This is a genomic window from Sorangium sp. So ce590, from assembly GCF_051521365.1.
GTDB lineage: Bacteria > Myxococcota_A > Polyangia > Polyangiales > Polyangiaceae > Sorangium.
Map to the genome: position 1 here is coordinate 8,710,884 of NZ_CP150346.1, position 57,671 is coordinate 8,768,554.

The window sequence follows — 57,671 nt, forward strand, 5'->3', positions numbered from 1 at the left end:
ACGGGAGCGCCGCGCCCACGGGCACCTTCGCGCGCAGCCCCTCCTCGATGGCGGGCGACAGGACCGGGTGCGGGCTCATCTCGATGAACAGCGCGTGCCCGTCGTCCGCGAGCCGCTGCACGGCGCCCGAGAACAGCACCGGATCCCGCAGGTTCCTCGCCCAGTAGTCCGGCCCGAGCTCCTCGCCGCGGCAGATCTCCCCGCTCACGGTCGAGCGCATGGGCACCCGCCCCGCCACCGGCGCGAGCCCGTCGAGCGCCGCCCGCAGCTCCCCGAGGAGCGGGTCCACCTGCGGGCTGTGCGACGCGACGTCCACCTTCACGCGGCGGCAGAACACCCCTCTCCGCGTGAGCTCCGCCAGGATCTCGTCCAGCGCGAGGGGCTCGCCGGACAGCACCGTCGACCGCTCGCTGTTGCTCACCGCCACCGACACGCTCCCCGCGTACCCGGAGATCGCCTGCCGCGCCTGATCCATGGGCAGCTCGACGAGCGCCATCGCCCCCGCGCCGCTGAGCCGCCGCAGCAGCTTGCTCCGGCGGCAGATGACGCGCGCGGCGTCGTCCAGCGTCAGCGCGCCCGAGACGTGCGCCGCCGCCACCTCGCCCATGCTGTGCCCCACCACGGCGTCCGGCTCGACGCCCCACGAGCGGAAGAGCGCCGAAAGGGCCACGCCGATCGCGAAGAGCGCCGGCTGCACGACGTCGATCTGCGCGAGGCGCGATCGCTCCTCGCCCGCGTGGAGCTCCTCCAGGAGCGACCACCCCGTCTCCCTCGCGATCGCCGCGTCGCACGCGACAAGGGCCTCGCGGAAGATCGGCTCCTCCGCGAGGAGCTGCCGCCCCATCCCCAGCCACTGCGAGCCCTGGCCCGGGAACACGAACACGACCCGGGGCCGCGCCGCCGCGCGCGCGTCTCCGCGGGCGACGCCGGCGGCCTCCTCGCCCCGCCCGTAGGCCTCGAGGAGCCCGGCGAGCTCCTGCCGCGAGCCGCCGGTGACGGCCAGCCGATGCTCGTGGTGGCCGCGCCGCGCGCTCGCGGTGTACGCGAGGTCCGCGAGGTCCACACGAGCTCCGGCGGGATCCTCGACCAGGAGCCGCCGGTAAGCCTCCGCCATGGCCGAGAGCGCGGCCGGGCTCCTCGCGGAGAGGGGGAGGAGCACGACCTGCGCGCGGTCGGCCGGCGCGGGCGGGGCGGGCGGCGGGGGCTCCTGCACCACGACGTGCGCGTTGGTCCCGCTGATGCCGAAGGAGCTCACCCCGGCGATCCGCGGCGCGCCTCCGGACGGCCAGGGCAGCGGCGCCACCGGGACGGCAAACGGCGTACCTTCGAGCGAGATTCGCGGGTTCAGCGTCTGGAAGTGCAGGTGCTTCGGGAGGATCTCGTGGCGCAGCGCCAGCACGACCTTGATGAGCCCCGCCACCCCCGCCGCCGCCTCCAGGTGGCCGATGTTTGTCTTCACCGAGCCGAGCCAGCAGGGCAGCCCGTCAGGCCGCGGCCCGCCCAGCACCTCCTTCAGGGCCGTGAGCTCGATCGGATCCCCGAGGGAGGTGCCGGTGCCGTGGGCCTCGACGTAGCCCACCTGGGCCGGCGAGACGCGGGCGTTCTCCAGCGCCTGCCGCAGGAGCGCCTGCTGCGAGAGCACGTTCGGCGCCGTCAGCCCCGAGGAGCGCCCGTCCTGGTTGACGGCCGAGCCCCGGACCAGCGCCCAGATCCTGTCGCCGTCCCGCTGCGCATCCGAGAGCCGCTTGAGCACGACCATGCCGCAGCCCTCTGCCCGCACGTACCCGTTCGCGGCGGCGTCGAACGTCTTGCATCGACCGTCGGGAGAGAGCGCGTGGGTCTGGCCCACCAGGCACATCGTCAGCGAGGACAGGATGAGGCTGACGCCCCCCGCGATCGCCATGTCGCTCTCGCCGCTCCGGAGGCTCTGGCAGGCGAGGTGGATCGCGACCAGCGAGGAGGAGCACGCCGTGTCCACGGTCATGCTCGGCCCCTCGAGGCCGAAGACGTAGGACAGGCGCCCCGCGGCGGTGCTCGCCCAGGTGCCGGTCGCGCAGTAGGCGTCGAGCTGCCGGGGATCGAGCGAGGCGACGCGGTGCTGGTAGTCCTGGGCCGCCATGCCGACGAACACGCCGGTCCGGCTGCGGAGGAGCCGCTCGGGGGGCTGCCCTGCGTCCTCGAACGCCTCCCAGGCCACCTCGAGCAGGAGCCGCTGCTGCGGGTCGAGGCTCGTGGCCTCGCGAGGCGCGATCCCGAAGAAGCGCGCGTCGAACGCGTCGACGCTGTCCAGCAACCCGGCCCAGCGCGTCCCCGGCGGGCCGTCGGGGATCGCGTCATCGGGCCACCGGGTCGCGGGGACCCGCTGGATCGCGTCGACGCCGTCCTCGAGCATTCGCCAAAACGCCTCGGGATCGCCTCCGCCTCCGGGCAGCCGGCACGACAGGCCGACGATGGCGATCGGCTCGGCCTCCGGCGCCGCCGCGGGCTGCGCTGCCACGCTCGGGGCGCGCGGCGCCGGCGCCGGCGGAGGCGACGCGGATCGAGCTCCGGCGCCGGAGCCGAGCTGCTCGACGAGGTACGCGGCGAGCCCGGCGACGTGGGGGTAGGTCCAGAGCAAGGTGGACGGCAGCGAGAGCCCCAGGCCGGCCTCCAATCCGTTGCGCAGCTCCAGGCTCATCAGCGAGTTGATGCCGAGATCGTTCAGCGGCACGTGCCGGTCGATCGAGCCCGGATCGAGCCGCAGGACCCTGCCCGCGAGCTCCCGGACGAGGCGCTCGATCTGCGAGGACCGCTCCTCCGGCGTCGCGCCGTCGAGCGTCGCCCGGAGGCGCGCGGCCTCGGGCGCGCGCTGCTTCGCGCGCTCGCCCTCGTTGCGCAGGTGCTCCCAGAAGGGCAACGCGGCGGCGGTCGGGTAGAACTCGAGCCACCGGCGCAGGTCGAACCTCATGACGCCGGCCTGGGCCGCCCCTCCCCCGAGCAGGCGCTCCAGCGCGGCCAGCGCGTCCGCCTCGATGAGGAGCCCCGTCCCGCTGCGCGAGAGGCGCCCCGCGGCGCCCTGGCGCCCCTCCGCCGGGGTCTCCTCGGAGAAGAGGCCCCAGTCGATGCTCAGCGCGGGCAGCCCCATGGAGCGCCGGTGGTGCGCGAGCGCGCCGAGGAACGCGTCGACCGCCGCGGAGCCCGCGTCGCCAGGAGCTCCGAGGAGCGGCATCGCCGAGGCGTGCAGGAGGAAGAAGTCGAGGGGCCTGTCCGCGGTCAGCTCGTGCAGGTTCCACGCCCCGCGCGCCCGCGAGGCCGCCGCGGTCCAGGAGCGGTGCACGTCGCGCTCCTGCGCGCCGCCGCCCGCGGCGGCCGGCTCCGCGTGGACGACCCCTCGGAGCACGCCGAACCGCTGCTCGATCGCCGCCACGACCTCGGCCGCCCGCGACGGCTGCGCCACGTCGACCTCGGCCACGACCACCTGAGCGCCTGCCGCTTCCATCGCGGCGATCGCGCTCCGGGCCGCCTCCGTTGCGCCGACCTCGCCGGTGAGCAGGAGGTGGCGGGCGCCCCTGTCCACCATCCACCGCGCCAACGAGAGGCCGAGCCCCTCGAGGCCCCCGGCGATCAGGTAACCGCCATCGGCGCGGAAGCTCGCGCTCGCGCCGGGGCTGGCCCCGGGGACGCCGCGCGCGAGCCGCGCCACGTACCGCGCCGCGCCGCGGAGCGCGATCCGGTCCTCGCGGTCGGCCGCGTCGAGCTCCCGGAGCAGCGCGGCGGCCTCGTCGGCCGCGGGGGTCGGGCTCAGATCGACGCGCTTGCACCGGAGCTCCGGGTGCTCGGCCGAGAGCACACCCCCGACGCCCCAGAGCGGCGCCTGGGCCACCGACACCGGCGCCGGCTCGGTCACGGCCTGCGCGCCGCGGGTCACGAGGCAGAGCTGCGGCGCGTCGCGCCACCCCCGGCGCGAGAGCGCCTGCGCCAGGGACAGCGCGCTCAGGCCTGTGAGGCGCAAGTCGCCCTCGAGCGCCTCCGGCGTCGTCGCCTCCGCCGCCGCGGCGTTCAGGCCGAGGAGATGCACGACGCCCCGGCACGCCGCATCCCCCTTGAACGCGTCGTCCAGCAGCGCCGAGAACGCCGCGCCGTCCGAGGGGTTCACCTCGTAGCGCCCGTCCCCGAGGCGCGCATAACGCTCCCCCGGAACGGCGCGCACGCACGCGTCGCCGCGCTGGCTCAGGAGCGCGGCCAGCTCCTCGCCCGTGCCGGCCCGATCCAGGAGCAGGAGCCACGCGCCGCGCGACGGGCGCGGGGCCGTGGGCGGGAGCCCGGGCTGGCTGCGATGCCAGGCGACGGAGTAGAGCAGCTCCTCCGCGACCCCGGGCGCCTCGGGCGTCGCCGAGAGCTCGGGCGCGGGCGCGACGCCCTCGATCCAGTACCGCTCCCGCTGCCAGGGGTACGCCGGCAGCGGGACGCAGCGCCCGCCCGACGGGTACTGCCGCTTCCAGGGCACCGGGTAGCCGTGGGCGTGGAGGGCCCCGAGCGCCTGCAGCACGCTCCGCCGCTCTCCCTGGTCACGCCGCAGCGTGGGGACCGCCTTCCCCCCCGCGCCCCGCTCCGACAGGAGCTCCTGGAGGTTGGCCAGGAGCACCGGGTGCGGGCCGACCTCCAGGCAGATCTCGTGGCCGTCCGCAAACGCTGCGGCGACAGCCCGGGCGAGCTGCACGGGCTCACGGATGTTCCGCGCCCAGTACCCCGCGTCGAGCGCCTCGCCTTCGAGGCGCTCGCCCGTCACGGTGCTGTACATCGCGAGCGACGCCCGGACCGCCGCGACCTCCCCCAGCGCGTCCCGGAAGTCTCGCTGCAAGGGCTCCATCTGCGGGCTATGGAAGGCATAATTGACCCGCAGCATGCGGCAGGGCACCTGCCTCGCCCGCAGGCTCACCACCACCTCCTCGAGCGCGGCCGCGTCGCCGGAGAGCACCACGGAGCGAGCGTCGTTGATCGCCGCGATCGAGATCCGGTCCGCGCGCCCCTCCAGGACGGCCGCCGCCTCGTCCTCGGACAGCGCGACGGAGGCCATCTTCCCGAGGCCGGTGGCGCGCTGCATGATCCGCCCGCGGATCGCCACGAGCCGGACCGCCTCGTCCAGGCTGAGGACGCCGGCGACGTGCGCGGCCGCCACCTCGCCGACGCTGTGGCCGATCACGGCGTCGGGCGTGACGCCCAGCGACCTCCACAGCGCTGAAAGGGCCACCTGCACGGCGAAGATCGCCGGCTGGACGACCTCCGTTTGATCCAGCCGCGAGGTCGCCTCGGGGGCGGCGAGCTCGGCGAGCAGCGAGAAGCCCGCGTGCTGCTTCACGAGCGGCTCGCACGCCTCGATCGCCGCGCGGAAGGTGGGCTCCTCGGCGAGCAGCTGCTGCCCCATCCCCACCCACTGCGAGCCCTGCCCCGAGAACACGAAGACCACCTGGGGCTGCCATCCGAGCACGGTCTGCCCGCTCGCCGCGGCAGGGTGCGCTTCACCACGCGCGCACGCACCGAGCGCCTCGGCCAGCTCCTCCCGGGACCGCCCCACCACGGCGAGGCGAAACTCATGATGGCGGCGCCGCACGCTCGCCGTGTAAGCGATGTCCACGAGCCGGGTGTCGGCCGGAGCGCTGCCAAGGAAGCGCTGATAGGCCTCGGCCAGGGTGGCGAGCGCCCGAGGGGTCCTCGCCGACAGGGGCAGCAGCGTGAGGGGGGCGTCCGGAAGAGCGGGCGGCGCGGCGACGTCGGGCGCCTCCTCCAGCACGATATGGGCGTTGGTCCCGCTCATCCCGAACGAGCTCACGCCCGCCCGGCGGGACCGCCCCCCGCGCGGCCACAGCTCGGCCGCCGCCGTCACCGCGATCGGGAGCTCGGCCCACGGAATGCGCGGGTTGAGCGCGCGCGTGTGCAGCTGCGCCGGCAGCTCCCCGCGCCCCAGCGACAGCACCACCTTCATCAGGCCGGCCACCCCCGCCGCCGACTCCAGGTGGCCGATGTTCGTCTTCACCGAGCCGATCTTGAGCGGCCGGCCTCCGGGCCTCCCCTCGCCATGGACAGCCGCGAGCGCCTCGACCTCGATGGGATCCCCCAGCGCCGTCCCCGTGCCGTGCGCCTCGACGTAATCGATGTCGCCGGGCGAGAGCCCCGCGCTCGCCAGCGCTTGTCGCACGACCGCCTCCTGCGCCTTGCCGTTCGGCACGGTGATGCCGGCGCAGCGGCCGTCGCTGTTCACGGCAGAGCCACGGATGACCGCCAGGATGCGGTCGCCATCACGCACCGCGTCCGACAGGCGCTTCAGCACGACCATGCCGCAGCCCTCGCCCCGGCCATACCCGTCCGCGTCCGCGGAGAACGTCTTGCACCGCCCGTCCGGCGCCAGCACGTGGAGGCGCGACAGGTACACCGGGAGATGCGGGGCCAGCATCAGCTGGACCCCGCCCGCGACGGCCACCTGGCACTCCCCGCCCCACAGGCTCCGGCAGGCGAGGTGGATCGCCGTCAGCGACGACGAGCACGCCGTGTCGACGGCCATGCTCGGCCCCTCGAGCCCGAGCGCGTGCGAGAGCCGGCCCGCGGAGAAGCTCGTGAACGTCCCCGAAAGCGTGTAGGCGTCCATCGCCTCGAGGTCCGCGTGCGCCCGCTGCAGGATGCCGTAGTCGCTCGGCCCGATCCCGACGAAGACGCCTGTCAGCGGCTGCTCGCCGGGCACCACGCCCGCGTCCTCCATGGCCTCCCAGATGACCTCGAGCAGCAGCCGGTGCTGCGGATCGAGGTGGATCGCCTCCCGCGGCGCGATCCCGAAGAAGCGCGCGTCGAACCGATCGGGCGCCGTGGCCAGGAAGGCGCCCTCCCGGACAACCATCTTGCCGGCCGCGTCCGGATCGGGGTCGTAGTACGCTGCGGCGTCCCAGCGGTCCGCCGGGATCGGCCTCACGGCGTCGATCCCCTGCTCGAGCAGCCGCCAGAAGTCCTCCGGGCTCTCCACGCCCCCCGGCAGGCGGCACCCCATCCCCACGATCGCGATCGGCTCGTTCCCGGTCGCGGCGCGCCCTTCGGCGCCGCTGGGGGCCGCGCCGTCCACGCCCGCGCGCTCCTCGGTCCCCGCCAGAGGAGCCTCGCCGGGGCTGCTCGGCGACAGCTCGTCGAGCAAGAAGTCGGTCATCGCGACGACGTTCGGGTGGTTGAACATCACGCTCGACGACAGCGGCCGGCCGAGCGCGCGGCCCAGGCGCGTGCACAGCTCCACGGCCATCAGCGAATCCATGCCGAGATCGAAGAAGCCCCGGGTCGGGCTCACCTCGCCGGCCTCGGCGAACCCCAGCGTCTCGGCGACCGAGGCCTGGATCCATCGCTGGAGCATCCGGCGCCGCTCCCGCGGCGGCGCCGCCGTGAGCTCGTCGCGGAGAACGGGCTCGGCGACGCCCGGCGTGGGCTCGGCGGCGCGCGGCATCTCCGACAGCAGCGGGCGCGGGCCGCTGCTCTCGAGCACCGCGCAGAACCTCGGCCAGTCGACGTCGGCCACGACCACCTGCGCCGCCCCGGCGGTCAGGCAGAAGGACAGGGCCGCCATGGCCTGCTCCGGGCCGAAGGCCCGCACCCCGCGCTCCTCGAGCGAGGCGAGCGCGCTCGTCGCCATACCGCCGCCGCGCCACGGACCGAAGCTCACGGCGACCGCGGGCGCCCCCGCGGCGCGGCGCGCCCTGACGAGCGCGTCCTGGAACGCGTTGGCCGCCGCGTAGCTGGCCTGCCGCGCCGATCCCCACACCGAGGCGATCGACGAGAAGCAAACGAACGCGTCGAGGGGCCGGTCGCGCGTCAACGCGTCGAGCACCGAGGTCCCGTGGACCTTCGGCGAGAGCACCCGGCGGAGCCCGGCGCTGTCCAGGGCCGAGAGCGGCGTCTGATCGGAGACGCCCGCCAGATGAAACACCGCGGAGAGCGGCGGCAGCCGGGCGTCGATGTCCGCGAGCACGGCGGCCATCGCCCCCGCGTCGGCCGCGTCGGCCTGCGCGACGGTCACCGACGCCCCGAGCGCCTCGAGCGACGCGATGAAGGCGCCGTCGTCGCCCGACGCTCCCTTGCGGCTCGTGAGCACGAGGTGCCGCGCGCCCCGCTGCGTCGCCCACCGCGCGACATGCCTGCCCAGCGCGCCGAGCCCCCCGGTGATGAGCGCCGTGCCCGACGTGGACCAGGCCGGCGCGCCGGCCGGCGGCCCGCCGCTGCAGCGCACGAGCCGCTCGACGAATCGCCCCGACGGCCTGAGCGCGACGTGGTCCTCCGCGTCGGGGCTCAGCACCTGCGCCAGGAGCGCGGGGACGTCGTGTTCCCCGGGCGAGGACGGCAGGTCGACGAGCCCTCCCCAGACCTCCGGATGCTCGAGCGCCAGCGTCCGGCCAAGCCCCCAGAGCGCCGCCTGCGCGGGCGCCGTGACCGGGTCGCCCGCGCCCACCGACACCGCCCCGCGGGTCACGAACCAGATCCGCGGCCGCTCGCCGCGCTCTGCCTGCAGGGCGGCGCGCAGCAAGGCCGGCGCGCTCTCGACGCCTCGCTCCAGCGCGGCGTCCAGCGTGTCCTCGCCCTGAGGCGCGGCGCCGAGGCCCCACAGGTGGACCACGCCGCGCACCGGCCCGCGCTCGGCCGCGCGCTCCGCCCACCACGCCGCGAGGCTCTCCGGCGTCGGGTCGCAGGTCCACGTCGGCTCTGCCACGCGCCGCGCGGCGCTCCCCAGGCGGAGCCGGGAGCATGTCGCGCCCGCCGCCTCGAGCGCGTCCGCCAGCCTGTCTCCTGTGACTCCCTCGTCGACGAGCGCGACCCAGTGCCCGGGCGTGGAGGAGCGCGGGCGCGGCGGCAGGGGCTGCGGCTTCCACGAGAGCTCATGGAGCCACGGCTGGATCTCCGCCTCCGCGCGCTCCTGATCCACCCTTGCCCGCAGCGCCTCGAGCACCCGGCCGACGAGGCCGAGCTCCTCGGCCGAGAGCGCCGCCGAGAGCCCGAGCTGCGCCGCGAAGGCCGCCGCGTCGGCCGACCGGAGGAGCGACGGGAGCGCCGGAGGGGGCGCGCCCGGCGCCTCGCGCCGCCGCGTGTCCCCGGGCGCCTCCAGCCAGTATCGCTTCCGCTGCCATGGATAAGCCGGCAGCGGCACGCAGCGCCCGCCCGTCGGATACATCCGGGCCCATTCGACCGGACCCCCGCGCGTGTGGAGGGCGCCCAGCGATTCGAGCAGGCAGCGCCGCTCGTCGCGGCCCCGGCGCAAGGTCGGGGCGACCAGCCCGTCGACCCCTCGCGCCGAGAGGCACCGCTGCACGTTGGCCGAGAGCACAGGGTGCGGCCCCACCTCCAGGAAGATCCGGTGTCCGGCGGTCACGGCGCTCTCGATCGCGCGCGCGAGCAGCACCGGCTCCCGGAGGTTCCTCGCCCAGTACGACGCGTCGAGCTCCTCGCCGCCGATGCCGTCGCCCGTCACGGTGCTCACCATGAGCCTGTCCGCGCGGCGCAGCGCGATCTCCCCGAGCGCGCTCGCGAGCTCCCCCCGGAACGGCTCCATCTGGGGGCTGTGGAACGCGTAGTTCACCGGCAGCTCGCGGCAGTGCACCCGGGCGCGCCGGAGCTCCGCCACCACCTCGCCGAGCGCCGCCGCGTCGCCGGACAGCACGACCGAGCCGGGGTCGTTGACGGCGGCGATCGAGAGCCGCCCCTCGTATCCTTCGAGCGCGCGCGCCGCCTGCTCCGGAGACGCCTGGACGGAGACCATCTTCCCGAGCCCGGTCGCCCGCTGCATGAGCCGTCCCCGGTGGTGGACGATGCGCACCGCCTCCTCGAGGCTGAGCGCCCCGGCGACGTGCGCTGCCGCGATCTCCCCGACGCTGTGCCCGATCACGGCGTCCGCGGCGATCCCCCAGGAGCCGAGGAGCGCCGCGAGCCCGACCTGCACCGCGAACAGCGCGGCCTGGGCCACCTGCGTCTCGTGCAGGCGCGACGAGGCCTCCGGCGCCTCGAGCGCTTCCACCAGCGACCAGCCGGCGAGCGTCGCGAGCAGCCTGTCGCACGCCTCCACCACGTCGCGGAAGACCGGCTCCTGCCGGAGGAGCGCCCGCCCCATCCCCGGCCATTGCGACCCCTGGCCCGAGAACACGAGCGCCACCGTGGGGCGCTGCCCCGGCGGCGCCTCGCCCTGCGCCGCGCCGGCACGCGCGACGCCGCCCCGCGCGAGGTCGTCGAGGGCGCCGGCCATCTCCTCCTGCGAGCAGCCCACGACGGCCAGCCGGTGCTCGAGGTGGCTGCGCCGGACGCTCGCCGTGTAGCAGACATCGCGCAGCAGAGCGCTCTCCGGCGAGCGCAGCCGGGACGCCACCGATCCCGCGAGCGCGAGGAGCGCCGGCCTGGAGCGCGCCGAGAGCACGAGCAGCTCGGGCGGGGCAGGCTCGCCCGCCTCCGCCCGTCGGGGGGCCGCGTCCGGCCCGGGAGCGCGCGGCCCCTCGATCGGCGCCGGCAGGGCGTCCGGCGCGCCGGGTGGAGCCAGCCGGCGCCACGCGACAGGCGCGCCGCGCATGTACAGGGCACCCAGCGAGTCGAGCAGGCACGCCCGGGCCGCCTCGTCCCGCCGCAGCGACGGCAGCGCGACGCCGCTCCGTCCGCTCCAGGCCAGGCTGGACGCGACGGCATGGGTGAGGATGGGGTGCGGATCGAGCTCGAGAAAGACGCTGTATCCGTCGTCGATCAGCCGATCGAGCGCGCCGGTGAGGTGCACCGGCTCCCGCAGGTTGCGCGCCCAGTACGCGGCGTCCTGCGCCGCGCCGTCGAGGCGCGCCCCCGTCACGGTCGAGTAGATCGGCGTCCCGCCGCCGCGCGGCGCGATCCCCCCGAGGGCGCGCTGGAGCTCGGGGCACAGCGCGTCCATGTGCGGGCTGTGCGAGGCGTAATCCATCCGGACCTGCCTGCCCGTCACCCCCTGATCGGCGAGCGCCTGGAGCAGCGCCGCGAGCGCCGCCGTCTCCCCCGAGACCAGGGTCGATCCCGGGCTGTTGCTCCCCGCGATCCAGAGGCGGCCCTCGTGGCCCTGGAGCGCGTGCGCCGTGTCGGGGACGGAGAGCTCCACGACGGCCACCCCGCCCGAGCCGCTCTTCTGCCGGACGAGCCTGCCCATGGCGCAGATGACCGCGGCGGCGTCCTCGAGGGTCAACGCGCCGGCGACGCAGGCCGCCGCGACCTCGCCGATGCTCTGCCCCACCACCGCATCCGGCTCGATGCCCCAGGATCGCCATAACGCCGCGAGCGCGACCTGGATCGCGAAGATGGCAGGCTGGACGACGTCGGCCTCCTCGAGCAGGCGCTCGTCGCCCGTCGCCAGCGCGGCGAGCAGCGACCAGCGCGCGTGCGGCTGCATCGCCGCGTCGCATCGCTGCAGGGTCGACCGGAAGACGGGCTCATCTTGCAGGAGATCGCGCCCCATGGAGAGCCACTGCGAGCCGTGCCCTCCGAACACGAAGGCGATCTTCGGCGGCTGGCCAGTCGCCTCGCCGATCGAGCCGCCCGGCTGCGCGTGCACGGCCAGGACGGCGTCGAGGCGCGCGGCGAGCTCTTCATGAGAGGAGACGGTGAGCGCGAGCCTGTGCTCCTCCCCGCTGAGCCGCGCCGCGGCCGCGCCGCAGAGCGCCTGCACATGGGGCCGCTCGCCGCTCGAGGTAGCGAGCGCATGGACGCGCCGGACCAGGGCCGCGAGCTCCCCGGCGCTCGGCGCGGACAGCGGCAGGAGGTGCGCATCCCGGCGCCGCGCCGCCTCGATCACGACGTGGCAGTTGGTCCCGCCGAAGCCGAAGGAGCTCACGCCGGCCAGGGCCGGCCCGTGCTCCTTCTCGGGCCACCGCTCCGTCGCTCGCTGCACCGAGAGCCGCAGATCGTCGAACGGGATGTGCGGATTCGGCTGCTCGAAGTGGAGGCTCGGCTGCAGCTCCAGGTGCCGCATCGAGAGCGCGACGCGGATGAGCCCGGCGATGCCCGCGGCGCCCTCGAGGTGGCCGATGTTGGTCTTGACGGACCCGATCCGGAGCGGCCGCTCCGGCGGGCGGTCTGCGCACAGGACGGCGCTCAGCGCCCTCGCCTCGATGGGGTCTCCGAGGATGGTGCCGGTGCCGTGGGCCTCGACGTAATCGACCTGCTCCGGCCTCACCCGCGCGCGCGCGTAGGCCTCGCGAAGGAGGGCTTCCTGCGCCTTCGGGTTCGGCGCGGAGAGCCCGTTGCTGAGCCCGTCGTTGTTGACGGCGCTGCCGCGGATCACGCAGTAAATGGGGTCGCCGGCCGCGAGCGCGAGGGAGAGCGGCTTGAGCACGACCACGCCGCCGCCCTCGCCGCGGGCATACCCGTTTGCGCGCGCGTCGAAGGCCTTCGAGCGGCCATCGGGCGCGAGCGCCCCGAACTTGGACATGGCGACCATGCTCTCCGGGGCGACGATCAGGTTCACGCCTCCGGCGAGCGCGAGGTCGCACTCTCCAAGCCGCAGGCTCTGGCACGCGAGGTGGACCGCGACGAGCGCCGAGGAGCAGGCGGTGTTCACGTGCAGGCTGGGCCCCTGGAGGCCGAGCGCATAGGAGACCCGGGCGGCGAGGATGCTCAGGTCCTGCCCGGCGGCTGTATGCTGGACGATCGCGTCGATGTGGCCGCCATTCACCCTCGCGTAATCGCCCCACATGGCGCCGAAGAACACGCCGGTCTGGCTGCCCTCGAGCGACCGCGGCGGCACGCCGGCGTCCTCCAGCGACTCCCACGAGAGCTCCAGCATCAGCCTTTGCTGGGGGTCCATCTGGACGGCCTCGCGTGGCGAGATATCGAAGAATTGCGGATCGAAATGGTCGACCTGGTCCAGGAACCCGCCACGGCGCGCGCTCATCTTCCCGGGAGCGCCGGGATCGGCGCTGTAGAGCGCGTCGACCTCCCACCGCCCCGGAGGGACGTCGGAGGTCGCGTCCACGCCGCCCCGCAGGAGCCGCCAGAAGGCGTCACGGTCCGGCGCTTGCGGGAACCGGCAGGCGACACCGACGAGGGCGATGGGCTCGGCGCCCCGCGCCCCGAGTGCCCCCTCATCCGGGCGCGCGCCGCGAGGAGCAGGCGAGAGGCTCGGTCCCTCGGCCACGTGACGCGCCAGCCGCTCGATCGTGGGGCACTCCCATATCAGCGTGGGGTGGAGCGGCCGCCCGATGGCCTCCCCCAGCGCGGCGATCAGGCCCATCGCAGCCATGGAGTCGAGCCCGCAATCGCGGAACCTCGCACCGGGATCGATCGACCGTGGCGGCGCGCCCGAGCGCTCCGCGATCCTCTCCGTGAGCCATTTCTGTACCTCGGCAATGGTGGAGTGCTGCGTCAGTGGGTCGCGTGACATAGCCGTCTCCTTCAGGAGGGGTGAAAGACCTCGCCTCCGATGGAGCTCCGGCGCCGGCCAGATCTCAGGGCCGAGACACCGAGAGCACAGCCCCTCCCCCATGGCAATCATTACATGGATACAAGGGCCTACGCAAGCTTAGTTAAATGTATTGTCGATCAGTAATCAATCAAACGTTCGCGAATGCCATGAGCGGAGTTCAACGATGATTCATGCAGAATTCGTGGATCAACTCGAATCATCGTTATCGGGTCGCCCGGGTCGCCCGGGTCGCGCCGCGCCGTGACGAACCCATAGGTGATCACGGGCTTGCTGGAAAAATGCGCCACGCGCCTCGCTCCCGGTCAGGAGGGCGGAGACCGTCGTTTTTTTCGGGGAGCTTCTGGCGCCGTGGCTTGCAGAGCGAATTAAGGTCGAGGCAGTGACGTATCGATTCCAATCTACTGGAGCAGCACGAGCACTCCACTGTCAATCATATCCGCGCGTTGGCGCGGCTGGCGAGCGACTCCGACAAGATGAGCTGATGTAATCACCATCCCCCGCCCCCATCGATCATCGAAGCTCGCGGGCGAGGAGCAGGACGCCGGGACAGAGCCCTGGATCGAGTGCGGCCCCGCTCGACGCCGGAGCCGCCGGCGAGGCGTCACCCCACAGGCACGCGGCCGCTGCCGATGTCCTCGCTCTCGGCGCATCTCCGGCTCGGAGGCGCGACCAGCGAAGGACCGCCCCCTTCGCCAGCTCACCACCCCCACGTCGGATTCTTGCTCCGCACGGCAAATGCCGCGCATCCGTCGCGCCAGCGAGAACCGAACCAGCCCGGGGTTCCGCTGCACGTCGGGCGTGACGTCGGCGAGTCGGATCAACTACAAGGGGCGCTGGAGGCTACCCCCATGTCCATCACGTTCTATTACTCTCCGATGTCCAGCGCCGGGCGCATCCGCCTGTCGCTCTCCGAGCTCGACCTCCCCCACGAGGTCGTCCGGGTCGACCTGCGCGCCGGAGACCAGAAGAAGCCGGAGTTCCTCGCCCTCAATCCCAATGGCAAGGTGCCGGCCCTCGTGATCGACGGCACCCCGATGTTCGAGTCGGTGGCGATCCAGATCGCCCTCGGCGAGCGCTACGGCGTCCAGAAGGGCCTGTGGCCGGCCCCCGGCTCGCCCGAGCAGCTCACGGCCCTGACCTGGCTCGTCTGGGGCCAGGTCAGCCTCGCCGCCGCCCTGTTCCGCTACATGGCGAACACGAGCGAGTATTTCCAGGAGGAGCTGCGCGACGAGAAGCAAGCCGAGCAGGCCCTGACCGAGACGCGCGGCCTGCTCCGCATCCTCGATGGCCACCTCGCCGGCCGCCCGTACATCACCGGCGAGCGCTGTACCCTGGCGGATCTCGACCTCGCGTCCGTGCTCGGCTGGGGCCTCCCGGCGGCGAAGATCGACTTCTCCGAGCAGAAGCACCTGCAGGGCTGGCTCGGCCGCGTCATGGAGCGACCGGCCGTCAAGGCGGCGATGGTCGAGACCTGAGCCCGAGGGCGCCCCGCTCGCCGAGCGGGCGAGGCGCCCCCTCCCCTGCACCGGCCGCACCGGCCGCACCGGCCGCACCGGCCGCACCGGCCGCACCGCCTGCGCCGCCAGGACCGACTGTCATCCAGCGCTGTCGGCGCGCTGTCGGGCCCCGCGCCCGGGCGCCCTTGCGCGCGCCCGACCCATGCTAGAACTCGGCCGCAATGACGGTCCTCCAGGTCGCCGACCTCAGCTTCGGTTACGGCGCCGACAAGCTCTTCCAGGGCATCACCTTTTCCCTGGAGCCAGGCCAGCGCGCCGCGCTCGTCGCCCCCAACGGCGCGGGCAAGTCGACGCTGCTCCGCCTCGTCGCCCGCGAGCTCACCCCCGATACGGGCTCGGTCGTGATCCGCAAGGGGATCCGGGTCGCCTACTTCCGGCAGTCGCACGAGCTCCACGCCGCGGGCACGGTGCTCGAGGCCTTCCTCTCCGGGTTCTCCGAGGTCCTCGAGCTGCGCCACGCCCTCACCGCGGCGCAGCACGACGCCGCCAGCGGCAGCGAGGCCGACCTCGCCCGGCTCAGCGACCTCACCGATCGCTACCACATCGTCGGCGGCGACGACCTCGAGCGCCGCGTCGAGATCATCGCGGCCCACCTCGGGTTCTCGCCCGCCGACATGGATCGGCCGGTCGAGAGCCTGTCCGGCGGCGAGCGCGGGCGCCTGCAGCTCGGCGTCGTGCTCGCCATCGAGCCCGACCTCCTCCTGCTCGACGAACCCACGAACCACCTCGACATCGAGACCATCACCTGGCTGGAGAAGCACCTCGCGGGCCTCGGCGGCGCGCTCCTCTGCGTCTCGCACGACCGCGCCTTCCTCGACGCCGTCTGCCCGAACACGATGGAGCTCGGGCAGCGCAGCTTCCGGGTCTATCCGCTCAAGTACAGCGACTACGCGGTCGCCCGCGAGGAGGACCTCGCCCGGGAGCGGGAGCTCGCCGAGCGGCAGGAGGCGTTCGTCGCCAAGACCGAGGACTTCATCCGGCGCAACATCGCCGGCCAGAAGACGAAGCAGGCGCAGAGCCGGCGCAAGATGCTCGACAAGCTCGAGACCGTCGACCGGCCCGAGGACGTCTGGGCGGTCGCCGAGAAGGTCCGGTTCCGGTTCGCGCCCGCCCCGCGCAGCGGGGACATCGTGCTCGACGCGCGCGGGCTCGGCGCCTCCCGCGGCGGCCGCACGCTCTTCTCCGGCGTGGACCTCCTCCTCCGGCGCGGCGACCGCGTCGGCGTCGTCGGCCCCAACGGGACCGGCAAGTCGACGCTGCTCAAGCTGCTCGCCGGCGCGGGCGGGCCCGAGGACGCGGGCGACGTGCGGCGCGGGACGAACCTCTGCCAGGGCTACTTCGACCAGCACCTCGGCTCGCTCGATCCGTCGAAGACCGCGGTCGAGGAGATCCGCAGCGTCCGCGCCGACATGAACGTCGACGCGACGCGCCAGTACCTCTCGCGCTTCCGCTTCTACGGGGACGACGCGCTCCGGAAGGTGCAGGGCTTCTCGGGCGGCGAGCGGAGCCGGCTCGCGCTGGCGAAGCTGCTGCTCGAGCCGCGCAACCTGCTCTTCCTCGACGAGCCGACGAACCACCTCGACATCCCCGCCGCCGAGATCCTCGAGGAGGCGCTCACGGGCTTCGAGGGCACGGTGCTGCTCGTCTCGCACGACCGGCGGTTCCTGGAGCAGGTGACGACGCGCACCGTCGCCGTGCGCGAGGGGCGCGTGGACATCTATCCCGGCGGCTTCCGCGACTACCGCGACAACGTCGAGAAGCTCGCGGCCGAGGCGGCGGCGCGCGAGGCGGAGGAGCGCGCGGCGGCGCGCGCGGCGGCCGGAGGCGGGCGCGGGGCGCAGCGGGGCGCGAGCGGGCCCGCGCCCGCGCCGCGCGAGGAGCCGGCGAGGGGCGCCGCGGCCGACAAGGGCGCGAAGCCGGCCCGCGCGGTGCGGCGGAGCGGCGCCACGATGCCGCCGCCGGACGCGGGGAGCGCCGGGGACACGGGGGACGCGGCGGCGCGCCGGCGGGCGTTCGAGAGCGACAAGGCGGCGGCGCGGGCCACGGAGCGCAAGCGCAAGCGGGTGAAGGAGCTCGAGGCGGAGATCGCGGCCGGCGAGGCGAAGCTCGCCGAGATGCGCGAGACGCTGAAGAAGGACCCGGGCGGCGACTGGGCGAAGCTCGCGGCGGCGGCGCGCGAGGAGCAGGCGCTCGCGAAGCGCGTCGACGCGGCGATGGCGGAGTGGATGGCGCTCAGCGAGGAGCTCGGGGCCTCGGCGACGACGGCGGGAGGCGAGGTGTGAGGCGGGCGGCGGGCGGCGGGCGCGGGGCGCGGGGCACGAGCGGCGTGCGCGGCGCGTGCGTCGCGTGGACGGCCGGCGCCCGGCTCGCGGCGGTTCTGCTGGCGATCGCCGCGGCGGCGCTCGCGCCGGCGTGCAAGGAACAGCGCGACGACGGCACCGCCCCGGCGCAGACCTCCGCCGAGCTGCCGCCGCTCGAGCTGCGCGACGAGACGGCGAACCTGATGCTCACGTGGGTCGACGAGAAGGGCGATACGCACGTCGAGCTCCACCCGGCCGACGTGCCCGCCGAGGGCCGGTCGATGGTGCGCGCCATGCTCTCGGACCGGACGGAGGGCACGCGCGACGTGTTCTACGTCGCGGATCTGACGCAGAAGCGCCCGGACGGCACGTATGCGGTCCGCACGATGCCGCGGCGGGAATGGGAGTCGCTGCTGGAGAAGCGGCGCGCCGAGCACATCGCGAAGACGGCGCCCCCGCCCGCGGCGGCGCCGGGCCCCGGCGGCTCCGCGGGCGCGCCGGCGGCGCCGAGCCAGCTCGGCGGGGTCACGGTGATCATCTACGGCGCGTCGTGGTGCAAGCCGTGCCACCAAGCCGCGGACTACCTGCGCGCGAAGGGCGTCGCCGCGGTCGTCAAGGACATCGAGGAGGACCCTGCCGCGGCCGCCGAGATGCAGGACAAGCTCGCGAAGAGCCACCAGCGCGGGGGCAGCATCCCGATCATCGACGTGCGGGGGCAGATCCTCGTCGGGTACAGCCCGGGCGCCCTCGACCAGGCGCTCGCGCGGGCGGCGCGCGGGACGACGCTCTGAGGCGGCGGGGAGCGGGGCGGCCGGAGATCCGGGGGGCTGCGGGGGCCGCCGGCTCGAGGGCCGCGCGGCGCAGGCCCCCGGACCTGCGATCCCGGGGGCGACTTTGATCTGAGGCTCGGCGCGACACCATCCGTCGGGCGTCGCCTCGATCAAGCGCCTGCACCGGTCCGCCGAGCGCGTCGAAGCGCACGGCGCTCACGTTGCTGTTCGGGTCCGTGAGCTGCCACGGGGCGAGGACGCGGTAGTCGGGGACCGCTTCCACGACATTGCTCAGCAGATCCGTCACCTGCGTCACGAGCAGGCAATGCGCGTCATAGACCACCTGCGACGTGTTGCCGAACGGGTCGACGAACGCCGTCGGCAAGTAGAAGTGAGCCGCCGAGGGCACCGCCCGCCCCGAGGACACCCAATAGTCCGGATCGTCCGGGAGCTGGAGATAGCCCCCCTCCGCGAGCATGGCGCTCGTGACGCGGGTCCCGAACACGGACGTGATCAGCGAAGGCGTGAGGACCTTGGCGAAGCTCTCGTGAACGAGCGCCCTGCCCCCGATCTCGCCGAACGGCAGCGGCCCCGTGAGGTCGTCGCGCCAGTACGTCGTGCGCGCGTGCTGCAAGAGGCGCTTCTGCGAGGAGCCGTCCGGCGTGCCGTCGTAATCGAGGTGCGCCGCGGCGTCCGCGGCGTCGAGGACCACCTGGAACGCGAGCACCCCCTCCTGGCCGAGCGGCAGGCCGTGCAGCTCGTAGGTCCGGGTCTCGGTCGGGACCCCGATCCGATAAGCACCCTCCTGGTCCGGGATCAGGTGCACCACCTCGTGCTCCGTCAGCGTCGCCTTCCCCTCCGCCTGCTCGGGGAACGCCGTCCACGCCGCCCGGCGCCGGTATCCGATCTGCGCAGAGCGCTTGACCACGCCGTGCTCGACCTCCAGCGTGAGCGCGTGCGCCACGCGCGGATCGCTCTCGCTGCGCTCGTAATGGTGCTCGAGCGCCTCGCGCGGATGGGCGAAGAACACGCCATGCGCGTCGCCCACCGCGGGCTGGAGACGCTCCATCGCGTAGCTGTGCTCGGTGACGAGGTACGGACGCGGTTCCTCCGCCGAGCCGTCGAGCGCATAGACCTCCTGGCGAAGGGCGCGCCCCTTGAGCGCGCGGCACGCCTCGCGCATCTCGCCTGCGCGCAGCCCCTTCGGAAGAAGAGTATCGTCCAGGCGGATCGCGTCCACATCGCCGGCATAATACTCGCTCTCGTACTGCCGGGAGATCGTGCCCCTTTCGAACCAGGCGCCGGTATGGAACCACGTCTTCGCGCGCACGGGCGGCAGGTGCAGCTCGGGATCGGCGTTGGCCGGCGGCGGCGTGAAGCCCGCACCGCTGAAGGCCGAAAAGGACTCGGTGTCGAGCTGCTCGACCATGCCGAAGCCACGCATCTCTCGCTCCACGCCGTCGTAGTCGCCGTGATGGTACGCGTACGTGGTGACGAAGCGGTGCCGCGAGACCGCGTCGAATACCTCGACGCGCTCGAGGACGTGCACGACGAACGGGAGCTTCGTCACCCAGGGGCGGCCGGCCGCCCGGTCGGCGAGGTAGAACTTCGTCGAAGGCGCATACGCGAGCCGCGTCTCGAGCCCGAGGTTGTTCTTTACCGAGGTCAAGAGATAGGGCTTCTTGCCGCCGAGCAGGTCGATGTACCGCAGCGGCGCCGTGCTCGCCCCGGGCAGCGGGCTCGACCACACCAGGCAGCCTGTCCCGGTGCCGAGCAGATCGAGCGCGGCGACGCTGGACAGCGAGCTCTGATCGGGCAGCCGCGGCAGGACAACCGGCGCGCCGAGCCCGTTGCCGGCCTGGTTCTCGTAGATGCGCGCCCCCTCGCGGTGGATGTAGAGGATGTCCGTGGTGCCCGACCCGTCGAGGTCGGCGAGCCGGATGCGCCGCGGATCGAACTGGTCCGGCTCGTCGAACCAGGGCGCCCGGGCCATCTCCACCTTCGCCCCGAAGCGCCCGGCGCGTAGGTAAAAGAAGCCGGATCGCTGCGCGAAGAAGTGTGGCGCGGCGAATCGAAGTGGCGGGACCGCGAGCGTCGCGACGCGTCGTTCATGGGTCGAAAGAGCGGGCCCCGCGTGGCGCAGAGCGTGCAAGAGCGTGAAGAGCGTGCCAAGGGGCGCATCGGCGTGCCGCGGGCACACATCGCCCTCCGGGAGTTGGTCTGGCCCGGGATGTTCTTGCGGCTACGCGGCGTCCCCGAGCGCCTTGCGGCGCAGGACGGTGCTCTTCAACGCTCGGGGCTCCGGGTCGCCTACGGTGCCCTGCGCCCCGAACCCCCAGCAGGGCGGCCGCCGCGTCGGCGCTGGGTGAGCGGCCTGGAACGTCGGTCGGCTCACCGAGCGCGGTGAGGAAGCGGGCGATGTTGCTCGGCTCGGTGATCCTGGCGACGAGCTTCATCCTGCCCTTGCAGGCCGGGCACTCTGAGGACATCGAGCGCCAACGTGCGGCGCAGAAGCTCGGCGCGGGTCGTCGACCGCCCGGTCGCCGCCCCGCTTGCGTCTGGGAGCGGGCTCGTCGTCCGCCTTCGCGGGCTGTTGCGGCTTCGCAGGGCGCGGTCCGATCAGCTTGCGCGCCAACGTGGGCGGCTAGCAGACGCGAGCCCCCCCGCGTACTTGACCGTGTGAAACCGCGGCGGCGCGCTTCAGCCGAACCCGGAGTCCCTGAACCGGAGGAGATCGTATCCGAATATCGCGGTCGGGACCATCAGCGAGCTTGAGCGCAATGTCATCAATCAGCTCGTTCGTCAGCAACCGAGAGGAGCAGCCAGGTCGCCGTCGAGCTTTCACTCATCCTTGCTCTCCCACCCCTCAGCTCGCTTCTTAAGAAGCGCTGCTCGTAGCCCCCGGACGGTGGCGTCGGGTGGTGGGTCGAAGCCCTGCTTAAGCTCGACCCTGCTATCACCAACGGGAAACTGCTCGATCGCCTCTGCAAAACCTTTTCTGTGCTCGGCAGGAATCCGCGCAAGATACTCCTCTGGATCCGCTCCTTCGGCTCGTATCAAGAGACAATAGTAGAATTCAAGTCGGCCAAGCAGGCCGTCATCGTAGGCCCTCAGCAACGCATCGAAATCGAGTTCTCGACCAAGCTTACTCATCGCTTCTGCCTCATGGCTTGAACTGTCTTGTCGGCAACGTCCCATGCCTGATCATGGAGATTTCCTTTGATGCCGGGATTGATTAGCTGTCCCAGCCTCTGAGCGCTGATCCTTCCATCGGCAGCTTCTTCAAACAGACTCCGTAGCGAGTTTAGTTCATGCATCTCGTGCGCGAGAACAGCCACAGCGTGCTCATCACTTTCCAGTACCTCAGGCCTGATTCTGACTGCCACTTGTCCGAATCGGTTCTGCAGTGATTCCCATGTAAAGGACTGCCCAGGCCGCACCTCCTTCAGAACCAGGTAGGATGCATCTGCCCCTTCAGGAACAGCTGTGGACGTGACCTTGATGGCGATATCATCAGGAATATCGACTCCATGCGATCTCGCGAGCTCGATTGCCTCCTCGACGGTTCTCGGGCCTGTGGCATTCTTGGCGTAGGGTGCCATGGCTGGGGACTGGGCGGTTCCCCGGACAGCGCCCACGTGTGAGGCGACTGCTCCCAGGTTTGTCGCGCGATGCAACGATGCGACCGCGCTGACGACCGTCACTCCCCCGGAAATGGCATCCACAGTCAGGCCCGTAAGGTTTACAATTGACGTCCCTGGCGCGATGTCTCGCGAAAAATTCGCCACGCCTATTGAAGCTCCAGTGTTGAGCATTCGGAGCGCATCGAGACCCACTGGCGCACCATCTGGCGGAGTCTGATTAGATCGTATGAATGAGCTAGGCACATTGATGAAAAATGGGAGCACCGGCGTCTTGTCGGAGAGCTCGCCCTTCGCACTCGCCGAACTCGGTCGATGGCGCTTTTCTGGAGCAGATCTAGCCCTCGCTGCAACTTCCGCATCGGCGCGCTGCGCATTCACCTCTTGCTGACTTGCGGGCAAGAAGCCCAGCCGAACGGAATTGACGGCATTGACGCGCTGAAGCGCCTCTAGCGCAAGTGGGTCGTGCTCGTCGCTCTCATTTCCGTTTCGATCTACAAAACGTACGGGATTATCTTTGGTGTAGGCATAAAGCCCAGGCCCATCCACCAGTCCCGCCGGATCCGCGCTCGTCCACCTCCCGAGCCAGGGCGCGTAGTACCGCGCCCCGTGATAGTAGAGCCCCGTCTCCTCGTCCTTCTCCTTGCCCGTGTAGCGATACCTCTTCGCGCTGACCTCCACCCCGCTGCGCGCCGACCAGTACGCCGTGGTCCCGTAGGGATGGTACTCCTCGTAACCGATCACCAGCCCCGCCCCGTCGACCTCCAGCGACGCCGACCCGAGGTGGTTGTCCAGCTGATAGCGCACCCGCGGCGTCACCGTGAACGGCCCCGAGGTGTCCACCGTCTTGGTCTCCACCATCGCCACCCGCCGCGCGCCATCCATCACGTGCAGCGTCTGCCGCTCCAGCACCAACCCAGACGCGCTGCGCCTGCGGTACACCTCGTAGCCGCCGAGGTAGATGCGCTCGTCCACGAGCCCGTTGTGCTCCCAGACTTTGCGCACGCGCTGCCCCGCAGCGTCGTAGTCGTAATAGACATCGCCGCCGCCGCCGAGATCCGTGCTCCGCACCTGGTCGTTCTCGTCCCAGGTCAGCGCCGTGATGTGCGGCATCGACGTCATGTTGCCGTGCGCGTCATGCGCATAGGTGCTGAACGGCCCGTGCTCCGGGTCCCCGGTCGTTCTCGTCAGCCGGTTGTTCACCGTCTCGTCGTATGCATACCACCGCGTCCAGCTTCCCGTGCCCGCCTGGTGCACCATCCTCAGCAGGTTGCCTACCGCGTCGTAGACGTACTGCTCCGTATAGTTCCTCAGCGCCTGCGCGTTGTTCGGGTGCGGCAGCGACTGAATCGGCAGGTCGTTCTGGTCGCGCGGCGCATCCGACAGCCCGCCCGCGTGCTCCCGCCCCGTCGCCTGGATCAGCCGGTAGACCGCGTCATACACGTACTGCGCGCTCGGCGACACCACATCGTCGTTGAAGAACACCGTCTGCTGCGCGCTGTCCCCGATCGCCACGATGTTGCCGACCGGGTCGTACACGTACGTGAGGTTCTGCAGCACCGCGCTGTCCGAGCTCCGCGTCGTCTTCAGCCGCGAGAGCCGGAACGTCAGCGGATCGTACGTGTACGCCGTGGAGGTGCCATTGCCATAATCGATCCGCTCGCGCTGCCCCTTCGCGTCGTAGTCGATGTCGTCGACGAACGTCGTCCACGCCACCGCGCCTCGAACCCGCGCCTCGACCCGCTCCAGCAGCCCCGCCTCGTTGTACGTCGGCTTGACCTCGCTCGCGTCCGGCGCCGTCACGCTCGTCGGCCGGTTCAGCGCATCGTACGCCGTCTGCGTACCGAAGCTCTCCACCTCCAGCAGCGGCTCGGCCGCCGTCGCGATGGCGGACACATCCGTCAGCCCCGCCAGCACCGACCAGTCGGCGTCCGCATGCACATCGCTGCGCAGCCGGCGCGACGCCTGCAACAGGTTGCCCTTGAAGTCGTACGCCTGGCTCGTCACCACGCCCGCGCCATCATACACCTGGTACGCCCTGCCGCGCAGGTTCAGCGTCGTCGCCTGCGGGTGGGCTTCGCCGTGGACATAGCGTCGCACGAGCCGCTCGCTACCCGAGCCCAGCTGCACGTGCTCGTGCGTCGGCCGGCGCAGCCCATCGTACGACGAGCGGTAGACGAATCCTCGCCCGTTCCAGGCGCGCAGCCGCTGCCCCGTCGCGCCCGCCAGCATCCACCGCTCGCCGCCGTCGTTGCTCTTCTGATAGAGCAGTTGCCCGCCCAGCCCGAAGCGATGCTGCATCGCCTCGTTGCCGCGCGCGTCGGTGATCAGGAGCGGCCGCCCCTCGATATCGAGCGTCGTCTGGGTGATGTACTGCCCCTCGGCCCCGTTGTCTGCCACCGCGCGGAACACCCGCCCGAGCGCGTCCAGGTGGCTCACCGCCGCCGTACCCGCGTGGGCCGCGGCCAGATCCGCCGCACGGCGCTCCGAGTCGCCCTGGGGCAGCGCCTGCCGCGCCGCGTACCACGAGCTCTCCAGCACCGTGTCGTTCGGATCGTGTGACGTCTGCTTCCACGCATCGAACACCACCCGGGAGAACGTGCCATTCGGCAGGTCGGTCCGGATGAGCCGGCCGAGCGGATCGTACCGCAGGATCGGCGTGACCCCCCACTCCACGAGCTCCGCTTCGTCCTCGTACTCCTCCTTCGCGCTGAAGAACGGCTCGTACTGCTTGACCGGATTGCCCTTGTTGTCCACCACCGTGCGCCCGGTGCCGACCCAGCGCGACGTCGCGTGCGAAAAGACCAGGTCGCCCTGCGTGTCGTGCACCAGCGCGCCGTTCGCGTCGCGCTCGGGCGCGAGCCCCGGCTCCGCCTTCACCTTGCGCAGCACCTCGTTGCCCGAGCCGTCCGAGTAGCTGTACGTGTCCAGCCAGCGCGGGTTGCCCGCGCCGTGCTGCTCACGGGCGCGGACGTGCACCACGTTGGGCTTGCCGGTGCTCTGGAATTGCTCGAGATCGTACTCGAATGTCACGGTCGGGTCGTTGGGCGTGTCGCCCTCGCCGGCCCCCGGCTTGCCCATCACCGCCAACAGCGTGACCCTACCCAGCGCGTCGAAGCGCACCTCGCTCTCGTTGCCGTTCGCGTCCGTGAGCCGCGCGGGGGCGAGGACGCGGTAGTCGGGGACGGCTTCCACGACGTTGTTCAGCGGATCCGTCATCTCCGTCACGAGCAGGCAATGCGCATCATAGACCACCTGCGACGTGTTGCCGAACGGGTCGACGAACGCCGTCGGCAAGTAGAAGTGGGCCGCCGAAGGCACCGCCCGCCCCGAGGACACCCAGGTGTCCGCATCGCCCGAGAGCTGGACATAGCCCCCCTCCTCGAGCATGCCGCTCGTGACGCGGGAGCCGAACACGGACGTGATCAGCGAGGGGGTGAGGATCTTGGCAAAGCTCTCGTACGGCAACGCCCTGCTGCCGACCTCGCCGAACGGCAGCGGCCCCGTGAGATCGTCGCTCCAGTACCTCGCGCGCGTGTGCTGCAACAGGCGCTTCTCGAAAGACCCGCTCGGCGTGCCGTCGTAAGCGAGGTCCATCGCCTCGTCCGCCGCGTCGAGGACCGTTTGGAACGCGAGCACCGCCTCCGAGCCGAGCGGCAGGCCGTGCAGCTCGTAGGTCCGGCTCCCGGTCGGGACCCCGATCCGATAAGCACCTTCCTCATCCGGGATCAGGTGCACCACCTCGTGCTCCGTCAGCGTCGCCTTCCCCTGCTCCTGCTCGGGGAACTCCGCCCACGCCGCCCGCCGGCGATACCCGATCTGCGCCGTCCGCTTGACCGCGCCGTGTTCGTCGACCTTCAGCGTGAGCGCGTGCGCGACGCGCGGATCGCTCTCGTTGCGCTCGTAATGGTACTCCAGCGCCTCGCGCGGATGGGCGAAGAACACGGCGTGTGCACCGCCCACCGCGGGCTGGAGCCGCCGCATCGCGTAGCTGTGCTCGGTGACGACGTACGGATGCGGCTCCTCCGCCGACCCGTCGAGCGCATACACCTCCTGGCGAAGGGGCCGCCCCTTGAGCGCCCGGCACGCCTCGCGCATCTCGACCGCGCGGAGCTCCTCGCGAAGCACCGTATCCTCCAGACGGACCGCGCCCGCGTCGCCGGCGTAATACTCGCTCTCGTACTGCGCCGAGATCTTCGCCCCCTCGGTCCACGCGCCGGTATGGAACCACGTCTTCGTCAGCACCGGCGGCAGGTGCAGCTCGGGATCGGCGTTGGCCGCGGGCGGCGCGAAGCCGGCCCCGCTGAACGCCGAGAACGACTCGGTGTCCCGCTGCTCGACCATGCCGAAGCCGCGCATCTCCCGCTCCACCCCGTCGTAGTCCCCGTGGTGGTAAGCATACGTCGTCACGAAGCGGTGCCGCGAGACAGCGTCGAACACCTCGACGCGCTCGATGACGTGCACCACGAACGGCAGCCGCGTCCCCCACGGGCGGGCCGCGGCCATATCGGCCAGGTAGAACTTCGTCGACGGCGCGTACGTCACCGTCGTGGTTCTGCCGAGGTTGTTGGCGACCGACGTCAACAGGTGCGGCTTCACGCTCCCGAGCAGATCGATGTAGCGCATCCGCGGGCGCGCCCCGGGCAGCGACGAGGTCCAGACCAGGCACCCGGTCCCGGAGCCGAGCAGATCGATCACGTCGACCGCCGCGAGCTCGCTCACGTCCGGCAGCTGTGGCAAGATCACCGGCGAAGCAAACGTATTTCCCGCGTTGTTCGCATACAAGCGCACGCCGTCCGCGTGCAGGTAAACGACGTCGGTCGTGCCCGAGCCGTCCACGTCGGCGAGGCGGATGCGCTTCGGCTCGAAGCGGCCCTCGTGGTCGAACCGCATGCTGCCGCTCATCTGCACCTTGGCACCGAAGCGGCAATGGCCGAGGTTGGGCCAGTAACAGACGTTGCCGTTCCGGATCCGCACGAGATCGACCAGCCCATCGCCGCTCATGTCGGCCAGGAAGATGCTCTGCGCCGCGTCGGCGAAGACGAGCGACGGCCCGCGCTCCTCGTCGCTCGGGCGCGTGATCGTGGTCGGCCGGTCGAAGCCGCCCTTGGCGAGCGACGGATACCAGGTGAACGTGTCCGGCCCCGTGATGAGGATGTCCTCATGACCGTCGCCGTTGAGATCGATGAGGCGGACGTTCGGGTCACTCCAGTCGACGTTCGGCTGCGATGCGAACGGCCGGAACGCCGCCCAGCCCGCGTCCGTGCGGTCGAAGTAGCCCGACACCGGCCGCTCGAACACCACCATCTCCTTGCGCCCGTCTCCGTCGATGTCGAGCAGCTGCCCACCGCCCAGGACCGCCGGCCGCGACGGGAGCGGCCGCGCCGGGGACAGAAGGCCCGCGCCGAGGTTCTGCTTGTAATAGAGCGCCTCGCCCTCCTCGATCAGGATGCCGGGGAGCGCCTCGCCATCGAGATCGACCCACCGCCGCCCGGACCCCATCGTGCCGCCGGGCAGGTCGCGAAGACTTTCGAGATCGAGCGACTTCACCTCGCGGTGAATCACCGGCTCGTTGTACGTCAGCGCGATGGGCGGCAGCGCCTCGCGGCTGTACGCCTGGGTCTGCGGATCGCGGAGATATCCCGCCTGCGTCGCGGCGGCGAGGCGCGTGAGGTGAGGGCCCGGCACGTACGTGAGATCGAGCGACCGCACGAGACACGGGGTCTCGCCGAGCTCGGTCATGCGATGGAACATCAGCACGCGACGGCAGAGCCGGTACGTACGGATCTCGAACCCGGCGCGGTACACCGAGAACGGGTCCTGGCGGACCGGCCACGGAACGCTCTCCGCAGGCGTAGGCGCCACCCCCTCGTGCTCACCGTAATCGAAGACGACCTCGAACAGGCTGCTCTCCGCGTCGCCCGGCACGGTGTTCCCGTAGCGGACGCGCTTGAGGTAGCGGTTCGCGACGGCCGCGCGGCCCGCGTGGCGGTGGCTCTCCGCGGCCTCGTCGCGCGCCACGCCGGTCAAATCCTCCGCCTTGTAGTCGTAGACGACGACATTGCCCTTGTCGTCCCGCGTCTCCTCCAAAAGCCACGAGAAGATGCGCTCCGGCCTCGCCGGGTCGGCGATCCGCGCATGCTCGCTCCTCCCGTACACGCTCGTTATGTTGTCCGGCGTCGTCGCCGTCCAGTACACGTTCCCGCTCGCCTTGACCTCGCGGCGCTCGATCCGCGCAAACGCCCCCTCCACGCGGGGACGGTAGCGGATCACCCGCTCGCTCTCCGTCTCATACCGGTCGAGCTCCGCGCCGTCGATCGAGCGGGCCGCCACCAGATCCTCCGCGCCGGACAGGACGAACACATCGCTCGCGTGCGCGTCGTCGTAACGGGGAAGGCCCTTGTCGGTCTTTCGCGTGATGCGCGGGATCGACAGCTGCCAGCCCACGCCGAACGGGCCGTTGCCAGACCCGGAATCGTACGTCACCGCGAGCCCTGGCCCGAACCCGGCGCGGCCGGGGCTCACCGGCAGCGGGATCGAGAACGACCCCGCGCCCGTCACCGGGTTCGCGGAGAACTTCTCATCCACCCCGCGGATCGCGCCGCCGCCCTTCGGCAGCGCGGGCGCCGGCAGTTCCAGCGCCTTGGGCGCGCCGGGGAGGCCCTTCGGAGCCTCGGTGTCTTTACCGGACCCCTCCCGGCCGAGGGGCGCGGGGTCTCGGCTCTTGCCGCGGGCTCCGGCATCCGGCGCGGCCGGCGATGCGTTCGGAGCAGCGGTGGCTGCGTTCTTGGGCTCACGAGCGTTCATCCGTCTCCCTCTTCCCTTGGCAATGGGCGGCCCGCGCGCCCGGAGCGACTCGCTCCGGCACGACGGCGTCGGCCGCCGAGTCCGTGAGCGGCGCGGGGGCGCGCGCCGCTCACGGACGATTCCAACTCTCCACGGCCCTGTCCTCGTCGCCCCACCGCCCCCCCCGGGACAAGGCCACGCGCCCTCTGCGGGCAGCGCTACTTGTAGAACACGTTCACGATCACCGTGCTCGCCGCGGGCGCGGTCGCGTCGAGCTCCGCGAGGCCCGTGGTCGCGCCCATGCCGATGCCGCTCGAGAACGCGATGCCGTTCGTGTGCTCGGCCGAGACCACCTGCCCGGCCGGCACGTAGAGCGTCGCGAACGTGGTGGTAGAGCCGACGACGGGGGCCTCCGCAGTGTCATAGAATTTCACGAGCACCCCGCTCGCTCCGGTGTTGGCGAGGTGCCAGCCGAACACCTGCCCGGCGGAGCTCTTCACGCTCCGCCCCGAGGAGTTCAAGCCGAGGAAGCGGTACACCGAGAGCCCACCTGCGGTGGCCGGCTTCACATGGACCGCGCCGACCGTGTTGCCGCCGGCCGGGAGCGGCTCGACCAGGCCGACCGGCATCGGGTCGTCCTGCGAGACGTCGACGGCGGTGCCGTCCGCGCCCGTCTGCACCTTGGCGCGCAGGACGTGGACACCGAGGATCTCGTCGGTGGCGAGGAGCGTGCCCGCGCCCTCAGGAAGCGTGATGTTGTCCGACATAAATGCTGACTCCTTGATGAGAGATCGCCTGGGTTTCTTCTGCGGTCACGCCGACTCGAAGCTGTACTCGCAGAGCAGATAGATGTCCTGGAGCGTGTCGTTGAGCCGGTGGCTCGCCGGCGTCGTCGTCGTCGTGAGCGCTTGCGCGATCTCGCCGACCGCGGCGCTGCTCGCGCTGAGCGTCCAGGTGCCGAGATCCCGCTCGTTGTTGGACAGGCTCAGCGTGGCGCTCTTGCCCGTGCTGCGCGCGTTATTGTCCGGATAGCCGGGGAGCGCGCGCTCGGTCGCCGTGGCCCCTGGCGGTGCCACCAGCACTTCGAGCGCAACGCCGCTCGTATAGGCCACTTTGCCGTTCCACCGCGCATAGAACGTGACGCTCGTCAACGCGACCTTCCGCGTCGCCGGGGCGTAGGGGAACATCTCCGGCGTGAGCGGGATGGAGAGCTCCTGTGGCACGTTGTTATCCGACGGCGCCATCAGGAACCGGGCCCACTCGGCCGGCAGCTCGGACCGCAGGCTGAAGAGCCGGCGCCGCACCGGCGGGTGTGCGTCGTAATACTCCTTCGCCGCGGCCGCGAGGGCGCCGTCCGAGCGCGCCGTGTACCGGATGTGCAGGATCACGTCGCTCACCGCCGCGATGTCGAAGCGGTTGTTCGCCGCGGGGAGCTCGATCTTGTAGGTGCCGAGCACGCCCGCGCCCTCGAAGGGGAGATACCGCTCGTCGCGCAGGTTCGGCTCGAACAGGCCCGCGTCGTTCATCCCTCCGCTGGTCGCGATCACGTCCGTCAGCGGCACGAGATCCGTCCGGAAATCATCGGTGTCTTCGTAGGTCTGCGCGGTCACCGGCTGCGGCGGGCGCACGCTCGTGTTGCTCAGCGTGAGCGTGCAGTTCACGCCCGCGTACGGGCCGGTCACGGTCGGGATCGTGACGGCGACCGACTTGATGCGCCGGAAGTAGTGACCCGGGTAATCGAGATCGAACACCTCCTGCGTCAGCTCGAGCTCGCAGGTGCCGGTCTCGCGCAGCCGCATGAGCTGCTCGGGCGCGACCTCGGCGAGCGAGACGTGCTTCACGAGCTCGGCCTCTCGCGGCGTCTGCTCCAGGAACGCGACCTCCAGGCGGCGCAGGTCGTGCTGGAGCCGCTCGCCCGCGAGCAGGCCCTGCTTCAGGCTGTCCCAGGCGCCGAAGCGCACCATCGCGGGCGTGCCGTCCGCCGTGCCGAGCTCGAACCGGAGCGCCCGCTCCGCCCGCTTCGCCATATCGTAGGCCAGCGTGTATGTCTGGTAGTGGACGGTCGACAGCTCCGCCACCATCCAGTCGTAGAGCTCCTCGGTCGTGCGCTTCCTGTCCCGGAGAAACGCGAGCACCTCGCGCGCCTGTTCGGTCTGCCGATCGTGGTTTTTGAGCTCCACCTCGGCCACTGCGGCGCGAATCTTCGCGGCGACGATCTGCTTCTCCAGCCCCTGCATCTCCTTCGCCGCGAGCCGCTCCTGCAGCGCCCACTCCTCGGCGCGCCGCTCGTAGCCGGCGATCGTGGACGCGATCGACGCGCCCTCGCGCAGCGCGCCGGCGACCATGGAGAGCGCCTGCGACGCCGCCTCGATCGGGGCGCCCGACGCCTGCCCGCCGATCGTGGTGAGGGCCACCGGGCTCCCGAACGCGCCCGCGCCGCCGAACGTCGTCGGCGGGGTCGCCTCGACGCCGGGGGCGACGGCGGCGATCGCCTGCGCCGCGAGCCCGAGCTCCATGCCGAAGACGCTCATGGCCAGCGCGCCCTGCTCCGCCGCGCTGATCCGCGGCAGGCCCGCGTAGTGGTCGCGGCGGAGCCGCGCCGTCTCGTGCGACCGCTCCAGTGAGGCGACGGTCGCCTGGGCCTCCTTGACCTGCTGCACCTTGATCTCGCGCACCGCCGCGAGCAGCTCGACCTCGTGGCCCGAGCGGAGCCGCGCGATCGCCTCGCCGTCCTTCTTCTCCATCGCGGCGAGCAGCGCGCCGCCGAGCCCGGAGACCGCGCCGCAGAGCTCCGTCGCCTTCGCGAGCACCACCTGGAAGCGGTAGGGGAGCCGCGGGGAGCTCGCCTCGCTCAGCACCGTCGCGAGATCCACGCCGAGCGCCCTCGCCTGCACGAGCAGCATCGGATCGATGGGCGGCTCGAACAGGGGCAGCGTCCGGACCGCGCCCTCGATGCTCATCGAGTGTCGGATCTTGAACAGCCGATCGGCGACCGTGTCCCACAGCCCCGAGAGCGCCTCGTCCTGGGGCACGCAGAAGTACAGCTCTCCGAGGTCAGGCGCCCGCCCGAAGAACGTGCGGTGCAGCGCCTTCATCAGCGAGTCGACAACGAGGCTCTCCGCCTCGACGCGGGACCGCGACCCGATCACCGGGTCGGAGAGGTCGCCGAGCCCGAGCGCCTCGAGCTGCCAGTAGTTCCGCGGCGTCACCGCGTCCTTCCGCTCGATGCGCACCGGGCGCCGGCCGAGGATGTTGCCGGCGAGGATGTACAGCTGCATCGCCTCGTTGAGCGACTCGATGGTCTCGCGCCGGAACAGCTGATCGCCCCACGCGATCAGGTTCTCGATGTACTTCATCACCACCGCCTTCTGGTAGGCGATCGGCCGCATCCGCGCGATGAGGTGCGGATTGAACGGGTCCTTCCGCCACGCCTCGATCTGCGCGACGAGATCGAGCTTCTCCGGCTCGTCGTCCTGGCCCGTCAGGAGCGAGCTGAGCAGCCTGGCCATCCGGCCCTGCTGCGAGCCCGACTGCTCCCGGAGCTCGTCCTCGATCGAGCCGAGATCCTTGTTCTCGCGGAACGGCCGCACGTTCCAGAAGCGCTCGGGCGACGGGGCAGGATCGCCCGTGGTCGGGTCGAAGATGAAGTGGAACCAGCGCTGCGCCTCCGCGTGCCGGCCGCTCTGCATCAGCCGCAGGGCGATCAGCAACGGCGCGTGGAAGAACAGCTCCCAGTTGTAGAGCGAGTAAGCACCCTGGAACGAGAAGTCGACGTCCTCCTTCGGATACGGCGTGAGCACGTACTCGGGGTCCGGGTCGTACGTCTCCTCGAAGGCGTTGCGGGAGCGGCGCTGGAGCGGATCGGTCGGGTGGAGCGACCACTTGAGCAGCCCGTCCACGCCCGAGCGCTGCAGCTCCTTCCGGAACAGGCAGGCGTAGGGGTGGTAGAAGGACATGAAGCGGTATCGCTTCGCGTCTTCGTAGACGTGCGCGATGCGCATCTCCTCGGGCGCCTGCCTCACCCACTCGGCCGTCGACAGCCCCCCGCGCACGACGAGCACGACGTCATTTTTGGGGACGTCGCCGTACGGCGTGATCCCAGGCTGGCTCTTCGAGGCAGGATACCACTCGGTGTGCTCGGTCAGGACGAGCTCGGAGAAGAACGTCGAGCTCGCGTCCTTGTAGAAGAAGAACGGCGCGCCGGCCGAGGCGCTGTCTTCGCTGCGCCCACTGCCGATCTCGCGCGGAATGAGCGCGCGGAACGGGGTGACGCTGCCGAGCAGCGGGATCCACTTCTGGAAGCCGTCGAGCGAGATCGGAACGATCAGCCGGGTCGCATTGTTCGAGACCAAGTGCTGCCCCCGCCAGCCGGTCCTGTAGGGCATTGCCGGATCAAACTCAATGAAGTCCCGATAGTCGTCGCTGAAGTCCGTGCCCTCCAGCGCACCGCAAGTGCTTTGCGCGAAGTGCCCGAGGCGACGGCCGGAGTAGGTGGCGATATTTACCACCGCGATCCGGGTCGGATCCTGCTCATCATCGCGCTCCACGAACAGCGCGATAAAATCGGGATTCCATCGCGACTGCAGATTCACCTCCGAGCCGCCGCTCATACGGCGCGCACCCCACGCGCCGTTGCGACGCTGGCTCCATGCGAGACGGATGTAATGGCTCGTCAACGCCGTTTTTCCCGGATAGCGCGTGTCTTCCGGCATCGGCTGCTCCGGCACGGCGCGCTCCTCGATGATCGGCCAGTACAGGTGTGGCCGACGATCCACCACGGCGAGCAGGACCCTGTCCCCCTCGATGTCGAGATCGATGGGCTCCCAGGGAGTCCAGGACAGCCCGTCCACCCGCGTGCGGTAGAAATACTTGTACGGCTGGGCCGCGGTGCGGCCGACGACGTGGAGCACGTCGATCGGAAGGTGCGTGTCGTCGCCGTCCTCCTTCTGGTGGAACGCGCTCGCGATCTCGAGGTTCGCCACCTCGTCGAGCCTGTCGAGGTACCGCTCGAACGCGCGCTCCGCGGCGTCGTCGGTGATGTCGTTCTGCCGGAGCTCGGCCTCGAGATCCTTGAAGAACGGCGACTTGTCGTCGCGCAGCGACGGGTCGAGGTACATTTCGGGCTGGAGCAGGACCTTGCGGTTGGCCTCCCAGACGCGGTAGCTCTTCCGCCACGCCCACTCGCGCGCCGCCTCCTCCGGGAGCGTCAGATGATCCGCCTCCAGGTTCAAGAACGCGCGCTGCACGAACGTCTGCACCGAGCCGATGGCCTGCTTCAGGCGCGAGGTGATCACCGCGGGGCTCGTCTCGACGTCCACGAGCAGGTCGGCGAACAGCTCGTCGCTGTCCTCGTATCCCCGCTTCGCCACGAGGTACGCCACCATCACGGCCCGGAGCCGCTCGCGCAGCACGTCGCGCAGCGGCGGCGCCACCCGCGCCCACTCGGCGTCGGAGTACTTCGCCTTCGCCGCCCGGATGATGCTGGCGGTGGGCCCGGCGTCCAGCGACTGCATCGAGGTCAGCCAATTGGACGCCTCCTCGGCCGAGACGCCGAGCCGCTTCAGCACCACGATCGCGCGGCGCACGAGCCCGAGGACCGAGACCTGCTCCGCGGCGTTGCTCGGATTGAGCATCTCGTAGCCGCGGGTGCTGAGCAACTGCTCGACGTCGGCCGCGGGCCAGCCCGTGGCGGCGGCCAGCGTCGCGGGCTCGGCCACGAACAGGCTCGCCAGTGACGGGTTCGGCCCGACGAGGTGGGAACGGAGCTCGACGAAATCCACGAGCTTCTCCCAGTCCTCGAACAGCGGCGAGCCGTCGCCGCCGATCACGGCGCGCGGCAAGGCGTCGAGATCGAGGGCCACCGCGGCGTCTTCGCCCTCGTCCAAGACGAACATCCGCTCGATCTCGTCGGCGCTCGCGCCGAGCCGCTGCACGACCGCCGCGGCCCTGGCCAGGTGCCGGTAGGCGGCGAGTTGCGCGGCGCGCCGGCCGAGACTGTCGAGCGACGGCGGCGGCGAGGCGGGGAGCTCCGCGTCCAGCGAGAACGCGCTGCCGAGCGGCGCGTCGCCGGGCTCGCCCGTCGTGAGGATATCCGCGATGAGCAGGTGCATCGACCGCGCGTCGAGCTTCAGCGCCGCGGCGAGCGTGTCCTCGATGAGGGCCGCCTCCGCCTCGCTGTCCGGGGTGCCGTTCTTGCCGCGCAGCGCCAGCAGCGCGCCGAACATCTGGTCGAGCACGGGGCTCACCGCCTCGTCCGTCACGGAGATCCGCGCGCGCGGAGACTGCCTCCCCCGGAAGACGACCTCGAGGTCGGCGGGCGACAGCCCCGAGCGCCGGACGCGATCGACCGTGTCCAGGAAGCGCAGCGTGTGCTCGGGGTTGTCGGCCTCGAACGGCCTGTAGGTGCTCAGGTTGTAGAGCACGTGAAAATCGGGCAGCGACAGCCGTGCCGCCCGCGCAAAGGTGACGAAGCGGTGGAGCTTCGCGAGCGTCACCGGCGCGACGTCGGAGGTGTCCGCCGGGACGAGCGGCGTCAGGCCGAGCCCAGAGTCCTCGGTGAGCAGCGACAGCTCCTCCCGGGTGATGCGCAGGCCGGCGAGGATCGCGGGCGTGTGGGACTCGAACAGGTTGGCGGTCGAGAGGCTGGCGACCCCCGGCAGCGCGAGCGCGCCGTCGACCGGGTTGGTCACGGCCTTGTTCTGGAAGAGCTGCTCGTAGAACGAGGGCGTCTCGCCGGCGTCGCGGCGCTGGGTGTCGAGCGGCCCGAACCAGCTCGCGAGCACCGCGATCGGCAGCGAGATGCCCCGCTCGGCGCGAAGCGCCTGGATCACCGCGATCACGCGCAGCGCGCGGCCGTTCACGAGGCCGGTGCCGCTGGGAGTGCACGCGGCCAGCACCTGATCGAGCTCGCGGATCGACCAGCCGAGGCGCAGCCGCAGCCGCAGGAAGCGGTGCACCAGGTACAGCACGCCCAGGGCGTCGCTCGGGCCGGTGATACTCTGCTCCTCGATCTTGCAGCTCCCCGCGGGGACGATCGTCGGTACACCGAAGCGATGAAGCGAGGCGGTGCCGAGCAGATCGAGCAGCTCGTCGTAGGACAGGCCCGAGCGCTCGAGGAACTGCGACACATGGAACATCGCGCCGGGGAGCAGCGCGTCCGCGGCGAAGCCCCAGGCGCTCGCCAAGGTCACGCCCGAGATCAAGGTGCCGCGGATCAGATCGCGCTCGCGCGATGAAAGCCCGAGCCGATCGGCGGCCGCATCCTCGGAATACATGGCCTCCGGGCTGGACCAGCTCGCCCTCAGCTCGGACGAGAGCGCGTGCAGGGGCACGCCGAGGTGCTCGAGATAGACGCGCGCCTCGTGGAGCCGGTGGTGATACGACAAGCTGAAGGGGAAGTCGGTGGTCGCCAGGTCCTCGTAAGCCGTTTCGTGCCAGTCCTCCTCGCCGCTGGGCGGGTTCGGCATGGCCGCGAGCTCCTCGGCGCTGCCGACGGTCGCGATGTGCTCCGGGAAGGCGGGCACGGCATGGTTCTCGCTCACCACCGCGTGGGCGAGGATCTCGTTCACCAGGTCCACGTACGGCAGCGGCGTGTCGGCGTTCTGGCAGGTGAGGTCGATGCGTCCGATGTCCGGGCGCCGTCCGGCGTTCACCGGCGTGTTCCCCGGCGCGCTGCCGAGGAGCAGCTCCTTCGCGGTCCACTTGGTGCTGCCGCTCTTCGTGACCTTGGAGTAGTAACGATCAAGGAAGCGGAGCAGGTCGACGAGGTACGCCGCCGGCCCGTAGACCGAGGCGCAGTGGGCGCACGCGCACGCGTCGGTCGAGCCGAAAAGCGCCCCGTACGTCGCGAAGTCTGGCGCCACCTGGCTCGCGCGGCGCGTGGGGTCGGGCAGGGTGTAGGCCGACCTCTGGTTATGGGTCGCGCTGAACTTGAGCGACAGCGCGAGCGCAACATCGGAAATGGCGGCCGCCCTGTCGTAGATGTCGTCCGCGATCTGGGTACCTCCGAGGGCAGAGCCGAGCTCGGCGCCGAACCGGAGCCGGCCGCGGCGCGAGATCTCCCCCGCCGACTTGAACCCGGCGTCGAGCAGCACCTTCGCCTCCTCGTACCTGGGCGTGAGCTTGTGCAGCCGCTCGACCGCCTTGAGCTCGAGCTCCGCGGCCGCGGGGCTGGAGATCCCCGCGAACGCCCCCGTGTTCGACGCGATGTAGTGGCCGGCGCGCGTCTTGCCGAGCTCGAACGAAGGGTTGTTGTTGAAGAAGGTGGGCAGCTCGCTCCCGCCGACCACGGCGATCGCGGACGCGACCGCCTTCGACGGGAACGCCACCTCCAGGGCGCGCCGGATGACCTCGACGTAGGCCGCGCGCCTCTCGGTCACCGTCGCTCCGGGCGTGTCGGCCGGGCAGTTGATGGGCGAGCCGTTGCGCTGGAGGGCGAGGCTCGCGATCCAGTCGGCCTCGCTGTAGGCCGCAAGGTCCTTGAGGACGTCGATCTGGCCGTTCTGCCAGCGATCCCACAGCTCTTCGATGAGCGGCAAGTGATAGCGCGTGAGCGCGCCGAGCTGCAGCACGAGCTGGACCCGCGGGAGGAGGAGCTCGCCCTCGCTCTGGTACGAGGGCAGGGTCGCGAGGTGGGCCCAGAAGGCCGCGGGCGTGCCTTCGTGCGCCATGTACTCGGCGATGAACTCCTCAGCGTGGGACTGGGTGGGCATCACGATCCCGAGGAGCTGACCGAGGTTGCAGGTCGCGCCCGGGGGCGGCGCCTCGAAGGCGAGGTCGACGGCGGCCTGGGCGATGAGATCGACGATGCCATCGCTGACCTCGCCGCCCACGATCTTTGCTTCCTTTGCCTCGTCGAGCGCGCGGCGCAGCGTGGCTTTGGGGTACGCCAGGAGCCCTCTCTTGGTGGCCGGCAAGCCCATGCGGACGAAGGGGTAAAAAGAATCGGCGGAATCGCCGACGCTCACGGACCCCCTGAGGGAGTCGGCCGCGACGAGCGCCTCGACCTGCCCGCGATCCACCTCGGTCGCCTTCGCGACGAAATCGACCTGCTCGCCCTGGAGGTCTCCGAGGAGCACCCCCAGCGTATGGGCCGCGGTGCGCGACTTGACCTGCTGCAGCTCCGAGAGGCCGCGGTTTTCCTGGTCCTGGCTGGTGAGCAGGTCGACGACAGCGATCGATGGGGCGCGGACCATCAGCGCGGAGCGGCCCAGCTCCTGATTCGACATATCGTAGACGATCAGCCGGAGATCCGGCCGTTGCTTGCCGGACGCCAAGAGGCTCGAGTACGAGATCTTGTAATGGCCCGACGAATCCGTCTGAGACGAGCCGATCTCGGTTTCTGACGCCAGGCTCACGTCGTAGGCGCGTACCATCACGAGCGGGACTACCGCGCCTTGCGCGTTCCGCACAGCGCCGCGCACGCCCGATTGGGCCGGTGCGCGCTTGGTCGAGGTCACCGCGAGGTCCACCTCGATCCGAAGGGTGGCAGGCGTCGTCGATACCTTCCATTGCGTGTAGCGCGTGACGTACTCCTCGGCCCCGGGTGAGAACATGCGGAGCGCGATCGCCGGCTTCCGCCCCTGGAAATAGCGATCCACGTCGGCCTGATCGAGCGACATCTCGAAATCGCCGTTCTGTTGGGTCACGGCGACGGCGATGAGATCCGTGTAGACCTCGGCGCTGTCCCACGCCTCGACGCGCACATTGCCGACGCCACGTTCGGTCTTGGCTCGGACGATCCGACCGGAGAGTTGATATTTTCTCATGAGAGCTCCCTTCGATTCCATGCTCAAGAACCGCCAATCGGCGCGGTGTTCAGCCGCCGAGATCGATGCGCCTTGTCGCCGGCGGCTAACAGCGGAGATGACGACGAGGAGAGCCGGCCCTGGAGCGAGCGGCGCGACGATTCGCGCGCCGCTCGCTCCACGCGAGCACCCTCTCGCGGCTCCGCGAGACATCAGTTGTTGCCTGTCGATCCCCTCTTCAACCCTTGCACGCGTCAGCGGCCCACTCGCCGCCGCCGCTCCTGCAGGGCATATTCTGAACTACCACGGCGCGTCTCGTTGACCAGATCGAAACACGTCCCCGCCATCCGGTGATCCCGGGGGATGTCCACGCATCACGCGCAATCGACGATCGTCTGTCTCTTGCTGCCGCCGGCCGAGCGCGGCCGCACGGCTGCGGTCATGAGCTCACGCACGCGTGGCGGTTGGCCGGTCTCGTTGGACGCCCCCGCACGCGGCGCCCTCGCGCAGAGCGTCAAGTCGTCCCGGTCACACTCCGGCGACATCTCGCGCGCGCCCCGCCATCTCTTGGCCGGGGATGTATTTTTTCGACTAGAATAGAGGGTCCCTTTCCGGGAGTGCTCATGCGCGGCGTGCCCATTGCTGTTGTTATCCTCCTCTCAGCTGCGGTCGCCGCGTGCGATCCGACCGCCCCCCCTTCCGACACGCCGCGCGACCCGGCGGCCGCCCAGCCGCTGTCCGTCGCGGTGGCGCCGGTGATCAACGCCGTCACCTGGCCTTCTCCCGCCTCGGTCGACCGGAGCGCGCTCGCGGCGCTGCCCGAGACGGCGACCCATGCGGCCAGGACCTCGCAGGTCCCGGTCCTCGTGCCGTCCCGGCGCGCGCTCCTCGCGGCGCCGGTCATCGTGGCCAAGGAGCACTGGACCTCGTTCTGGGCAAGGACGGAGTCGATCACCGTCTCGCTCACAATGACCCGTCTCGCGCGCAAAGTTCCGGGTATTCCTCCGCTCCAGGGGGCCCATTCCGTGCGCGGGGCGCCGGCGTTCATCACGGCGAACGAGGGTATCTGGACCGCGTCCTGGCTCGAGAACGGCGTCTCGTACGCGCTCGACGTCGAGTGCGCGTCGCCCGAGGCGCCGCCCTGCGCCTCGGACGCGCTCCTCCGCGAGCTCGCCTCGGAGCTCGTCTACGTGGGCGGCGTCGGCGCAAAGGCGGCGGGAGACAGGCCATGAGCTCCGCGCCCCGCCTCCGTCGCCCCCGCCCCGCCGCCGCCGCCGCCCCGCTCCTCGCGACCGCCGCGCTCGCGCTCCTGCCCACCACGGCCGCGGCCGATCCGTTCTCCTACCATCCAGCCGGCGAGCTCGTCCCCGGCTCGGGCGCGGGGCGCGCCGACGGCGTCGTGTATGCGCCGTCCATGCGCTTTCCCCTCGAGGAGGGCCCGGCGTTCGCGAACTCACAGGTGTACAGCAAAGGCGGGAACGCCGGCCCGCGTGGCGGACAGTGCGACGCGGACAACTACGCCTATCCGTGGCGCGACAACTACTGCGAGTCGCGGTCGTGGGCCATGCCGCTCTGCCCCTCCGGCGCGGGTCACCAGGGGCAGGACGTCCGGCCGCCCACCTGCGAGGCGGGGAAGTACTGGGTCGTCGCGGTGGCGGACGGCATCATCACGAGCATCGGCAGCTACTCGGTGTACCTGACCGGCGAGGATGGGACTCGCTACGACTACCTGCACATGTCCGATGTTCAGGTCTCGCCGGGACAGGACGTGTCGCGGGGAGAGCGCATCGGGAAGGTATCCAACGTCTTCGGGGGCACGCCGACGACGATTCATCTCCATTTCAACGTGCGGCAGTCCTTGAGCGGCGTCGGCCTGGTCTATGTGCCGCCCTACACCTCGCTCGTGGCCTCGTACCAGGCGCTCCTCAACAAGCCCCCCGAGGGCGCCCTGGAGACCGCGGGCTGCGCCGGCATCAGCGGCTGGGCCCGCGACCCGGACGCGGAGGACGCGCCGGGCAGCGCGCGGCTCTACTTCGACGCCGCGGCGACCGACGCGGGCGCCGAGGGCCACACCTTCCCGGCGGACCGGCGCCGCGACGACCTCTGCGAGCCGCCCGGCCCGTGCGCGCACGGCTTCGAGGCGCCGATGCCGCTCAGCCTGCTCGGCGGCGATCACGCCGTCCGGGCCTACGGGGTCGACGCGCTGAGCGGCGAGGAGGTCGAGCTCGGGGGGAGCCCGAAGACGCTCGCGTGCCCGCTCGATCTGCCCGACGGCGTCAGGCGGCCGCTCGGCGACGTCGAGGCGCTGGGCGCCTGGGGGTTCTCGCGGTTCTGGGACGTCGCCGGCGCGCCGGACGCGGCGCTCGAGGCGCTCCCCGAGGGCGACGCGTTCCCCTCGTCGCCGCTGCTCGTGCGCGGCGACGACGGCGCTGCGTCCCTCTGGCTTGTCGACGGCGCCGAGCGGCGGGCGGTGCCGGACGCGGAGGTCGCCGCCGCATGGCGGCTCGATCCGGACGAGGCCCTCGTGTGGCCGGCCGCGCGGCTCGCCGCGCTGCCGCTCGGCCCGGCGCTGCCGCCGCGCCCGTTCCTGGCGCAGGGCTCCGCGCCGGCGCTCTACGTCATCGACACGCCGCCGCTGCCGGGCGAAGGCGGCGGTCCCGACGCCGGCGGCTCCGGCGGCTCCGGGGGCGCTGCGGGCGCGGGCGGCACGGACGACGATGCGCCCCACGCGAGCGGCCGCATCCACGGCGAGCTCCGCTGCGAGTGCGGCGCGGCCGGCGCGGGCGGGGCAGCGGCGGGCCGGCCGCTCGGGCTCTTCGCCGCCGCGGCGGCGCTCGGCGCGGCGCGGCGGCGCGCTGCCCGGCGTGTCAGCCCTCGTGGATCTTGATCCCCGGGATGCTCCGGAGCGGGCTCGCGTCGTCGACCCGCGAGCCCTCGAGGTACACGTTCTTCAGGCTCTTGAGATCCCGGATCGGCGACACGTCGCTCACCCGCGTCCGCTTCATCTGGAGCATCTCGAGCTTCTTCAGGCCGGCGAGCGGGCCCAGATCCGTCACCTCGGTCTCGTCGATCTGGAGCTCGGTCAGGTGGGTGAGGCCGGCGAGCGGGGAGAGGTCGCTCACGGGCGTGCGGCCGATGTCGAGCCGGTCGAGCTTGACCAGGCCGGCGAGCGGGGAGAGGTCCTTGACCAGCGTGGCCGAGACGCGCAGCGACTCCAGCCGGAGCAGGCCCTTGATCGGGCGGAGGTCGTCGATCTTGCCCGGCGGCAGGTAAAGCCCCTTGACGCCCGTGAGCTCGGGGAAGAGGCAGGGATCGAGCTCGTCGAGCCCCTGGGCGTCGGACAGGTTCATGGTCTTGATGTTCTTGAGCTCGGCCCGCTTGATCGGCCCCTCGGGCTTCTGGAGCTGCTGCCGCACCCTGGCCTCGAGCGCCGGATGCGTGAAGGTCACCGGGTCGCTCTTCGTGCACACGACCTCCTTCTTCGGCGGCGCGCTGGCCGCGGCCGCCGGGCTCGCGGCGGGCGGCGCGGAGGCGGGCGCCTGCGCGGCGGGAGCGGCCGAGGCCGCCGGGGCGGCGGGCTTCTGGGGCTCGTCGCAGCCCACGAGGGAGACGACGAGGCCAAGGGAGGCAAGGACCAGAGGACGAATCATCGCGCCGATGATACACGAGACGGCGGAAGAAAACCGCCGGCCATCAGCCCCTCACGCGCTCTGGTCGCTGCTCGGGATCGAGGCAGTCCGCGCGGAGTGGACCGGGGCGCTCGCTACAGCGGCAGGAGCAGGAGCCCTTGCCGGGAGTCGAGCTGCTCCGAGAACCACTCGCGGTGACGCCGCTCGACCGCGAGCGACTGCCGGAGGACGTCGCGCGCACGGTCGGAGAGGCCTTCACGGGACGATATCATCCGTTCGTAAGCGGCGCAGCTGTCCTCCTCGTAATGTCTCATCGCCTCCAGGATGGCGCGATCCCCGACCATCCCGTTCGTCAGCGCCTTGCACTTCAGCTTGGGTCGGACGGCGCTCTCCACGGGCGGGTCGCCGAGCTCATGGGCCAGGGCGGCGAGCGCCTCGAGGTGGCGCTCGTGATCGTTCAAGAAGGTCGCGAGCCGGCTCTTGTCGCCTGGGCGGCTCATCCGTGAGAGCGCCGCTCGGAGCGCGTCCACCGTGGACCAATTGAGCTCGATCAGTTCAGTCAAGGACCCGATGAACGCGGCTTCGCCGCCGATCACGGACGCCATGGAATATCGCTCCTCTCGCCCCGGAAGCAGGGCCGCCCGCGAAGAGAGAGGTGGGCGGGTGCTTCTCCAGGTCGTCGATGCTCGCAAGCCCGGTGCCGGAGCCCGCCTGTGCAGCGGCTATCCATCGCGGCGCGCGCATCGTCCAGGAATCCCGCGCCTTTCCACGCTTGTCGCCGCCCGCCGCGCCCGCGACGGCCTCTCCGGGGCCAGCGCGCCCGGCGGATGCGAAGGCTCAGCCCAGATCGAGGCCACGGTCGCGCCGCGCGAGCCGGGCCAGGACGGAGCCGTGAAACGCCGGGGGCGCAGGAGGAGGCGTGCTCACGCCGGGCGAAGCGGCGAGGCCCGAGCGCGTCCTGGACATGAGCGCGCCTCTGCCTCGAGGCGCGGAGGCCGCGCCGCCGAGGTCAGGAGCGGGTGAGGAGCTCGGTGGAAGGGAGAGGGCGGGCAGCGCCAGCGAGGGAGGCGATGCTACTTCTTGCCGAAGAGGCCGCCGAGGGAGCCCGCGAGGCTGGCGACGTCCAGGTTGGCGATGGCCGGGGCCGCCGCGCCGAGCGCGGTGTCGACGTGGGCGGCGAGCGGAGCGGGGAGCTTCTCTTTGAGGAAATTGACCACCGTCTCCACGGCCACGCGGGCCTTGTCCTCCGAGATGCCAACCTTCTCCGCGACCTGTCGTACGAGCTCGTCCATGGCCTCGACGCTCATCCTTTCTGCGCGACCCGCGCATCCGGGGGGAGCATCCACGCGCCGATCGGCGCCGGCAAGGGAATTCAGCGCCGCGCGCTCGATGGCGTGGCCCCTCGCACCAGCGCCGACGGGCGGCGGCGCGTGACCAAGGCCGCTTGATCGAGCGCTCAGCGAGCGTTGCAGGCGAAGATGTGCTCGATGGCGTCCACGCACATCTGCTCCGCCACCTCCTGGGTGATCCGAGACAGCACCCGAAATCGCGTGAGCTCGGTCAAGGTCTGGCGAACGTTGACCTCGGCGATCACCTCTCCATCGCCCCCGGCGTCGGCGCTGGAGAAGAGGCGGATCAGGTTGTTGGCGTCCGCCGGCACGCCCCGGAGCAGGACGTGAAGCTCGATGCTGGGGGTCTGTTCGCCCGCGTCACGCTCGATCCGGCAGGCATGGCCCGACGAGGCGAGCTCATCGCCGATGCCTTCGAACGCGGGCACGACGATGTCGGCCAGGATCCGCAGAAAATCACCATTGAAACGCCCGCGCCGGTCGGGCAGGTCCAACCCGCTCGTCCCCTGGTCCAGACGATTGCCGTATTTCTTTTGAATGATCGCCAAGCGGACGCGGGCGTGCTCATTGATGGCCATGCTTGTGTCCCTCACCGGGCAGAACAGCGCAGGGTCTGGCGTCGTCCTCGCGGATGTTCGAGCGAACGTCAGAGGAGCAGGACCTTGACCTGGCTCGGGACGATGGTCGTACCGTTCGTGTTGATCTGGTTCTGAATGCCCGTGGCGCCAAGCCGCACCGCCGGCTTGTTCCTCACGAGCAGCTTGGGATAGGGGACGAGGCGCCGCGAGGGGCCCATGAAGCGGTGGGAAACCACGCCGCCAAGAACCCCAGGGTTATCGCCGATGGAGATCGGAATGCTGGTTGCCAGGGTGTGGGCGGGACCGCGCACGAAGATAACTGTATACTCGGGCGATATCGCACTGGCCTTCAATGCACTGTTCGGGTACGGGACGGGCCCCGGCAAGCAGACATCCGGAGCTCCGAAGTCGAGTCCACCGCCCGACGTAACGGCAAAGCTCATATCCGGTCACCCTACCTGGATCTGGTCGCCATCGATCTTCACGACGTGCGACGCGGTGATTCTGGCGTTCTCGCCGTGGATGGCGACGTTGCCCTTGGCCGCATAGTCGATACGCTCGGCGCGCACATGGTCGGCCTCTTCCACGATGCGGTACGAGCGCTTCACCCTCTGCAACAGCCGTTCGAGCTGCGAGTCGAGGCTCCTGCCGATCAGCTTGGCCCGGTCGACCTCCGCGCGGACCGTCTTGCCGAGGAACGAGAACAGCTCCAGCGCGACGTGCCCCTCCTCGGCCTGAACACGCAACGTCGACGCGGCCATCGAGAGATCTCTGCCGGATACCACGTGTACGCCGTCCGGCGCAGCGAGGCCCAGCGAGCCGCTCCGCAAACGAATCTGGAGATCCCCTTCGGAGACGATGTGTGAGGGGGCGCCTTCCTCCCGCTCGAGGACGGCGAGGATGTAATGCGTGCCATTCACGATGGCAAGAAGCACCAGGTCTCCGGCGGCGGGCGCCAGCAGACAGCTCGTCGCGCGCTTCGCGCGGACCTCGCCATCATCGGTCTCGATGATGTACGCGGAGCCGTCGATGCGGAGCACGGCGCCGTGTTCACCGTGGGCTTCCCGCGCGTATTGTCTCGTCCTTGCTACGCTCTGCATGGTTACCTCATGAGTGAGGGGTGCGTTGACTACCGGCCGGCCTCCCGAGGACGTTGGCCTGCCAGTCTTCTGCTTCTTTGACGTCCTCGTCGTCGCCGTGCGCCTGCGCCTTGCTCAGCGGCCAGATCGTGCCCTTGTCCGTCACACGATGCAGCCGCGCGCGCGATAACGTCGCACCGGAAAAGTCGGCAGAAGACACGTCGGCGTGGGAGAGATCGGCATAGCTCAGGTCTGCCCGGCAGAAGCGGGCACCCGGGCAGCTCGCTCGATGCCAGACGCTCACGTCGAGCCGCGCGCCCGAGAAGTTCGCGGCGTCCACACGCGCATCGACGAAGAGCGCATGGCTCAGGTCGGCCTGGGCGAGGCTCGCGTTCATCACGGTCGCCTCGACAAAGACGGCCAGCTGGGCGATGGCTCCATCCAATCGAGCCCCGGTCAAGTCGGCGCCCTTGAAGCTGCATTGCGTCAGCGTGGCCCCGGAGAGGTCGCAACCGCGTAGGTCGGCGTTGGTAAATTGCGCATGGCTGAGGTCCATCCGCCGGAAGTCCTTGGGCCCCATCCGCACCTCGACCAGGATCGCCTCCACGAGGGTGGTGCCCGTGAGGATGGCCTGGGACAGGTCCTGGCGGAACAAGACAGCCTTGGTCAGGTTGGCCTGGGAGAAGTCCGCGCCTGCGTTCTCGGTCTGAAGCAGGGTGGCGTCGGTCAGGTCGACACGGACCAATCGGGCGTCCTTGAGGCTGGATCGCGCGATGTCGCCCGACGAGAGGTCAGCTCCGGTCAGATCGGCCGATTCAAGGTCTACCTGCGTGAAGCTCGCACCGACCAACGAGGCGTCGACGAGCACAGCCCCCGCGAGCGTGCAGTCCATGGCGGTGCCAAGGTGAAAATCCAACCCCTTCAGGTTTGCTCCTGCCAGGTCACAGCGGTGAAAGATCGCTTCGCGCACCTTGACGCCCGCGAGGTTGGCGCTGGTGAAGCGGACATCTTCGAAGATCCCGCCGGAGAGGTCGAGCCCCGAGAGGTCGCGGCCCGACAGGTCCAGCTCCGAAATGACCTCTCCTTGTTCAATCAGCTTGCACAGCGCTTCCCTATCCATGCTGCCCCTGGGCCGGCACTACCCGGAGTCGTTTGAGGTTGGCGCCGGCAAAGCTCGTGTCGTCGTCTCCGACCATTCGGTCGGCGCACACACAAAACAGGTTTGCTTTCTCGAAGTTGGCCCCACGGACGCATGCATCGTTCATGATGCTCTGCCTCAGGTCAGCGGCGTAGAGCGACGCCCCGGTGAGGTCGGCTCGGGTCAGCATCGCTTCGACGAGGTTCGCGCGATCCAGGGTCGCCTCGGTCAAGTCGGCCTCATTGAGCAGCGCGCCGCGCAGGTCCGCATCGGAGAAGTCGCTGCCACGAAGGCACGTTCCCATCAGGTTCGCGCCGGTGAGCGTCGCACCGCCGAAGTCTGCGCCCGCGAAGGACGAGCCCTTCACGCTCGCGAGGTCCTTCGCCATGGCGTTCCGGAAGATGGCGTTGTCGCCCTCGGCGGCGATGAAGGTGGCGCAGCTCAGGTCGACGCCGGTGAAATCGACCTCGGTCACATTCACCTCGTTGAACGTGCACCCCGAGAGCCGCGCGCCGACGAGGCGCGCTCCGGTGAGGTCTACGTCCTGGAACGTCGCCTTTTCTGCGACGACCCCCTCCAGGTTGGCGTCGCAGAAATTGGCCTCGGAGAGGTCGGCGCCCGACAGGTTGGCGCCGGACAAATCCGCTCCCCAGAGGTCAGCGTTGACAAGCACGGACTCGCCGAAATCGACGCCTCCACGGGCCTTCACGTCCCGCAGGCACGCCGAGCCAAGATTGGCCCCATCGAGCTTGGCCTCCGAGAGATCCGCGCCCACCAGGTTTGCGTGCGCCAGGATGGCTCCTGTGAGCTTCGCCTTTCGCAGGATGCTCCCGGTGAGAAAGGCCGACTCGAGGATGGCGCCCGAGAAGTCGGCTCCCTCGAGGTCGAGGTGAGAGAGGTCGGCGCCCGTGAGGTCGCACCCCGCAAAGCTCCGCCCCTCCTCGTGCCCGGCCTCCACCTCGTGGCGAAGTCGTAGAGCTTCATCGCTGTCGAGCGGCGCGGAGGCCAGCGAGAGGTGCGCGAGCCGCGGCCCGTCCTCGCCCCGGCCAGCGAAGAACGAAGCCTCTTCGTCCAGTCCCTCCGCGAGCTCGAAGGCCTCGTCCTCCGTGGGCTCACTGCCCAGGGCCTCGTCCTCTGGCAGGGGGTCGCCGGCTGGCTCCTCGGGCAGGGCGTGGGCAACCTCGGGCGCCTCGTCGGGGAGGTCGTAGGCGCCGTCGAGATCGGCTTCATCGGCGGCCTGGGTTTCGTCCTCGAACGCTCGCCAATCCACCGTCGACACGAGCTCTTCGGTCTTCTCTGGCGTGACGCCCTCGCTCTCCAGCGCCTGCCGCAAGTGCTCGCGGATCTGCGACGCCGTGACCTCGCCCGGATGCTCGGCGGCGCTCTGACGCGCTTTCGCGAACAACGCATCGACGTCGACCCCGTGCACCTTCAACCCTGTGCGGGTCTTGCTATCGACCAAGCTGACCAGGGCCTCCTCGGATTCATCGAGGGGCGCCAGGTCGTCGGAGGGGCCCTCTTGCGCGAAATGCGCCTCCGGATCGATGCCATGGTCCCGCAGGTGCTTCCTGGCCCGCTCCACGAGCGCATCGCGCTCTCGAAGCGCTTCGACGTCCTCGTCGTCGTCTGCCGCGACGGGGGTCGTCGTCGGGGCCGTAGACGCGATCGGCTCCGCGTCCTCCTCGTGGTTTCCCCTGGCGTCCGCCTCGGACCACGCGAGGCTCTCCTCTTCCCCCGTGTCCTCCGGGAAGTCCGTGGCCGGCTCCGCGTCGTCCTCGCCGGCAGCGGCGGCGAGGTGCTCGGGGTCGATCCCCATCTCGGCGAGCTCGGCCTCCATCGCTTGGACATCGGGGTCCAGCGCTGCTTCGGCCTGGTGGACACCGGTGGCGGCGGCACCGGCCCCCGCCGCGGCTACGGCCGCGGCCTTGACGGATCGAGCCGGAGTACCTCCCAGGAACCCCTCCCGCCTCAGCCTTGACGCGAGCCCGGAGAGCTTGTCATCGGGCAGCGACGGCGCCTCCGGATCCTCGGGCTCCGGCATGAGCATGTCGTCTTCGTCATCCGGGAGAGCGGTGCTGGGGGGGCCAAGCCGGGGGGTCAGGTAGTCATGGTAATACGCGACCGGCCTGGGGGCGCCCATGGCTTCGCAGGCGACCAGCACGGCCACCACGTCCTTCGCGTCGTCCGAGGTGATCTCGATGCCGCCGCGAAAGAGCGCGACTCCCCGCTCGCGGTGCGGGAACAGGCGCACCGTATCGAGCTTCATGGCAGGCTCGCGGATCACCGCGCCGTCGCGCGTCTTGAGGCAGACGAAGCATCGGCTCGCGACCCCGGGGAGCGCGCCTTCGAGCCGAGGCTTGTCGGGGTGCATGTTCTCGACCACGAAGGCCTCGTCGCCCCGGAAGAACCCGTCGATCTGCTGGTCGTCCGGGGCCATGTTGAACAGCGTCGGGTCCAGATCCCGCGCAAAGCCAGGGAAGCACTCGTCGAGCCACGCTTTGTCGTGGGTGCCGATCTTGGAGAACCTCTGGGGCCAGGTCAGGTCGTAACCGTCGAGGCCGGCGGGCGTCGGACGGTCGCTGCGCGCGTGGATCAGGTGCTTGGGCGACTCGATGTTGGGGAGCGTCGTGCTCTTGTCGCCGTGGCCCTTGCCCAGCGGGTTCTTGGCAAAACCGTCTCCGCCAAAGGCGTTTCGCCAGGTGACGGGCATCTCGGTGAAAGGCGCCGGCTCCGACATGCCGAGCAGCCCCCACGTCCGGTCGCCGACGACATAGAGGGTCTTGTCGATGGGTCCAAGCTGGGCCCGGACGGAGCTCGCGGGGCGAGCGACGCGGCCCGGCGGATAGCAGCGGCCCGTGACGAGGAGCTCGCCCCGGGTCTTGGGATTGAACTCGTCGAGGAGGCCATCTTCGCCGAGCTCCTTTGCGGCCATGGTCCAGACCGTCGGCTCATAGAGCAGCCGGGCCGGTCGGTCGTAGGAGAAGCCGACGAAGGTGGTGACCAGCAGGTGCGGGGTGCGCTGGTTCATGAAGACCCTCGGCACCACCCCGAGGCGCATCGGTTTGACGATTTTCATACGGCGGAATCCAGGGTAGCGGGCTCGATGGATCGTACGGCTCAGCGGTGGGCGCGAGCCTGTTCCACACGCAGCGGGTGGATCACTTCAGAATGTGCAAATCCGCGTTCGAGAGGCCGAGGCGGGTCTTGATCAGATGGATCTCGGACGAAGCTTTGTAGCCCTTCGTCGCTATCTCCGCCGCGTTCAATTTCTTTATCTCCAGGGGGGCGCGCTTGAATGCCAGCCCCTTGATGTTCTCGTATTTCGTTCCGTGGATGATCTCGACGCGCGATCCAATCTTGGTCGTGTAGAGGCCCGTCACGACGGCCTCGGCGGGGCCCCTCACAGTCTTCTGGCTCGGCCCGACAATCGTGGATCTTCTCGGGCCAAAGACCTTGGTGGTGCTACTACCTCTGATCGTCGTCTCGCTCGCCCCTGCGACAGTGGTCGTTCGCCCTGCGTGATAGTTGTTGGTGGCGGGACCGCGGATGTCCGTTCTTCGCGCACCTGTAACGTCGGTCTCGCTACGACCGTTGATCGTCGTCTTGTTCAGCACGTTGACCGTCGTATCTCGACCGGCGAGGAAGGTGCTCTCGTCACGGCCCGTTATACGGGTGGTACGCCTCCCGAGGATATTCAACACGCTGCTGCCCATGATCCGTACGTCGCGATCGGCCAGGAGCAAGGCCTCGTCGTCACCCTTGATCCGCGTGGTCCGCTTCCCCTTGATGAAGGTGTCTCGGTCCCCATGGACGGTCGTCTTTTCATTGCCAAAGATGCTCGTCCTGCGATAACCCAGGATCACGTTCTGTGAGTATCCAGCGATGAAGTTCCCGGAGTATCCGCCGGTGACGCTCAGGCGGAAGCCGCCCACCACATTCTCGGAGATGCCCACGGTGAGCGCCGTTCGGTTGCCACACACGACGTTCTCGGAGGAGCCTCCGATGAACGTGAAAGCGTGGCCCTCCGTCTTGACTTCATACGTCGCGCCGGCGTTGGGCGCCCCCATTCGGAGGTAGGTGTTCGAGTGGGGCGTCGACAGCGTGATCCGCTCTTGCCCGGCCTGGTCTTCCAGCTCGATCCGGTTCCGCCCGCCCGTCTGGATCACGTTCCGCGTGCTGTTTCCCGCCGTGACCGGGCTCGGCGTCAGCGCATTGGGCGCGACCCCGACGATGGACGGTCGATCGGGGTCGCCTCCCGCAAAGGCGCACATGACCTCGACGCCGGCTCGCAGCGGGAAGTGGAAGCCCTCGATGCCACCGCCATGGGGCTGAAGCATCCGAACCCAGGTCGACGCCTTCCCCCCGCTCAGGTCGCTCTCGTCGAAGTTGAACTTGACCCGGTAGCGACCATGGCTGTCGATCTGGGCGTAGTCGCTGACCGCCGCGCCATCAATGATGGCCGTCTCGGTGCCGTAGATCCGCGGCCACTCGGTGATCTGCGGCGCGCGGAACTGCACCGTCGCGGCGATGGCCTTGGCCTCGATACGATAAACTTCCTCCCACGGCGCAAGCTCCCGAAGCTCGGGCACGCCTGGGGACTGGTTGGACCAGTGCTCGACCTCGGTGGTCAGATACGTCGTGTTGAACGCGGCCCGCGGATGGTCCTCGATCTCGAAGGTAAACCCAGGGATCAGCGTCGCCGCCCCGCCCGTCGCCTGGTAGACAACGCCGGTCGCGGACAGGCTCTCGGCCTTGATCCGCGCCAGCCGCTCCCCTTCGCCCGCCGAGAAGAACCGAGCACCGTACAGGCTGATCTCGCCGATGCCGCTGGCGCTGACGGACGCCTGCCCCGCGACCGCTACGGCCGGATTGGCGTAGTCATAGTCCTTGAGGCGGACCGTGCCGGGCATGACGCCATGCCGGCAGGTGAAGGCGTGGATGGTGTTCTTCGCCGTGTTGGCCCCGCCGATTTGCGGGTAATAACGAACGGGTTTGTCGCCATGGGGCTGATGTGCCGAGCGCTCGTCGACCAGCACCAGCGTCTCGCCGCCCTCCCCGTGCTCGAAGTAATAGTAGATGCCTTCGCGCTCCATCCACCGGGCGATGAAGGCATAGTCACTCTCGCGGTACTGGCAGACGTGCTCTTCGGCGCCGTAGGCGCCCCGGAGCTGGAAGGCGCAGTCCGTGACGCCGCCCTTTTGAAGGACGTCTTGAATGATCGCCGGGATGGTCTTCTGGCTGAAGACACGGCTGTGAAGCGACAGGGTAAGCAATGCGAGGCGCGGAACCATGGTGGCCCGGAAGACGCACCGACCGGCAAAGTCGTTGATGAGCTCGATGCTGCCAAGGACACCGCTTCGAAGGAAGCGCTCTCCGCCGTCGCTCCGCTCCAGGGAGAGGGTCACCGGCTGGCCCACGGCCGCGGCCATATCGAAATCATGGCCGACATCGTTCGTCATCATCAGGTAGAGCTCGAAACGGTAGAGCTTCGAGATACCCTCGGTACCATGGAAAGCCGCGATCTGGGTGGAAGAGGGCAGGACGCTCGAGTGAACGACGAAGTTATCGGGCATGGGGAGCCTTGTGGTAAGGAACAGCTGCAGGAAGAGAGGACGCGCGCCATGTAGCGTAGGCGGGAATTGTGTCGATCGTGTGTCGGTACGCCTGCTTGTCGCTGTCGTCCAGCGAGGCGCCGGTAACCGAGCGGAAATCCCCGTGGGGTCCGCTCGTGATCTCGTCATGCGGCGAAAGTCCGCGTGTTCGTCGGCGCGTTCGATGGCCACGTGGCCGGGTCGAGGGCGGCGTGGAGGAATGACCAGGGGCTCACCCTCGACGGCGAGGCAGGCCGGGACGCTCGTCCTTCTCCCTCGATGTCCGCTCCTCAGGGGCAGCTCGGTCGCCACGCGTCGTCGGCGAAGTACCTGGCGATGAGATCGTGGAGCGGACGATCGTACTCGCGCAGCTCCACGCGGGTGTTGATCTCGTTGTGGATCCCGTTCCCCGGGATCGATTCGATGTTTGTGTCGAACCAGTCCTGGACGCCCTCGGCCCAGTATTCGTCCTTGTTCGTCGCGGCGTAGGTGTCCGCCCATTTTCCGGCCTGGAGCGCGCCCTGGAACACATCCGCGAGCTCCTGGTCGAAGGTCGGCTCGGCGAAGGCGATGCCCATGATCGCGATGGCGTGCGAGAACTCGTGCACAAGAATGTCCTCGCCCGTGTACCGATCGCTCGGATAACAGAGGACGTTCTCCTCGGCGCACGAGCTCGCCGGACGGGCGGGCGTCGCGCCGAGGCCGCGGGCCCGTGTGTCCCAGTCCGTTCCCGGGAACGCCTCGTAAAGATCGCTGTGCTCGGGGATGTCGGTCGTCAGCTCCGTCTCCGCCATCACCGCGACGCGTGTGTGGTTCGCGATCATCGCCTGACGCACGTCGTCGCGCAGGCCGAGCATGCGGACGACGACCGAGCACGCGCGCAGCAGCGCCGCGTCCGGCGGGCTCCCGGAGCTGACGACGGGGATTCCCGAGGCGTCGATGTACTTCTTGTAGAACGGGTCGAGCCCCAGCTCGGGCGGCACCTCCGAGACGCTGGCGCACGCGCCCTCGGGTGCTCCTCCGCCTCCGCCTCCCCCGGTCCCGGCGCCTGTCGCGGCGCTGGAGCTCGCGCCCTCCGCCGCGATCGAGCTGGTCTCCGCGGCGCTGCCGGCGCCGCCGCTGCCGACTGGACCTGTGCCACCGCCGCCGGCGCTAGGGTCGGGCGGCGACTCCGAACAGGCGGTCAGGGCACACGCGAGGACCGCTACAAATACGCATCTTTCACGCATGCTCGCAATCCTACATGAGCTCATGCCAGCGTCCAGGTCGCGCGAGGCGCTGCAGAACGGCTGCTGCCCGCATCCCGCGCACGGGGACGAGCCAGACTCCGCCCTGGCCGGGCCGACAGGCGTGCAAGCAGACGTATGCTGGCACACAAATTGCCTCGAGGGTTCTGAAAGAGGAATTGGATAGCACGATCCGATTTGCCGCGATTGCGTCCGGTAAGCTGGACAACGTGCGCTGTGCAGGAGTAGTATGCCGCTGCCGCTGGCGCCGAGCGTGGGCGCGGAGATCGGTACCGGAGTCGTGTCGCCGGCATGCCGGCAGCGCCTCGCTGGAAGCGAGCCCTCGTATCGAGGAAGTACGAACATCCAGCATACCGATTCCCGAGCCTGTCCCGGCGCATGAGCCTGCACGGGTAGAGGTCAGGAGCCTGGGTCTCCTGGAATGGAGAGCTCTCTCCTGGTTCCAGCGACGAGATGCGCAGGCGGAGGCGGCTCCGATGCGATGACCGCGCGCGTCCTCGCGTCGGGCAGTCGCATGTCACGTAGGAAGTGCACTGGAGGAGGTTTTCGTGAAGAAATCGTGTGTGATGGTCGGGACGCTGTTGCTGGCGAGCTTGGGTGCGTCGGGCTGCGTGGCGGACAGCGTCGATGGCGCGGGGGAAGAGGACGCCCTCGGCGAGGCAGCCCAGGCGCTGACCTTCGACCCGGAGGTCCGTAACTTCGGTACGGTCTCGGGGCAGTCGACGGTCTGGAGCTCGGTCGTCGTGGATAGCCAGGGGGCGAGCCTGTCGGGCTGCCAGTGCGACATATCGAGCCAGTATTTCGGCTTCTCGAACTGCCCGACCTCCTTCCAAGGCACGCGGACCGTCGGCGTGAGCTTCACGCCGCCTTCGACGCCGGGGGCCTATACCGGGACGTTCAGCATCATGTGCAGTGGCTCGGTCTCCGGATCCAGCTACGTGAAGGCCGTGGTCCCCATCGGCGCCAACCACAACGGCACGCTCCTCCGGGTCGGCGGCGCAAAGAAGGCCGGGGGCAAGGCCGGGCGGCGGGCACGGACAGCGGGCGCTGCGCCCTCGAGCCGCCGCCCGCGGTGACCCGCGGCGCGTGACCGCCGCGGGCCGGGGCCAGCGCCGCGCCTGGAGCCGCCGCGGCGCGACGCGCGGCGGCTCGTCAGACCAGCGGCCGGGCGGCGCAGCCCGCCGCCGCGAGGTTCTCCCGGCAGGCAGCGAGCGTCGGGTGACCGGGGCCGAGCGTCGCCTCGTAGATGGCGAGCGCCCTCTCCAGCAGCGGCCGAGCCGACGCGCGCTTGCCCTGCGCCAGGCGCAGCACGCCGAGGTTGTTGAGCGCCATCGCCAGGTCGGGGTGGGCCGGGCCGAGGAGCTCCTCCATCCGCCGGATCGCCTTGCGGAACAGGCGTGCTGCGGCGTCGAGCTCCCCGTTCGCGTAGAGCAGGGCGGCGAGGTTGCTCGTGGTGAACGCGACCTCGTGATGCGCGGGGCCGTGCGCGCGCTCGAAGATGGCGAGCGCGCGCCTGTAGAGCGCCTCCGCCTCGCCGCGCTTGCCCTGGGCATCGAGGATCGCCGCGAGCGCGGCGGCGTCCTCCGCGACGAGCGGGTGCTCCGGTCCGAGCGCGGCCTCCCGCAGCGCCACCGAGCGGCGCGCGAACGGCTCTCCGCGGGCGGCGCGGCCGCGGGCGTGCTCGAGCCCACCGAGGTTGTGGAGCACGGGCGAGAGCTCGGGGTGGTCCGGCCCGTGGACCCGCTCGAGGATGCGGAGCGCCCGGCGGTAGAGCCGCGCCCCCTCGGCGAAGCGTCCGCGGTACTTGCAGCTCATCGCGAGCTCGTTGAGGCAGGCGGCGACCTCGACGTCGCGGGCGCCGAAGGCCGCCTCGACCAGCCGGAGCGCGCGGCGGGCGCGCCCCGCGGCGTCCACGTAGCGGCCCTGGAGTCGAGCGCTCGCGGCCAGGGCGCGCCACGCCTGGACGCGGAGCCGCGCGATCTCGCCGCGTCCTCGGGCCGGCGCGAGGACGCGGACAGCGCGGCGCGCGTGCGCTTCAGCGGCCGGATGGTCGCCGGACGTCGCCGCGATCTGCGAGAGCAGGAGGAGCGCGCCGGCCGACTCCGGGTGGTCAGGCCCGAGCTCCCGCTCGATGAGCGCGAGCGCCTCGCCGGCGTCCGAGCGCGCCTCCCGGAGCATGCCAGTCGAGAGATGATGGAGGGCGCGCTCGCGGAGAGCCCCCTGAGTCCTCTGTGGCGCTGTGGTTCCCTCTCTCATGAAACCGTGGACGAGCCTGGCGGTACGGTGCTTGAATCGCCCCTCGCCGGAGGTGCCCTAGGTCTCCCGCTCGAGCGCGCGCACCAGGAGCGGCGCCACCGAGCGCAGGGCGCCGGGCGCATCGGCGAGCTGCTGGCTGCCAGGGTGCGAGTCGGTGCCGAGCAGCGTCGTGAAGACGCCGGCCTTCCTGATCTTCTCGAGCGAGTCGCCCGGCAGGACGAGGTGGCTCGCGACGGCGTGGACCTTGGAGGCCCCGGCGGCGAGGTAGGCGCGCCCCGCCTGGACGAGCGACGAGCCGGTGCGGACCATGTCGTCGTAGATGACGACCTCGCGGCCCGAGACATCGGCGTTGACGCCGGTCACGCCGAGCCCGTCGCCCCGCCGCTCCTTGTAGACGAACGCCGGCTCGACGCCGAGGCCGCGGGCGAGGCTCTGCACCCACTTGGCCCGGCCGGCGTCCGTCGCCGCGAGCACGTACGGGCGATCGCCCATCAGCTCGCGGACCGCCTGCGTGATGAGCGGGGCGCCGTACAGGTGGCGCGTCACGTGCGAGTCGCTGAAGTAGAACTCGATGCCGTCGGTGTGCAGATCGAAGAGGAAGATGCGCGTGCCCGCGTCGCACGCCGGGATCGCCGAGATGAGCCGCGCCCGCGTCTTCGCGGTCACCACCTCGCCCGGCTTCACGGCCCGCTCCATGGTCGCGTAGCCGAAATAGGGCATCACGATGGAGAGCGACCGGGCGCCGGCGCGCGAGATGGCGCAGCCGAGGTCGTAGATCTCGAGCCAGTCGAGGTCCTGCGGGGCGCCGCCGAGCAGGACCACGTCGCGTCCCCAGCAGTCGACCGCGACGCGCAGGTAGCGCTCGCCGTCCGGGAAGCTCTTGCGCTCGACGAGGCCGCGCTCGAAGTCGCCTGCGGCCAGGAAGGCGGGCTCGAGGTACGCGTACGAGCGGATCGTGATGAGGAGACGGCGCTGGCTCATCGCGCCCCCCGTCGGGGCGCCCGGGCCGGCGCGTCGGCCCCTCGCCGAGCGCCGCGGGCTGGCGCGCCCTTCGCGGGCGGCGCGGCCTGCGCGCGCGGCGCGGCCTTCGTCGACGGCGCGGCCTTCGCAGAAGGCGCGCCCACGCTGGCGAGGACGCTCTTCAGGTGGGGCTCCATGCCGGGCTCGCCCGGGAAATCGACGGGATCGGGGAGATCTTTCATCTGCACGACGTCGCATCCTGCTTCACGCGCGGCCTCGTGCAAATGGCGCCGGAACTTGGCGCGCACGATGCCACGGTGGTTGGTGCACGCGAGCAACCGGCCGCCCGGGGCGAGCAGGCGGAAGGCGAGCGCGGCGAGCGCGCCGAAATCGCTCGCCGCGCTGAAGCGGCTCTTCTTCGTGGTCGCGAAGCTCGGCGGATCGATCACGATGAGGTCGAAGCGCTGGCCGGCCTGGGCGGCGGTCTTCAGCCACGGGAACACGTCGGCCTCGACCACGACGTGCGCCGCCGCGTCCGCGCCGATCGCGTCGAGGTTCTCGCGCGCCCAGGCGACCGCGCCCCGGGACACGTCGACCGTGACGCTCTCGCGCGCGCCGCCCGCCACGGCGGCCACGGTGAACGCGCCCGTGTAGGCGAACAGGTTCAGCACCCGCGCGCCCCGGGCGAGCTCGCGCACCCGCCGCCGGTTCTCGCGCTGGTCGAGGAAGATGCCGGTCGAGAGCCCGTCGCCGAGCCGCACCTTGAACGGCAGCCCGTGCTCGAGGACGGTGAGCTCCTCCGGCGCGCTCTCCCCGCGGACAGCGTGCCGCGGCGCGAACTCCTCGCGCCGCGCGTCCACGATGACGCTCGCGTGCTTCGGGCGCACCTTGAGGTAGACGCCCCTCGCCCCGAGCCGGTGGGCCGCGTCGAGCACGACGTCGCGCGGCGGCGCGCCCGGCTCGCCCTCGCCCGCGCCGAACAGCGACACGACGAGGTGCTCGCCGTAGAGGTCGACCGAGACGAAGGGGAGGCCGTCGCCCGCGCCGTGGACGAGCCGGAACGCCGTGGTGTCGCCGGCGCGCGCGACGCCGTAGCGCCGCTCGGCGGCCTCGCGCATGGCGCGCTCGACGGCCGCGACGCCCCCCGCGTACGGGTCCACGGCCGAGGCCGCGAGCCACGCCTCGAAGGCCGCCGGCAGCTCCGATCGGAAGGTCGCGGCCGCGCCGGTGGCCGGGTGCTCGAGGCGGAGCTCGGCGGCGTGCAGGAGCAGGCGCGGGGCCTCGGCGCCGCCGTAGAGCGGATCGCCGGTGATGGGCAAGCCGATCGCGGCGAGCTGCACCCTGAGCTGGTGGGTGCGGCCGGTCTCGGGCCGGAGCTCGAGCAGGGCGCGGTCGCCGCGGCGCTCGAGCAGCCGGTAGCGGGTGATCGCCAGCACGCCGCCGGCGGCTTTCTCCTGGCCGCCCGCGCCCTTCCGCCTGCCCCCCGCGCCCCGATCCTCCCGCCCCGCGCCGGCCTCGGCGATCGCGCGCATCGCGCCGCCCGGCGCCGGGACGAGGCGGTGCCGCAGCGTGCCGCGCGGCGCGCGATCGCCGAAGCCGGAGACGGCGGCGACGTACGTCTTCTGCACGGTGCGCCCCTCGAACTGCCGCGCGACGGCGGCGTT

The 57,671-nt window shown here is 70.8% G+C and carries 26 protein-coding genes (2 of these 26 cut by a window edge); 6 read left to right on the top strand and 20 right to left on the bottom strand.

The window, feature by feature from the left end; translation table 11 throughout:
* Positions 1 to 13,378 carry the 5' portion of an SDR family NAD(P)-dependent oxidoreductase gene (locus tag WMF28_RS32870; protein ID WP_437597390.1) on the bottom strand. It extends 2,135 nt beyond the left edge of the window, so 13,378 of the gene's 15,513 nt are visible here — the first part of the coding sequence; its start codon is at positions 13,376 to 13,378; the stop codon falls past the left edge of the window.
* Between the two features lie 158 nt (positions 13,379 to 13,536).
* A complete protein-coding gene (locus WMF28_RS32875; protein ID WP_437597391.1) occupies positions 13,537 to 13,707 on the bottom strand; it encodes a hypothetical protein in 171 nt (56 codons plus the stop codon).
* 561 nt (positions 13,708 to 14,268) lie between these two features.
* Here WMF28_RS32875 and WMF28_RS32880 point away from each other — a divergent pair.
* From WMF28_RS32880 to WMF28_RS32890, 3 genes are all read left to right on the top strand, one after another.
* Positions 14,269 to 14,895: a glutathione S-transferase family protein gene (locus WMF28_RS32880; protein WP_437597392.1), complete on the top strand. Its 627-nt coding sequence runs from the start codon at positions 14,269 to 14,271 to the stop codon at positions 14,893 to 14,895.
* 203 nt (positions 14,896 to 15,098) lie between these two features.
* Positions 15,099 to 17,219, top strand: coding sequence for an ATP-binding cassette domain-containing protein (locus WMF28_RS32885; RefSeq protein WP_437597394.1), 2,121 nt, complete (start codon positions 15,099 to 15,101; stop codon positions 17,217 to 17,219).
* Positions 17,216 to 18,028: a glutaredoxin family protein gene (locus WMF28_RS32890; RefSeq protein WP_437597395.1), complete on the top strand. Its 813-nt coding sequence runs from the start codon at positions 17,216 to 17,218 to the stop codon at positions 18,026 to 18,028. The genes WMF28_RS32885 and WMF28_RS32890 overlap by 4 nt, the downstream gene beginning before the upstream one ends.
* Here WMF28_RS32890 and WMF28_RS32895 read toward each other — a convergent pair.
* From WMF28_RS32895 to WMF28_RS32915, 5 genes are all read right to left on the bottom strand, one after another.
* Positions 17,937 to 20,000, bottom strand: coding sequence for a toxin TcdB middle/N-terminal domain-containing protein (locus tag WMF28_RS32895; protein WP_437597396.1), 2,064 nt, complete (start codon positions 19,998 to 20,000; stop codon positions 17,937 to 17,939). The genes WMF28_RS32890 and WMF28_RS32895 overlap by 92 nt on opposite strands.
* 848 nt (positions 20,001 to 20,848) lie before the next feature.
* Positions 20,849 to 21,160: a hypothetical protein gene (locus WMF28_RS32900; RefSeq protein WP_437597397.1), complete on the bottom strand. Its 312-nt coding sequence runs from the start codon at positions 21,158 to 21,160 to the stop codon at positions 20,849 to 20,851.
* The gene (locus tag WMF28_RS32905; RefSeq protein WP_437597398.1) at positions 21,157 to 28,455 is read right to left on the bottom strand and encodes a SpvB/TcaC N-terminal domain-containing protein; all 7,299 of its coding nucleotides are present in this window, start codon (positions 28,453 to 28,455) and stop codon (positions 21,157 to 21,159) included. The genes WMF28_RS32900 and WMF28_RS32905 overlap by 4 nt, the downstream gene beginning before the upstream one ends.
* 197 nt (positions 28,456 to 28,652) lie before the next feature.
* Complete coding sequence (locus tag WMF28_RS32910) at positions 28,653 to 29,201, bottom strand: hypothetical protein (RefSeq protein ID WP_437597400.1); 549 nt, start codon at positions 29,199 to 29,201, stop codon at positions 28,653 to 28,655.
* Between the two features lie 45 nt (positions 29,202 to 29,246).
* Positions 29,247 to 38,201 (bottom strand): neuraminidase-like domain-containing protein, encoded by an 8,955-nt coding sequence (locus WMF28_RS32915; protein WP_437597402.1) that lies wholly within the window; start codon positions 38,199 to 38,201, stop codon positions 29,247 to 29,249.
* 602 nt (positions 38,202 to 38,803) lie between these two features.
* Here WMF28_RS32915 and WMF28_RS32920 point away from each other — a divergent pair.
* The gene (locus WMF28_RS32920; RefSeq protein WP_437597403.1) at positions 38,804 to 39,412 is read left to right on the top strand and encodes a hypothetical protein; all 609 of its coding nucleotides are present in this window, start codon (positions 38,804 to 38,806) and stop codon (positions 39,410 to 39,412) included.
* A complete protein-coding gene (locus WMF28_RS32925; RefSeq protein WP_437597404.1) occupies positions 39,409 to 41,067 on the top strand; it encodes a M23 family metallopeptidase in 1,659 nt (552 codons plus the stop codon). Before WMF28_RS32920 ends, WMF28_RS32925 begins: the two co-directional genes overlap by 4 nt.
* On the opposite strand, the gene WMF28_RS32930 is transcribed toward WMF28_RS32925, so the two are convergent.
* The 10 genes from WMF28_RS32930 to WMF28_RS32975 all read right to left on the bottom strand — a co-directional run bounded on the left by WMF28_RS32930 (position 41,048) and on the right by WMF28_RS32975 (position 52,773).
* Complete coding sequence (locus WMF28_RS32930; RefSeq protein WP_437597405.1) at positions 41,048 to 41,830, bottom strand: leucine-rich repeat domain-containing protein; 783 nt, start codon at positions 41,828 to 41,830, stop codon at positions 41,048 to 41,050. The two genes, WMF28_RS32925 and WMF28_RS32930, sit on opposite strands and share 20 nt — an antisense overlap.
* A 113-nt stretch (positions 41,831 to 41,943) precedes the next feature.
* A complete protein-coding gene (locus WMF28_RS32935; protein WP_437597406.1) occupies positions 41,944 to 42,414 on the bottom strand; it encodes a ferritin-like domain-containing protein in 471 nt (156 codons plus the stop codon).
* A gap of 468 nt (positions 42,415 to 42,882) precedes the next feature.
* Positions 42,883 to 43,101 carry a hypothetical protein gene (locus WMF28_RS32940; protein WP_437597407.1) on the bottom strand — a complete coding sequence of 73 codons (219 nt, stop codon included), beginning with the start codon at positions 43,099 to 43,101 and terminating at the stop codon, positions 42,883 to 42,885.
* A 164-nt stretch (positions 43,102 to 43,265) separates the two neighbouring features.
* Positions 43,266 to 43,736 (bottom strand): hypothetical protein, encoded by a 471-nt coding sequence (locus WMF28_RS32945; RefSeq protein WP_437597408.1) that lies wholly within the window; start codon positions 43,734 to 43,736, stop codon positions 43,266 to 43,268.
* A 68-nt stretch (positions 43,737 to 43,804) separates the two neighbouring features.
* Complete coding sequence (locus WMF28_RS32950; protein ID WP_437597409.1) at positions 43,805 to 44,179, bottom strand: DUF4150 domain-containing protein; 375 nt, start codon at positions 44,177 to 44,179, stop codon at positions 43,805 to 43,807.
* Positions 44,180 to 44,185: 6 nt separating this feature from the next.
* On the bottom strand, positions 44,186 to 44,776 hold the full coding sequence (locus WMF28_RS32955; protein WP_437597410.1) for a DUF3540 domain-containing protein: 591 nt from the start codon (positions 44,774 to 44,776) through the stop codon (positions 44,186 to 44,188).
* Between the two features lie 67 nt (positions 44,777 to 44,843).
* Positions 44,844 to 45,935: a pentapeptide repeat-containing protein gene (locus tag WMF28_RS32960; RefSeq protein WP_437597411.1), complete on the bottom strand. Its 1,092-nt coding sequence runs from the start codon at positions 45,933 to 45,935 to the stop codon at positions 44,844 to 44,846.
* On the bottom strand, positions 45,928 to 49,029 hold the full coding sequence (locus tag WMF28_RS32965; RefSeq protein WP_437597412.1) for a DUF2169 domain-containing protein: 3,102 nt from the start codon (positions 49,027 to 49,029) through the stop codon (positions 45,928 to 45,930). The genes WMF28_RS32960 and WMF28_RS32965 overlap by 8 nt, the downstream gene beginning before the upstream one ends.
* Before the next feature lie 82 nt (positions 49,030 to 49,111).
* The gene (locus WMF28_RS32970; RefSeq protein ID WP_437597414.1) at positions 49,112 to 51,526 is read right to left on the bottom strand and encodes a type VI secretion system Vgr family protein; all 2,415 of its coding nucleotides are present in this window, start codon (positions 51,524 to 51,526) and stop codon (positions 49,112 to 49,114) included.
* A 308-nt stretch (positions 51,527 to 51,834) separates the two neighbouring features.
* Positions 51,835 to 52,773 (bottom strand): hypothetical protein, encoded by a 939-nt coding sequence (locus tag WMF28_RS32975; protein WP_437597415.1) that lies wholly within the window; start codon positions 52,771 to 52,773, stop codon positions 51,835 to 51,837.
* A 566-nt stretch (positions 52,774 to 53,339) separates the two neighbouring features.
* On the opposite strand from WMF28_RS32975, the gene WMF28_RS32980 reads away from it, so the two are divergent.
* Entirely contained in the window at positions 53,340 to 53,867 is a 528-nt protein-coding gene (locus WMF28_RS32980) for a hypothetical protein (protein WP_437597416.1), read from the top strand.
* Between the two features lie 76 nt (positions 53,868 to 53,943).
* Here WMF28_RS32980 and WMF28_RS32985 read toward each other — a convergent pair whose 3' ends face one another.
* The 3 genes in view from WMF28_RS32985 to WMF28_RS32995 are tightly spaced (at most 57 nt apart) and all read right to left on the bottom strand, a layout consistent with a single transcriptional unit that may run on beyond the window.
* Positions 53,944 to 55,047, bottom strand: coding sequence for a tetratricopeptide repeat protein (locus WMF28_RS32985; protein ID WP_437597418.1), 1,104 nt, complete (start codon positions 55,045 to 55,047; stop codon positions 53,944 to 53,946).
* 57 nt (positions 55,048 to 55,104) lie between these two features.
* On the bottom strand, positions 55,105 to 56,028 hold the full coding sequence (gene prs / locus WMF28_RS32990; protein ID WP_437597419.1) for a ribose-phosphate diphosphokinase: 924 nt from the start codon (positions 56,026 to 56,028) through the stop codon (positions 55,105 to 55,107).
* Positions 56,025 to 57,671, bottom strand: the 3' portion of a protein-coding gene (locus WMF28_RS32995) for a class I SAM-dependent methyltransferase (RefSeq protein WP_437597420.1). Its footprint extends 264 nt past the window's final position; the window shows 1,647 of its 1,911 coding nt (coding positions 265-1,911); the start codon falls outside the window, past its right edge; its stop codon occupies positions 56,025 to 56,027. The genes prs and WMF28_RS32995 overlap by 4 nt, the downstream gene beginning before the upstream one ends.

Excerpts from the sequence above, each read along its gene's own strand:
- WMF28_RS32880 (WP_437597392.1), top strand. The coding sequence starts at position 14,269 with ATGTCCATCACGTTCTATTACTCTCCGATGTCCAGCGCCGGGCGCATC.
- WMF28_RS32885 (WP_437597394.1), top strand. The coding sequence starts at position 15,099 with ATGACGGTCCTCCAGGTCGCCGACCTCAGCTTCGGTTACGGCGCCGAC.
- WMF28_RS32895 (WP_437597396.1), bottom strand. The coding sequence starts at position 20,000 with ATGGCCCGGGCGCCCTGGTTCGACGAGCCGGACCAGTTCGATCCGCGG.
- WMF28_RS32900 (WP_437597397.1), bottom strand. The coding sequence starts at position 21,160 with ATGAGTAAGCTTGGTCGAGAACTCGATTTCGATGCGTTGCTGAGGGCC.
- WMF28_RS32905 (WP_437597398.1), bottom strand. The coding sequence starts at position 28,455 with ATGAACGCTCGTGAGCCCAAGAACGCAGCCACCGCTGCTCCGAACGCA.
- WMF28_RS32910 (WP_437597400.1), bottom strand. The coding sequence starts at position 29,201 with ATGTCGGACAACATCACGCTTCCTGAGGGCGCGGGCACGCTCCTCGCC.
- WMF28_RS32915 (WP_437597402.1), bottom strand. The coding sequence starts at position 38,201 with ATGAGAAAATATCAACTCTCCGGTCGGATCGTCCGAGCCAAGACCGAA.
- WMF28_RS32920 (WP_437597403.1), top strand. The coding sequence starts at position 38,804 with ATGCGCGGCGTGCCCATTGCTGTTGTTATCCTCCTCTCAGCTGCGGTC.
- WMF28_RS32925 (WP_437597404.1), top strand. The coding sequence starts at position 39,409 with ATGAGCTCCGCGCCCCGCCTCCGTCGCCCCCGCCCCGCCGCCGCCGCC.
- WMF28_RS32930 (WP_437597405.1), bottom strand. The coding sequence starts at position 41,830 with ATGATTCGTCCTCTGGTCCTTGCCTCCCTTGGCCTCGTCGTCTCCCTC.
- WMF28_RS32935 (WP_437597406.1), bottom strand. The coding sequence starts at position 42,414 with ATGGCGTCCGTGATCGGCGGCGAAGCCGCGTTCATCGGGTCCTTGACT.
- WMF28_RS32940 (WP_437597407.1), bottom strand. The coding sequence starts at position 43,101 with ATGGACGAGCTCGTACGACAGGTCGCGGAGAAGGTTGGCATCTCGGAG.
- WMF28_RS32945 (WP_437597408.1), bottom strand. The coding sequence starts at position 43,736 with ATGGCCATCAATGAGCACGCCCGCGTCCGCTTGGCGATCATTCAAAAG.
- WMF28_RS32950 (WP_437597409.1), bottom strand. The coding sequence starts at position 44,179 with ATGAGCTTTGCCGTTACGTCGGGCGGTGGACTCGACTTCGGAGCTCCG.
- WMF28_RS32960 (WP_437597411.1), bottom strand. The coding sequence starts at position 45,935 with ATGGATAGGGAAGCGCTGTGCAAGCTGATTGAACAAGGAGAGGTCATT.
- WMF28_RS32965 (WP_437597412.1), bottom strand. The coding sequence starts at position 49,029 with ATGAAAATCGTCAAACCGATGCGCCTCGGGGTGGTGCCGAGGGTCTTC.
- WMF28_RS32970 (WP_437597414.1), bottom strand. The coding sequence starts at position 51,526 with ATGCCCGATAACTTCGTCGTTCACTCGAGCGTCCTGCCCTCTTCCACC.
- WMF28_RS32975 (WP_437597415.1), bottom strand. The coding sequence starts at position 52,773 with ATGCGTGAAAGATGCGTATTTGTAGCGGTCCTCGCGTGTGCCCTGACC.
- WMF28_RS32985 (WP_437597418.1), bottom strand. The coding sequence starts at position 55,047 with ATGAGAGAGGGAACCACAGCGCCACAGAGGACTCAGGGGGCTCTCCGC.
- prs (WP_437597419.1), bottom strand. The coding sequence starts at position 56,028 with ATGAGCCAGCGCCGTCTCCTCATCACGATCCGCTCGTACGCGTACCTC.